A 57,671-nucleotide genomic window follows, 5' to 3' on the forward strand; every position below is an offset into this window, starting at 1 on the left:
GAAAAGCCATATGATACGGGAACCGCACCAGTATGGCTTTTCTTCATTTCAGTCTTTATAGCATATCATATTGTCCAGCGTTGTGAATACTTATTCTTTTGTTTGTTTAGATACGCTGTTGCTCGAAGGATTGAGTTTGCTCTTGAGCGCATTCAGCTGCTCTTCAACCTTCAATTGCTTTTCAGCATCGACCGGGCTTGTAAGTGCGCTGGCCGAAGGACGATATGGGGCACGGAGTACATCAGCTTCCGCTTCCATTTGCATAATTTTTTCTTCCATGCGGTGGAAGCCAAGGGATGCGCTGCCGCTTTCAATCGTATGCAAGCTGTTGATTTGGGACATTTGCTTTTTGGCTTTGGCCATTTGAGCGCGAGTCACCAGTTCATTGCGTTTGTTGCGCATTTTGTAGAATTCGTCTTTCATGTCATGCAGCTGCTGCACCAGTTCCTTGGCTTGAGTTTCGGATTGCGCATGCAGATCGCGGTATTCGGTGATCTTTTGATCGAAGTAAATTTTCTCTTCCAAAAGCTTGCGGGCAACTTCCTCCTGACCGTTCTTGAGAGCCAGTTCGGCTTGAGCCTCGCGCTGTACGGACATTTTTTCAGCTTCATCGACACGCTGTTTCATGCGGCGTTCATTAGCCATTTGCTTCGCAACCGTAACCTCAGCTTCGTGAATTTCAGCCTCCATATCGCGGAGATACTGATTCAGCATGATGATTGGATCCTCTACTTTATCCAGCAATTCATTTACCGACGCCTTCGTCATATCTTTCAGTCTTTTAAATACTCCCATGTTTTACACTTCTCCCTTCTCGTAATTAGACAGTTTTTTCTTCAATTCATCGAGTTCTTTTTTCATGGCTTTCTTTTCGATATCTTCCATCATGGCATCCAGATTGGATGACTGGGAAGAGAATCCTCCGGATGGTCTGCTGCCAAAGGAAGGATCGTTATATGGACTTCTCGGATCATAGGACTGGCCGCTGTAGCCACCATTCCCACCGTTATAGCTGTTGTTATAGCCGTTGTTGCCTGGGCGTCCTCCATAATATCCGCCTGACCCGGGGCCATACGGATTATAAGGGGGCACCGGTTCTTTCGGGACCACTAGAGATGCGATGAAATAGATGAACAACGTCGTTCCGCCGGTGAAAAAGATCGAGATGATAAACAGTACCCGCAGCAGCGTTGAATCAATTCCGACCGCCTCTGACAGTCCGCCGCAAAGCCCTGTTGCTACCTTGTCTCGCGTCGAACGGTAGAGTTTGCTCATGGTGTTACTCCTTTCCGCTGTTGTTCAGCTTTTGCTTCAAACGGGCCATTTCCTTTTCTAGGACGCTAGAAACCGTTTCGCCGGCTTGTTCTAAGTATTGCTGACCCATGCGGCGCAGATCGCGCAAGCTTTGTGTTTCGAGCTCCCAATCGGATATCCGGTCTTCCAGGCGGTTAAACATCTTAGGTACATCCTGGACGCTTCCGTAATTCTCCATCCGTTGGTTCATGCGCTGCTGCAGCCGCAGTGTTTCCATACGTGCCACATAATATTGGCGCTTGTTGTAAACCGTTTGGTACTCCATTTTCAATTCATTCAGTTGACTTTCCAAATCAGCAAGCGAACCTTTGGTTGTATCCAGCAGTTCACTGTACTGCTGCAGCTTTTCCTCATAGATAATTTTCTCTTGCAGCGCCAGCTTGGCGAGATGATCCTCACCGGCTTTCAAAGCCAGCAGCGCCTGTTCTTCGCGCTTGTTTTTCATCATTTCCGCTTGATCGACTTGCTGCTTTAGCTGTCTCATATGAGCCGCAGACTGTTGTACAAGCTTCTCTGCTTCGACGATGTCATTCCGTGTGGTAGCCAGAAACTGATCGATCAGCCGTACCGGATCCTGACTTTGCTCCAAACGCTCATTCAAATTCGCTGCGGTGATATCCCGCACCCGACGAAAAACACTCATCTTGTGTAGTCCCTCCTTATTCGTTTTTTTCCTCATAGAAGTTATTTATGTTAGTAGGAATTGCGTTTTCCCTTCAGAAGGGAGATTCCGAAAATCACCAACGCTACGCCGAGCAGCGGTCCGATGAACCAGGACAATTTTGCCAGCAGGGACAATACGCCAAACGCGAGGATGATAGTCCCGATCAGTGTGCGGCCTCTGCGGATTCCGTAATAGCCAAGGACGATCATCAGAATCGGGAAGAGCAGGCCAATCACCTTGCCAAGCAGCGGGGCGAATAAACCAAAGAGCATCAGGCCTCCGACTACGATCAATACAATTGCTGTTCCGTTGTTGCGGTTATTCATGCATTTCTCACTTCCTTTCAGTGCATCAACCTTATGTCTTTATTTTAGGTGGTTCGGCCTTTTTCCAAAACAGACCGTGGACGGTTTTTCATCCTAGACCTTGGTCGGGGGACTTTTCAGACTTATGGTACCTGCTATCCTAGACCATGCAAGGCTAAGAACCAGAGGGCGCTTTGCATGCCATACCACAACTCCCTGGCGGGCCACGTTTGAATAAGGCGATAGATATGAACGCAATTCCTTGATGCTCCTATCCCTTTTAATGAAAAAAGCGCCGGAATCTCTTCCAACGCTTTGCTTGCAAGTACTCTGCACGGAGGCTGAATCTTTACATATTGGTTTGAGCTTGCTGCTCGGAAACAGTGGCGCTTTTCCCGTCATGCTTCACCAATAAGATCAATATTAATGCCAGGAGCATTCCTGCTGAAGCATAGATAAATAACGAACCGTATCCGAACTGATCGATGATAAGGCCAAGCAATGGCGGTGAGGCGACCGCAGCCAGCGATGACACCAAATAATACAAGCCGGTGCGCGTACCGATACTGGATTCACTGCCAATGGATACGACAAAGGGATAGGAGTTAATATTGATAAAAGCCCAGCACATTCCTCCCAGCGCAAGTAACATGCGAAGCAGCAGCAGACTTTCCGCCAGCGGAATGGCAGCAAAAATGAGGATCAATCCAATTACGCCGGTCATAATAATCCTTCTTTTGCCGTACCGATTGCCAAGCCAGCCGCTTGGGATAGCGAATATAACGAAAAACAGGGAGAAAAATGTGAGGGAGAAAGCCGAATCTTTTTCTGACAATCCCATATAGTGCTTGCCATATAAGGTGAACAGCGCCTCGACGCCTTGATACGATACAAACCAGAAAAAGATGGCTGCAAGCAGCAGCACCGTCGTACGATCCAATTCCCCTCTCAGCTTGATTCTTGGCTGCTTTTCTGCGGAAACCGGGATGATGACATCCCTTTTCTCTTTAATCGAGCGAACGACTATAAATAATGAAATCAGCGTGATGACAGCCGCCGCTAGAAAAGGAAACGACGGATTGGCATTATACAATATGGAGCCCAACCCGAAGGCTAAAATGCCGCCAATGCCGCCCATAAAGTTGATAATCCCGTTCGCTTTGGTACGTCTGCTATCCGGGGTAATATCAGGCATCAAGGCAATCGTAGGCGATCTGTAGACGCTCATGGCCAAGTTCATCAGCATCATAAAAAGAACAAGCGTAATAAAACTTGTGTGAAAAGGAATCAACATCACAAACAGTGCCGCGAGCGGCATTCCAAACATCAGATAAGGCATCCTGCGGCCAAAGCGGGTATTGGTTTTATCACTGAGGTTGCCGATCCACGGCTGTAGAAACAGGGCAAAATAATTATCAATTGTCATCATGAAACCTATCAATGAAGCACGCTGCAGATATGTATCCAGAAAAAAAGGAACAAAGGCATTATAAAGCGACCAGGTAATGCTGATGCTGAAAAATCCGAATCCGAGCAGCCAAGTTTTTTTCATAAAGAAAGGCCCCCCATTCTGTCTGATCGTACAGCCATTTTGCAAACAGTTGTTTCGGGGGGCATTTGAAGCATTTGAAGCGCTTTCGAATCTTTTTTGTCGATGAATTCAACCGCCGTTATCCTCCTTGCGGTTCCAAAATCATTCCACATCCGCAGACCTCCAATTCCGGTAGATGTTTGTAGTTAATATTATATAATAAGTCTTTTCACAATTCGTTCAATAATTTATTGACTTATATGAATTAAAAGTAAAATTTGTTTTGCCCGCTTTGTAAGTGAAATATAGAAAACAAAAAAACTCTTTATCTGAACTACAGATAAAGAGTTTTCGTTTGAAGTATGCTGGTGAAGGGACTTGAACCCCCACTCCGTCGCCGGAAGCGGATTTTGAGTCGCATATGCTATTCGGAAGATAGCAGAAGTTAAGTCAAAGAAGAGGAATATAAAACCCGCGAAAAGCCTTGTAAAATCAAGGTTTTTTGCGGGTTTTTGTGTTTTTTTCAGTACCCGTAAGGCTTCCCGGCGACAACCTGAAATGAAGCCATTTTTGGACGTTGGGAAGAACTCGGAAAGAACTACAGCAGAACCAGCCCGCTCCCTGCCATTGACAAATTAATGGAGCAAATGCTCCAGGGAGGGTTTTAATATGTCCAACACAACAGTAATCACCATTGCAAACCAAAAAGGCGGTACCGGGAAAACGACCACCGCCTACAATCTGGCCTACGCCTTATCTAATGAAGGAAAAAAAGTGCTGCTCGTCGATTTCGACCCGCAAGGCAATCTGTCCATGTGCTTTGGTATCGAGCAACCGGATCAACTCAAATACTCCATGTTCAATGTCATGAATGCTATTATGAGCGACGAACCTCTTCCACCTGCTGAGGAATACATCCATTCTCATGGCAACATCGACCTGATTCCGAGCAATATCGAATTGTCAGTTGCTGAAATCAATCTGCGGGATGAAATGGGCGGCGAAAAAACGCTGGCGTCTCTGTTGGAACCGATGAAGCCGAACTATGACTACATCATCATCGATACCAATCCCTCACTTGGTCTGCTAACGATCAATGCTCTTGCAGCCAGTGATAGCGTGCTGATTCCCGTCAATCCGCAACTATGGTCTGCAACAGGATTAACCCAATTGCTCAGAATCATTGTAAAGGTCAAAAAACGCATCAATCCGCGCATCAGCATTGAAGGAATCCTGATGACCATGTGCAACACCCGCACCAATTTATATAAGGAAGCTTTTCGTCTGGTCAAAGTTTATTACCGAGAAACCTTCCGTATCTTCGATGTACAAATTCCATTGTCCGTCAAAGTGGGCGAAGCGAATTTTTACAGCCAAAGCATTATGGAGTTTGAACCCAAATCAAAGGTAGCAACAGCTTATCAAGAATTGGCTAAGGAGCTGACGCTTCATGGCAACTAAACGCCCTGTTCCCAAACTGTCCAGCATCGACGAGTTGTTATTGCTATCGGAGCAGACTCAAACTCCCCTTGAGCAAACTGGCGGAATCCAAACTATACCCATCAGCAAAATCAGAATGTATAAAAACCATCCGTTCCGCTTGTATGACGGTGAGCGATTGGCGGATATGGTGAGCAGCATTGAAAGCAACGGTATTCTTGTCCCGGTCATTCTGCGGAAAATCGAAGCCGATGAGAATGGCTGTGACCACGAAATGCTGGCCGGACATAACCGGATGAACGCGGCGCAATTGCTGGGGCTTGAACAACTGCCCGCTATTGTGAAGGAAGGCCTAACCGATGTAGAAGCGCTCATGTATGTGGTTGAAACCAATGTTTTGCAGCGTTCCTTTTCGGATATGTTGCCATCCGAAAAAGCCAAGGTTCTTGCACTGCGCTATTCGGAAATGTTCTCCCAAGGCAAACGAAACGATATTATTCATGAACTTAAAATGCTTGAAAACCCGCAGTATGACAAGGAAAACGAAACTTCGGCCCTATTAGGGCACAAGTTGAAAAGTCGAGATATTGTCGCTCAAGAATACGGCCTATCCAAAAATACAGTCGCCCGCCTGCTTCGCATCGACAAACTATCCCCTTCACTCAAGAAGCTGGTAGACGATGCGAGGATCGGACTATATCCTGCGGTCAGTCTTTCCTATCTAAATGAAACAGAACAGCAGGCTGTCCATGAGGTGCTGTCACAGAACGAATACAAGGTAGATATGAAAAAGGCAGAACTCCTGCGGGAATACTCCGGCCAATTAACAAACGAGCAAGCAGCCAGAATCTTGTCCGGCGAAGCCACACGCAAGCCGCGCAACAAAACGCCAGCACCCTTCAAGCTCAAACATAAGTTATATGCGAAATATTTTACCTCAACCCATAAAGCAGCCGAAGTCGAGGAGATCATCGACAAGGCATTGGAAATGTATTTTTACCAACAACACCAACAAAATCCTGAATCCAATGAAAAAAAGGAGGACAACACCCATGAATCCGGTCTTTAAAGACATTGAGCATGAGCAATTCTATGAGGGCAATCTTCGAATGACTCACAGCCAACATGATCCGTATCGTCAGGCTTTCTTCTATGTCCTTGGCCTTACGCCGCAAACCCGCCAGCATATCCGCGACCTCTACGATTACGAAGAACAGGCAATTCGCTTGGAGGGTTTAGAACAAGGCTGGCAGACCAGCACTTCTGTAAAAATGACCCGCCTCGCCTTTAATCTGTACAACGGCTATACCGGGGATGCTGAAATAGGCCGGGATCATCCCCGCCATTACAGTCCGTATCATCTATTCGACACCGGGCTGATGCCGTACTTCTTTGAAGCGATCAAGCTTCGTTATGCGGAATATACCCGTTCTCTGGAGCTGCCACACTTTGCATTTCCAACAACAGAGACAGAACCCTATGCTTCATATGAACACGAAGCCTGAGACATATAACGCCAGCCTGATTATTCTATTTGGAAAGGAGAGCCTGACATGAGCCGCATTTTGCCTTTGCGCCACCTGTACGCATCTGCTATTAGGGAGATCACATCCAGCGGGGACGACTGGCAACACTATCTGCACTTTGCTGCATCCATCTACAAATACTCATTTGACAACAGCCTGCTCATTTACGCCCAACACCCGGACGCGACCATGCTGGCTCCCCTCCCACTATGGAATGAGTTAGGCCGTTATGTGAAAAGGGGCGAAAAGAGCATTGCCGTCTGTGATTTCCAGCAAGGCACTCCGATACTAAGTCGTTTGTTCGATGTCAACCAAACGACAGGCAGACAAGTCCCTGTCCTCTGGAGCCTGGAACAGCTTGATACCGATGAACTGGCTGGGCGGCTGACTTCCTACGATACGCTAAACCTCGCTAAAGCCATTTCGCAGCTTGTGCATGAAACTGTCCTTTCATCCTGGGAAGAGTGGCTGCAAGATATTGAGCATGACATTCACGATCATTTCCTAAGTAACATCCCCTTGCTTGGACTAGAGCAACATATGGGCGACTTAATTGAAGACAGCGTTCGCTATCTCATCCATCGCCGCTGTCAGTTGCCTGAACCGAATCACACCGACTTTTCAACGATCACCCATTTTGATACTTTACCGCTTGCCGCACGTTTGGGCTATCAGGTGAACACTCACGCCCGCAGCTTGCTTACCGACATTGCTCGTTATGTAAAAATTATGGAACAGGAAAGGAGCCTGGCTCATGAATCATCCCGACAAACCGAAGTTGACGTACCACGAAATCGACGGACTGCTGTATCCGAACCTGCACATCTCGAACGAAGCGACAACCGAACAGCAGCCCCTAGGAAAATTCGGTCGACTGGCGCTGAATCATCTACGGAATCATCACCCGCAACGCTTTCAGATTCTTCAAATGGAAGGCAACTTGATGAAGAAAATGCAGCAGGTCGAACAAGAGGCGCTGGAACGGATGGAGCAATTGACCGATCAACTGCTTCGCCTTCATCCCATGCCACAGACGGACGACACATTGAAAAGAGCACAGCATCTGAATCAGATCAAATCGACAGCCGAGGAACTGGTCATGAACGACATCATCCTGAAACCACGGTAACCGAAGCAAATCTCCCTTCTTCCCCATCATCCGAGCCGCCGATAAGCGGTTCTTTTTTTATGCCCAATGAAGGCTCAGTTCTTTCAGGAACACGAACAGGAGAAGATATGCTGGCCTATCTGCTAATCAGCGGCAGAGGCGCTATGTCCGGTAAACAGCGTATTTATCAGTTTGTATTGGATCATCATCCCGTGAAAGCGCCTGATCTGATCGCTTTTCTAAAGCCGCTATATGGCATCGGCGGTGCCAGAAGAGATTTAGGTAGTGGATTGGTCGGCTACATGACAGATAGTAAAGGCGTTCAGCTTTCCTGGCAGGATGTTTCCGGGTCACATGAAGAGCAATTTAAATGGAAAAAAGTCAGCGATACATTACTGCAACTGATCTCCCAGGGGCATTACGATGAACAATTTGCTCCTTTTCCGCCTGTAGAACCGGAATGGACGTTATTTGATTACGCCAACGAACAAGCAGACGTTGAAGAGGACTCTGGAGAACTCGAAGGTCAGAACAATTTGCCCGAACTTACCGATAACCAGCTTCAAGACACTCGTTCCCTACTGGATACCAAAAACATTAGTGAAAACTCTACTCTTTCTCCAGATTCTCAACGCAATCTCCCTACTGCGGTAAACTATCGTTTTCAAGCCGAGCAATCGCCTTATGTATCCGGTGCAAAGAGCAAATATAAACGGAACGTGGAGGCTATTCGTCTACTCAAGCAATTGGAATCAGAGCAGCGGCAAGCGACTACAGAGGAACAACATATTTTAGCCGGTTATGTGGGCTGGGGCGGATTAGCGAATGCGTTCCACCCTAACGCGAATGGCTGGGAAACCGAATATACCGAATTAAAGCAGCTCCTGGGTGAAGACGAATATGCAGCAGCCCGTAACTCCACCATTACCGCCTTCTACACAGAGCAGTCCTTAATTCAGACCATCCATGCAACATTACAGCGTTTTGGCTTAACCTCCGGTGCTGGACGCCGCTTGTTAGAGCCTTCTATGGGCAGCGGAAACTTCTTTTCTGTTATCCCACCGGAATGGGAAAATGCTGAACTTCACGGCGTGGAACTGGATTCGTTGACGGGACGCATTTCACGACAACTCTATCCCAAGGCAAACATCCACATCCAAGGATTTGAAACCATTGATTGGCGCGAACAGCGTTTTGATGCCATGTTCTCCAACATTCCCTTTCATAACATTCGCATCCATGATCGCCGCTACAGCAGCAGCCACTACATTCACGATTACTTTTTTATCCGTTCGCTGGACTTGCTCAAGCCTGGAGGCATCTTGGCTTTTATCGTCAGCAAAGGTACTATGGACAAACAAGACTCCAGTGTACGGCAGATCCTGGCACAGAAAGCGGAATTAATCGGGATGGTTCGCTTGCCGAATACTACCTTTCAATCGCTGGCCGGAGCTACAGTCACAACAGATATTGTATTTCTACAAAAACGGGAGTCCTCGCTCCCCCTCACTCAAGAAGACATGCCGGAATGGATTGAAATTGGTGAAACGGCTGACGGCGTGCCTGTCAATCGCTATTACCTGTCTCATCCTGAAATGCTGCTCGGACAAATGAAATGGGATCGTGGCATGTACGGTGCAGAGAAAACCAGCGCATGTATTCCACATGAGGAACAGCCTCTGCTTCACTCCTTGGAGAAAGCACTTGGTACATTGCAAGCTCGCTTTCCTGACTTGCCAGAGCAAGTTACTCAAGAAAGCAACACCCGCTCCCCCCTCCTGCTGGATGAGGAAGAGGAGCCAATTCGAAAAGCGCCGCCTGGCACAAAAAACTTTACGTTTATTGTCGAACAGGAACGCATCTATTACTGTGAAAATGGTATTCTTCTCCCCCAAGACATCAAAGGCAGGAAGGCAGAGCGTATCAAAGGCTTATGCGCCATACGCGCGGCGCTTTTGGATGTAATTGAAATCCAATCCCGTGAATACGGTTATGAAGCAGAGGAACTGAAGCAAGCCCAGTCCAGGCTGAATCACATCTATGACCGCTTTGCTCATCAATATGGAGCTATTAACGAACGGGCCAATACTTCTGCTTTTACCGACGATGACCAACTGCCGCTGTTGCGCTCCATTGAAGATTTCACAGAAGATAAAACCTGGACAAAAGCCGCTATTTTCAGTCGTCCGACTATTCGAGTCAACGCCTTGCCGGAGCATACGGATGATCCGCTGGAAGCATTGCAAATTTGTCTGAACCACCGGCTGCGCATCGAACTGCCGTATATCGCCCATCTCTGCGGTAAAACAACGGATGAAGTGCGGGAGGCGCTTGGTGAACGCATTTTCCAAAACCCGCAAGCCTATACAGGAGATGTAGATGAAGGCTGGGAGCTGGACGAAGAATACTTGTCCGGCAACGTCAAAGACAAGCTCGCCTATGCTACGCTCAAAGCACAGGAGTACCCGGATGTATTTCAGCGCAATGTCGCTGCACTTACTCGTGTCCAACCTGCTCCACTGCTGCCGGGAGACATCGACTTCCGTATCGGCAGTCCCTGGATTCCAGTTAAAGTATATCGGGCATTTATGTATGAAACGTTTGGCACGGCTCAAATCATGCAGGATTCGCAGACCATTGATGTAGACTATCTCGAATACACCAATACGTGGCGCGTATCCGGCAAACCCCTGGAAAGAGGCTCGATTAAAGTTAACCAAACCTTCGGCACAGGGCGAGCCAACGCTTATGAGATTTTTGAAAGCAGCCTGAATCTGCAAAGCATTACCGTGCGTGATCCGTTCACTTATCTGGATGCGAACGGCAATGAGCAGATCAAGTATGTGGTCAATGCCAAAGAAACGATGATTGCCCGTGCCAAGCAGCAGCAGATGAAAGAAGCATTTGCCTCCTGGCTCTTTCAGGACAAGGAACGAGCCGATGCACTGCTCTCCATTTACAACGACAGATTCAATACGATTCGTCCCCGCACGTATGACGGCGATCATCTGGTGTTTCAGGGAATGAATCAGGAAATGAGCCTGCGCAAGCATCAACGGGATGTGACAGCCCGTATTATTTATTCCGGTACAGCGCTTATGGCTCATGAAGTCGGAGCCGGCAAAACGGCGGCGATGATCGCTGCAGGCATGTATTTAAGGCGTATTGGTGCGGTTCACAAGCCACTATACTGCGTACCCAATCACTTGACCGAGCAGTGGGCCAACGAATTTTTGCGCTTCTTCCCCTCTGCCAATGTGTTAGTGACCACGAAAAAGGATTTTAGCTTGGCTAACCGTCAGCGCTTCGTTTCCAAAATTGCCATGGGCAATTACGATGCCGTTATTATTGGTCATTCGCAATTCGAGAAAATCCCCATCTCCCGTGAGCGGCAGGAACAGCTCCTGCAAGATGAAATCCGCAACGTCTCCCGCATGATTAACCAGATGAAAAAAGAAAAAGGCGACAACTGGAGCATCAAGCAAATGGTTGTGTTTGAAAACAACCTGAAATCCCGCTTGGAACACCTGATGAATGAAAGTAAAAAAGACGACCTGCTCACCTTTGAACAACTTGGCGTGGATATGTTATTTGTCGATGAAGCCCATGCCTACAAAAACTGCTTCACCTTTACCAAAATGCGCAATGTTGCTGGGATCGGCAAATCAAGCAGCCAACGGGCTATCGATATGCTGCTCAAATGCCAATACTTGCAGGAGATGAACCAAGGACGTGGGGTCGTTTTTGCTACCGGCACACCCATTAGTAACAGCATGTCCGAGATGTACGTCATGCAGCGTTTTCTCCAACCTCACTTGCTGCAAAAGCTGGGACTAAACTTTTTCGATAATTGGGCTGCAACGTTTGGCGAGGTTGTTTCTTCCCTGGAGATTACACCCGAAGGCAGCGGCTATCGCATGAAATCCCGTTTTGCCAAGTTTCACAATTTGCCGGAGCTGATGAGCATGTTCCGTCTCGTTGCCGATATTCAAACCGCCGATATGCTCAAGCTCCCGGTTCCACTGCTGGAGGGAGATAAAGCCAGCGTCATCGTCAGTGACCGCTCCCCCTATCAAGAGCAGATGATGGATGAGTTCGTTGAACGAGCCGAAAAAATTCGGAACAATGAAGTCGATGCCAAAGAAGACAACATGCTCAAGCTGACTCATGAAGCCAAGCTCATGTCGATTGACCCGCGCCTGGTACATGAAGATGCTCCCGTTGATCCAATGTCCAAGCTGAATCTTTGCATTAATAACGTATTTGATATTTGGCAGGAAACACAGGCGAATCGACTTACTCAGGTTATATTCAGCGACAGCGGCACTCCAAAGTCAGGGCAGTTTAATGTGTATGATGAAATGAAATCCCAATTAGTTCTTCGCGGTATCCCGGAGCAGGAAATCGCCTTTATTCATGATGTAAATACGGACGCTGCACGGGAGGCTTTGTTCGAACAGGTGCGCCGCGGCGAAATCCGAATCCTGCTAGGCTCCACGCAAAAAATGGGAACCGGGACGAATATACAGACGAAGCTCATCGCTGCCCATCATATCGACTGTCCGTGGCGTCCTTCCGACATCATTCAACGGGATGGCCGCATTCTGCGGCAAGGCAACCAAAATGAAACGGTGCGGATTTTCCGCTACGTGACCAAAGGAACCTTCGACTCTTATTTGTGGCAAATCCAGGAGCAAAAGCTGCGCTACATCTCGCAAGTCATGACTGGCAGAAGCATTTCCCGCTCCTGTCAGGATGCCGATGAAACGGTACTGTCTGCGGCTGAAGTGAAGGCTGTTGCTGTGGGCAACCCGATGCTGGCGGAGAAGATGGAAGTGGACAATGAAGTCATCCGCCTCAAGCTGCTCAAAACAAACTGGCATAACGAGCAAGTCATGCTGGAACGGCAGCTCAGTCAGCATTATCCGCGAGTGCTGGCTTCCTGTGCGGAAAAGCTAGAGCAATATCAAGCAGATTGGAAGCTCGCTGAACAGCACCGACTCCAGGACTTTTCAATCACCTTGGATGGCACAGTTTATGATGAGCGTCCTCAAGCAGGAGAAGTTCTGCTTCTCTTATCCAAAGTCACTCAACTGGAGCATCAGGCTGTAAAGGTAGGACAATTCAAAGGATTCGACATTCTGCTGTCCCGCTCCGGTTTTGAGCATGTACAACTTCGAGGAACGGCGACCTACACGGTTGAGCTTGGAGATTCAGCTCTAGGCAATATCAGCAGGCTGGAAAATTTACTGGAGAAAATTCCTGCCAAGATTGAGGCAACCAAACAGCAGCAACAAGATACCCTCCACCAGATCGAGACCGCGAAGAAAGAAATCGGGAAGCCCTTTGAATTTGAAGATCGGCTAAGTCAATTTGTAGTGCGGCAGTCTGAGATTAACTCGGCGCTGGAGTTTAAGGAGTTACAGGGGCAAGAAATACTGAACGAGGAATCCGATGAAGAATTATTAACGGAATCAAGTCTAAACTGGAATGAGGATCATGAAAAAGAATAGAGGTTGTGGTTTAAGCTTAGAACCAAACTTGCCTGTTCCACTTTATCTTCAATTTATTAGTTCAACCCGATATAATAAAAAGTACAAACCGCACGTTACGCGGCAAAAGGAGCAATGGAATCATGAAGGCAAAGTACCATATGACGGCAGAACAAAACATTTTTGTAGCCAAGCGAAACATCATTGATTATATCTGGAAGAGTGCCAAACTGGAGGGCTTCGCCGTTACCTATCCTGATACAGAAGCCATCTTTAATGGATTAAGCGTTCCTGGCATCAAGGTAAATGAAATTGTTGGCGTAAACAACTTGAAACATGCTTGGCAATTCATCTTGGGGAATCTCGATTATCCAATTGACTTGACCTATATCTGCAAAATCAACCAGTTGGTTGGAGGAGATAACCTGATTGTTCAAGCGGGTTATTTACGAAAAGTTCCCGTTTCTATTGGCGGTACAACATGGCGTCCCGACATGCCTGATGAAGACCAAATCAAAGATGAACTTGCCAAGATACTGGATATCGAAAGTCCTACAGACCGAGCCATTACCTTAATGCTGTATCTGATGAGAAAACAAATGTTCTTGGACGGAAACAAACGGACTGCGATGCTCTCCGGCAATCAGGTAATGATTGCATCAGGTAGCGGGATTATTTCGATTCCTATTGAACATCAACGTACCTTTACTGGCTTATTGGTACATTATTATGAAACAAATGATATGGAAGAAATAAAACAATTTGTATATGATTTTTGTATTGACGGCATTCAGTTTGACCCGATTCAAGAGCAAGATGAGCCTGATCTCGAACGTTAACAGCCCAAAGAGCCGCATTCACACCATTGATGCAGCTCTTTTTCGTTTCCTCCCATCACTATAGGGCAATGCAGGAGCAAGCAGTAATGGATGAATCGGAAGATGAGCAACAACCGGAAGACTTGGGAGATAGAAAGTAATGGAACACTAACCCATGATAAAAAAGAAAAACCGCTCCAAAGGAACGGATTTAGTAGGCTTGCTTGCGCCAATCTTCAATTATAAATGTGTCAAAATTTATTTTTTCTTACTATATACCGCCTTTTGAAGTTTCACTAAGGCTCGTTTTTCCGTCTGTGACACATCTGTCAAGCTAATTTTAAGTTCCGTAGCAATATCTTGGTATGTCCGCTTTATTCCTGATGGTTCAAGTCCAAATCTTTTTATTATGATTTCCTTCTCATGAGTATCCAAGATATCAATATATTTATAAAGTTCTTTTTTATAAAATATATCAACCGTATCCTCTGAGCTATGCCCTGACTCATCAATATAAGTATTTGGGCTTCTTTCTTCTATCAAATCTAAGTCATAGCTAGGTTGGGTACTTTGCTTCTTTCTTGAACGTAGGTACATTAATATTTCATTTTCAATGCATCGCGAAGCAAAAGTGGAAAACTTCACCCCTTTTATAGGATTAAAATTTTCAAGAGCTTTAATAAGACCAACCGTTCCTATAGAAACTAAATCGTCAAAATCCTCATCCGTATGTTCAAATTTTTTTGCTATATATCCTACTAACCTCAAATTGTTTTCTAGCAGTACATTTCGTGCTAAATTACTTCCTTCAGCTACCCTCTCCAAAGATTCTTGAATCTCAGAAGGCTGAGAGTATGGAAAATTATTATAGTTAAATTCTTTAATTGATTCTTCTTCCTCTTCTTTGTTTCCATGGTTTGGTACATCTTCTGAGATATTATTTGGCTTCTTATGATTAGAAACTAATTCAAAATTATATTCACTCAAAATTTTCTCTAAAAAAATTTCGAGATTCGTCATATTCACGCCTACGTATTCTATTCCCGGGGAAAGCAGTTTAAACATAGCGGAATCATTAAAAAAAATAGTAAATACGTTATATTCCTGAATATATGGCAGAATAACCACAATATCAATCTGAATTGATTTAAGAAGAAATGGGTTATCGACATTACCAAATAGCCTTATTTGCTTATTCATTGATCTGTAAAAATTTTTCATAGAAGATTGAATAATAGTAAGAATCGATTTAATTGGTTCTTCTGAAATGATTTTTTCATTTAAATTGTATATTTCTAAAGGGATTGAATCGGGCAACTCACTTCACCACACATTCCTATAATTTTACAGTATACTATAATTTCAAAGAATATTTGATTGGTAAGTGATCTGAATACCTCTCTTTATCAGGGATCATTTCTTCATTTAACAGACTTTCATGTAAGGTACCAGTAAGTACATCAAAGGAATTGGTGTAATTTGAGATTAAATCGGGACGTATAAGAACCTGATCAAAAACAGCCCAGTAATTAACATACGTTTCCTTATTAACTGGAACATAATGAATAGTTCCAGGTGGGTTTCCCTTCCTGTGCGGTCAAATCATTTGAATATATGCTCCATGAAGGATTAAAGAAATACCGCTTATTGGACTTTGTCCTTAAAGCTGTTCTTTTACAATGAGTAGCCTTTAATGACAATTCACTAACCATTCCTTTGTCAAAAGGATTCATATTAAAATCACCAATGATAATTGTCTTCTCGACCTTGTAGATGCGTTCTATAGCCTCAATCAATCCAAATTGTTCAGTCGCACAAACATATCTGTCATTCACATCGGGATACGATGCTGGAGAGTCTAAATGAACGCCCACAATCATAATATGCTGCCCATCCATTTTATAAATCAATATTGTAAACCGCTGATCTTCCCTTAGATAAACTACATTTGAAGTAATTATTTTATCGTAGACTGCGACCCGGACATTCCCCTTCAGTTGAGTCCGAGAGGTATATCCATGTTGGAAAAGAAGTCGCTCTACCGACCTTCTACTTTGTTGAGTGGTTTCGCTAAGTATTAACACCTCAGGAACGTTATGCTCCATTATTAAATCGCAAACTGTTTGACTCAGTTCCTTTTTTTGTAGATTCCAAAACAGAAGTGTAAGAAAAGCTTGAGCTCTTCGCTTCATTATCTCTGTTCTTTTCTGGCAATAATTCAGGCCAGTTCATAACATCACCTTCAATTGTTTAATTAATTATCTGATATGTGAAACAGGAGTTACAGAAGTAAAAATTAGGAAATCGTTATATTCAAGATTATCACAATACTATACTTATTTGCTAATCTCTACGTTCTCTAGCATATAACCTGGTGAAGAGATACTCAGAGATATTCCGTTCTATAAACTTTCTTTCTAATATAGATTCTACTTACTTTATTCCTCAGTTCAACATAAATAATTTTCTTATTGAAAGGAAGTATTTCATGAGAAACAACTTACGTTTTTCTCATTCACAAATTAACCAAGCCAACAACATCAACCTTGTCGAATTCGTTAAGTCTCACGGCTACATTCTCATAAATGGGGGCCGTCGCGCGCTTCATGCGAAGCAAAGTGGTGGCCTTTACTTTTTCAAGGACAGTAATAAGTACTATCATTTTTCCACCGACACCCACGGCGGTCCCATCGATTTTGTCATGCAATTTTGGAATCTTAATTTCAAAGAGGCCGTTGCCCTACTCCTAGACAGTAAGACGCCCCACTACACCCTTCCTCACTCTCCTGATCATAAATTTACCGGTCAACTCATTCTTCCTAAGAAAGCACAAAATTACAGACGAGTAGTCTGGTATCTTGTCCATGTTCGAGGCATCGAACATGAAATCATCTCCTGCCTCATGCACGAAAAAAAGCTTTACCAACAAGACAAAACAGGAAACTGTATCTTTGTCGCCTACGATCAAGATGGCATTGCTAAGTATTGTTCTATGCGTGGAAGTACACCAGAGCGCCCCTTCAAGCAAGACAGGGAACACTCGGATAAAAGCTATCCCTTCCACATCCCAGGCAACGGCAACGGTCAGCGAGTCTATGTATGTGAAAGCCCTATTGACGCTATGAGCCACGCCACCCTCTCAAAACTGAGCGGCCTCGACTGGCAAACTGATCACCGTATTTCTCTAGGCTGCTTATCCGATAACGCACTTGAACGCTTTCTCTCCCAGCATAGCATCCAAGAAATTATCTTCTGTTTAGACAACGACCATAACGCCACCTTTCGAAACGGCAGCCCGGCTCCTAACTGGGGACAAGAGGCTGCCATTAAATTTGCCCAAAAGTATGCAGAGCTGGGCTATCAGATCTCAGTTCAAACACCAAAACGAAAAGACTTCAACGAAGACCTCATAGCTTTCCGAGAGGCTGAACGTGAAGCGAAACTCCCCCCAATTAAGGAGGAATGTGAGCATGAGCTTTAAACTTTTTTCTCATTGGATAGTAACTTTGCTTTTCCACTCTCCAAGAGGCCCGCCTCTTGGGAGTGGTGTAAAGGCAGGAATAGCAAAATGTCATTTTGCGACAATACAGCGTGAAAGCAGAGCTTTCACCGACATTTTGAGAGGATTAGCCCCGACAATCGAATGTCACGTTCAAATCCTCCTAAGGAAGGAGATGCCATTGGCCAGAAAAGAAAAAACAGAACAGATTACCGTCAAGTTGCCCAAATCTCAGTATGACTCACTTAAGAAATACGCGGCTTCCAAACATCTCAGCATGGCGGATGTAGTACGCGCCTTCATCCAAAAAGGGATGTCCATCGAAACCTACTCCCAAGAGATCGACTTCATTACTTCTATCATCCGCCAAGAGATTGGAATTGCGATTAACGGCCTCAGCAATCGTCTGGCCGGACTTGCCAGCAAAGACCTGATCATGTCCGCCGCGGCGTACTATTCCACGATTGCCATCATTGCCGACCTCATTGATCCCCACCGTTACACGACCTTTCGGGAAATCGAACGGAAAGCACGACAACTGGCGGTCGAGTATACCAAAATGAAGCTGACCGATGCGGAAAAGCTGTTCCTCTCTGGCGATGCTTTTGAGCAAAACCTGGAGCGCTTGCGTGGAGGACAATCCGATGTCGGCACTGATTTATAAGCAGCGCTTCTTTCATCCCAATCATCCTAAAACGGCCGTTAGCAACTATGTGCATATCGGGTATATCGCCACCCGTCCTGGTGCAGTCAAGCATCCAAACAAAAGACACGGGTTATTTGGTAAACTGAAGCCCGGTCCATTGCAAGCCTTTGATTCCTGGCAAGAAGTCGCTCGGATTGCCCGACAAATCTCCCGGGAAGGCAAAAATATGTACCGCAGTGTTATTTCGTTTCAAACCTCGACCGCGCTTGAACTTGGCTTAATGGACTTCTCAGATTGGCAGCAGTATATCGAACAACATATCGCCACCGTGGCTGCCCAAAACCAGATCAAGATTGAAAACCTATGCTGGGCCGCCGCCTTCCATAATGAGCGCGATCATCCACATCTCCACATTGTATTTTGGGACAAATCGCAAACGATCACCAAAAACTTCACCCATCCTGAAATCCCTAATCGCATTCGCAAGCAGCTCATCAAAGACACTTTTGCATATAAAATCAAGCAATTTTGTGCGCTACGCGACGAGGCGAAATCCGGTTTCACGGAACTAACGGACCGCCTTGTTGATGAATTTGAGGATTACCTGAAACGATTGAATCCAAAAGCATTCCGCACTTTCCAGCATCGCTTCGAACATGAAGACGAAGACTTCTTGATTCGATTCCCCAAACATCATCTCATCGAAACGTCTTCCGCCAAGCACTTGGCAAATCGATTGTTTGAACTCCGTCACTTTCTCCCTCCCACCGGCAGGCTCGCCTATCAACTGCTGCCACAGGAAACCAAAATACATCTCGACGAGCTGGTGCAAGAACTACTCAATGACAATCGCTATCTGGCGCAATTGGTCGAGGATTATGTACAGGCCAAGCTGGAGCTTGCCCGTCTCTATACGTCCGATCCGGATCGTATGGAGAAACAGCGCGGCAACTATCAAGCGGAGGCAGAAAAGCGGATTGCAAACCGCATCCTTTCCACACTACGCACCATGATCAAAATGGAGATGGAGTCGGCATCTGCCATACGGCAAGCAGATCGGCAACATGCACTCGCTGAGCAGCTACTGTTGGAACTGCTGAACATGATGGAGAATCTTGCGATGCGTATCCGATTGGATGTCGATGACAAACTTAACGTAATGGGTGGTGAACTGTCCAAGCAAGCCAAAAAAGAATGGTTGCTACGGCACAAAGACCGCGGCATGGAAAGATAATTCTGCCACTCTTTTTTGTGGACAACCCGTGTACAACATGTGTATAAACTGTGGATGATTCAAATCGAAAGGAGCTATTCGATGTTCTTTACAGATGGAAAACTTCGCCCCTATGAACAACTAATGCGCCAGTCCCCACGCCGGCCGCCCTCAAACAAAAAGCAAAAAGAACACTCTCAACCTCTCTCGAAATCACGTCCAAAGATGCCCAGCAAGGAGCAAACAGATAGAATCACTGATCGGCTGTTGGAACCTGATGCGGAAGCAGATCAAGAAAGCTAATGATTACTTTACCGACCATCTGAAAGGTGGGGAATCCCTTGAAAAGCAAAAGCGAATTTTACAAAGCCTTTTTTGCTGCGCTTGTCGAGCAGGGAATCGAAGTTCACCGCTCTACCTCCGCCGACTATTTGGCTGATTTTTATTGGAAAGACCAGCTCATTGCCTTTTTCACTCGTATGGACAGCCTCGAAAAAAATCCCTTTGTCACGGTTCCTGACCGACTAATGAGCGGGATTCAAGACTTGGCCCGCAAAACGGCGTTGCAGCTTGGCATCTGCACCGAAAAACCGTACACAGACAAAGATGCCAAAATTGCCAACGGTGTCTATAAGTTGTGCGAGTACGGCGATGTCGTGCTGGCGTGTAAGCATCATCCGCTGTTCGAATACGTCTTTTCCACTTATCGCATGTCCCCGGACAACGGGACCCCTGTACAGCGCCAATACTTCTACAACAAAGAAGAAGCGTTGGAGAACTTTGCGTGCCGCAGCGGGTTAGTCGATGAACGAAAATTGTTCAATGAAGCTGAATTACTGCTTATTCACGATGAAATGGTCAAATTCCTCATCACGCCGAATGACAAAACAGTCGTGCAGTTTGAGCAGGTACAGATCCTGATTGATAAGCTGGAAGACCTGTTGCCCGCGCTAAAAGATCGGGAAATCCACCTCGATTACGAGCAAGAATTTGCCCATGATTACGACGGCAATCCGGAAGCACTGGAGGTCGCCGACGAACGATAAAGGAGGTCGCTCACATGTCCAAGCCGGAAAGCTCCATATGGGGCAACATTTTAACCTGCATCGAAATCGGCTTGCACATCTACGGCATTATCGCTGAGAAAAACAGCGGTGTGGTACTAGATGCCGATTACGCCAAAGAGGCGCTTAGTGAACAAGCGTTGCAAGCCGGAGAAGTTCATGGCGATCACATCTATTTTGACGATGTGAAGAGCGTCATTCCCGCTTACGAATTGCTGCAACAGGATGCCATAACCGACCCTGAATTTAAGGAACACTGCGGCAGCCCCGAGCAACTTGCCGAAGAAGGTAAGTTTTTCGCACCAGAATACTTTGGAGAGTTTTCTGCACCGAGTGCAACGCCTTGGGGCGAGATCACTGGTAATCGCTTCCTTCATAACGGGCTATATATGCTGGAAAGTCGCGGGGAATGGCAATTAGCTGTGCATCAAACGATTGCCGAACATTGTTTGTCTGAGTCCGCTCAACAGTTAGCCCCTGGATATGGCGATTACCTCTACTACCCGCTGGATGCCTGCGCGATCCCGATCTACGAATTATCCGCATCACACCCCGCTATTGCCGAACAAATTATCAGTGACGACAGTTTGTCGCATACGTTATGTGAAGACTATCCGGCTTACGTGGCGATGCACAACCTGCATACGGATGAATGGAGCCACATCCATGATTGCGCTGCACCCAAATCACTCTTTCTGCAAATCCAACTGGATCAGGCCGCTGCCGCCGAAGAAGAACCGAGCCATCGGCATATACAGGTTCCCTACGAGACGGACAAAATAGCCGCGCCGCTTCAGGCCAGGGAGCCGGACGATTTTTTTGAACCTACAGGAGAACTTGAACTTTGAAGACGAAACAAAAAGCCTGGATTTCTGGCCTCATCGCCGTGCTGGGAGGCGTATGCAATCTCTTTATCAGCAACGCCCTTCATTCCCTGTTGTCTGGGGAAACTTCCCGGCTCGCCCTTTCTTCCCTTGCCTCTTGTCTCGGCAGTCTGCTTATCCATCGCGGGCATCTTCTCCTATTCGTATGCCTGCAAAGCATTGTCCTGGTGCTTGCCGTTCTGTTCTTTCTCACGAACAGTCAGCCTTATCAAAGCAAATTACGGCAAGTCGCTCCCGGTATTGAAACACCGGTTCCTACTGGACAGCATCAGCACGGATCGGCCCGCTGGTTGGGAGAAGAAGAATGGTCCCACGCTTTTGATCATTACACACTTGAGCTTCGCCATCCGCTTATCCGGCATCTGATTCATTCGGGCTACGATGATCTGCAATTTTTGCACTCATCTAAACAGGAGGTCACGGAAGATGAAGCTGTTTCATCCGAAAACTATTCCGAAACTTGATTCATCGTTACCTCTAAAAACTGGCGGCATTGTGCTGGGGCTGAATCAGCAACGTGGAAAGGAACGACTCTATTATGTAGGTGATGATGTCCATACGCTTTGTATCGGCGCTACACGCAGCGGTAAATCCCGCTCGGTCGTCCTGCAATCCATTGGCCTATTGGCGCTTGCCGGTGAATCGCTTGTCATCTCCGATCCGAAAGCAGAGTTATTCCACTACAGCGCTCCCCTTCTGGAAAAGCTCGGTTATGAGGTACTCACGCTGGATTTTCGTCACCCGGAAAAGAGCCACCATTATAATTTGCTTCAACCGGTTATTGATGCCACCCTGAGAGGAGATCAGGAGCAAGCCGAAATGTTAGCCTGGGACATGACGAATGTGCTGGTCGGCAAAGCGCAGGGCGAAAAAATTTGGACGAATGGCGAAATGTCCGTTATCGCTGCCTCCATCCTGAGCGTCATTTGGGACAATATCAAGCGGCCGGAATATCAGAATATGACGAACGTATATTGGTTCCTCGCCGAAATGAACAGGCCAACGGGCAACAAAACACCGATGCAGGAGTACATCAAGCGTCTGCCGCAGCAACATCCGGCGCGAGCGCTGCTCAGTATCTCCGACATTGCCCCATCGCGTACTAAAGGCAGCTTCTTTACCTCGGCGCTCACGACACTGCGATTGTTTACGTCCAAGTCTATCTATGCGATTACCCATAAAAGCGACTTTTCTTTAGCCGACCTTGGCGAGAAGAAACAGGCGCTTTTTATTATTTTGCCGGATGAAAAGACGACCTTCTATCCGGTGGCCTCGCTGATGATTTCTCAGCTATACGAGCTATTGACAGCTGAGGCCGACAAACGCGGCGGACGGCTCAAGCGGCGTGTCAACTTTCTGCTCGACGAGTTTGGAAACTTTACGCCGATTGCCGATTTTACGAACAAATTGACGGTCGGCGGCGGACGCGGGATGCGCTTCAATCTGTTTGTGCAGAGTTTCGAACAGCTAAAGGAAAAATACGACGATCATGTGGCGAGTACGATCAAATCGAACTGCCAAACGTGGATTTATTTGCAGGCAGACGACTTGGAAACGCTACGTGAAGTCAGCGAGAAACTCGGAACCTACACCACCTCCAGCTATCAGTTGTCCGCCTCCCACGGAAAGTATACGACGCCAAGCACATCCCATAGTCTCAATCTGTTGGAGCGCAAGTTGCTAACCATAGATGAAGTGCGCCGCATCTCCCGTCCTTATCAACTCGTCCTCTCCCGCAGTCATCCTGCGATGATGTTCGCTCCCGATTTAAGTGCTTGGGCTTTCAATCGCATGATGGGACTTGGCGACAAGGAGCATAATCGCCGAGTACGAGAAGAACGGGAAAAGCGAAGGCCCATCCGAACCGACACCCGAGAGGAGGTGAAACTGTGGAACATATGGGTGTATTACCAGAAGGACATCGCAAGGCAATTAGCCGAACAGCAACGCGCGGCAGCCGCGCAAAACGGATTTCCGCCTTTTTCTTCCGAAGAGTAGAAGCTTTGATCCGCTTTTCTTCAGTGGCAGCGGGCGCCCTCTTTGGTTTCCTTTGCTTAACGTCTTCCGTTTCTGCAAACAGCATTCAGGATAGTAAATTAGCCAAAGGGACGGAGAAACTGATCGGAGACGCCACCACATGGCTGATGATACTGGCTCCCGTTGTAACCGGACTGCTCATTATTTATTTCTTTATTCGCCGATCGGCTGCTGACGAAATGGACACCAAAAAGTGGAACAACCGTATTATCGTCGCGGTTGTGTCTTGTATCGGTGCAGTGCTTGGTTCAGCCTTGCTCAACGTCATTATCGGTTATTACAAGTAAGACCAGCCTGCTGATATCGGCAGGCTATTTCATTTCCAATATCCATTTAGGAGGCTACTTTTTATGAAACAATGGCTGCAAAAGAAATTCATTCGTCCGGTAATCAAAGCAAAGAAAGCGGTAAGTAACCGCCGCGGAGAAGGTTTCGTGGATACGGCGGGTGCGTCCGTAAGAGCATAGTGACTGCACAAAGTCACTGTGTTCGCGGACGATGAGAAAATCTGCTTTGGCAAGCAGCAATGAAACATATCCAAATCATTGTCATCATCCCATTTATCCAAAAGGGAAACCTGGCGGGGAGTGTAGCATATGGGAAAATCCCTAAGTCAGCCTAACGATCAAGGCTGCGACTGCAAGGGTGAGATGAAACGTCAAAGACGAGGATCAAGGCTGAATTGCTTGAAGGATAGTCCGAGGGGTCATAGTCGAGACCTTAACGCAGGATCGTTGCAGCGTTAAGCGGTGCAGGAGCTGCATAGACTGCGGGTGCAGCCGTCCGGGATATGTGTACCGACCAACTGGAGTAACCAGTAAAGGACGAACGTCCGATCCGACACTTTGACATGCCTGTTTCTCATCGTCTAAACGGAGATTGCCTAAACCGGAACGCCGGAAAATCGGCTATGCGTAATGCCGCGAGGGGATAAATTTCAAGGGCTGACCCCCAAGAAAGATGACGCTGAATATCTGGCAAGGCAACGGAGCTTCCATAGTAGTCCGAGAACCCTGAATGGACAGGGAAAGCCGTAAAATCGGATGCGGATAATGCCGCTCACATGGCGAAGGGAAGCAGTCTGTCTCTTAATACAAAGAATGGAAGGATGCGAGAGGCATTGCGAAATCCAGTTGAAGTATTAAACAGTCTATCTAACCAAGCATGCAAGGAAGGCTATCGCTACGAACGTCTGTACCGCAACCTGTACAACGTAGAGTTCTTTCTGCTGGCTTATCAAAATATCTACGCCAGCGAAGGCAATATGACGGCAGGAACCGATGGTCAAACCATCGACGGTATGGGCGTAGCGAGAATCGAAACACTGATTGCCCGTTTGAAAGACCACAGCTATCAGCCTCATCCGGCGCGGCGTACTTACATCAACAAAAAGAACGGCAAGAAACGCCCGCTGGGTATCCCCTCCTTCGAGGACAAGCTGGTGCAGGAAGTGGTCCGCCTGATACTGGAGAGTATTTATGAGCCGACCTTTTCAAATCTATCTCACGGATTCCGTCCAAAGCGAAGCTGCCATACTGCTCTGCTGCAACTGCAAGCCCATTTTACCGGAACCAAGTGGTTTATTGAGGGAGACATTAAAGGATTCTTCGACAATATTGACCATACTGTATTGATCCAACTTCTGCGCAAACGAATTCGGGATGAATACTTTATCGCACTCATCTGGAAATTCCTTAAAGCGGGTTATGTCGAGGATTGGACCCTTCATGCCACATATTCCGGGACGCCGCAAGGCTCTATTGTCAGTCCGATTCTATCGAACATCTATTTGAACGAACTGGATGGCTACATGGAGCGGTTGATGAGGCAGTTCAACAGCGGCCAAAAGCGAACCAAAAGTGAGGCTTATGCCCATCTGGAACAAAAGCTGAAATACATGCGCTATAATAAGTGTTCCTCTTCCAACTGGGAAAAGCTTGATGCAGCAGAAAAGCAGCAAGCGGTGAAAACAATCAAAGGGATTCGCAGCGCCATGCACCAAACCGCCTACTCTGACCCGCAAGACAGTAGCTACAGGCGTCTTTTCTACATCCGGTATGCAGATGATTGGCTGTGCGGTGTCATCGGCAGCAAGGCGGATGCGGAGGAAATCAAGACGAACATCAAGGCATTTCTGGCCGACACGCTCAAACTGGAGCTATCGGAGGAGAAGACCCTGATTACCCATGCCCATGACAAAGCGCGTTTTCTCGGGTACGACATTTTTGTTGCGGACAATGAAAGCCTGCGAAAAGACAAAAATGGGTATACCCGGCGCACCCGTAATGGCAAGGTTAAATTGTTCGTCCCCCGTGAAAAGTGGCAGAACAAGCTCATCGAATACAAAGCTCTGGAAATCAGCGTTCACAGCGGTCAAGAAGTATTCCGCCCGACTCATCGCACGTACCTCATCAGCAATGACGACCTGGAGATCCTGAACCAATACAATGCTGAAATCCGGGGCATGTACAATTATTACCGCATCGCGGATAACGTAAGTGTCCTCGGTCACTTCAATTATGTGATGAAGTTCAGCATGTTCAAAACCTTTGGGGCCAAATACAAGCTTCGTATCAGCCAAGTGCGGAAGAAGTACGGATATAAACGCTTTGGCGTAAAATACCGCACGAAAGCAGGCAAAAAGACCTTGTATTTTTACGATGGTGGCTTCAAGAAGGATCAAACAGGAACAGCCAACGCCGATGTGGACATGGTTCCCAAAGTGTTTCGCAACAGTAATCCGACAAGTCTGATTACGCGGCTAAAAGCCAGCCGCTGCGAATGGTGTGAGACGGAAAATGTCTGTCTGGAAATTCACCATGTCCGCAAGTTAAAAGACTTGAAGGGCAAAAAACGTTGGGAGCGGCTGATGATCTCCCGAAGACGCAAGACATTGGCCTTGTGCGGTCCATGTCATGATCGTCTGCATGCTGGAAAGCTAGACTGATAGACAGATGGAGAGCCGGATACGCTGAGAGGTGTACGTCCGGTTCGGAGGGGAGTGTTTGAAGACCTGCCGCTCGTAAAACGGCAAGGCGTTGGGCGCTTACCCTACTCAAGATTCTTATGGCTGTTGTCATTGGGGCGCTCGTCTTGGCCGGTCTGTATATGCTCTTTGGTGATACCATTTTACCGACGCTGAAACAACGAATTCAGGAAATGTTCAATTACAGGGGATAAGTCCTGCCTGGAGCGGAAGCGGCGTTACCGCCGCTTTCCCGGAAAGGAGGAATCGGTGGATAAAATTCTATTGTTACTCATTATCGCCATTCTAAATGGCACGCTCATCTACATGGATACGTTGTTGAAAGACATCATCCCCATCTCTCTTTATGCAGAGCGTTACATGACGCTTTCCACCGGTGTGGATCTTGCTGAGAGTTTGTATGATATCCTATTCAGCTTTGGCGTCGCGCTTATGATCTTGAAGTTTTTGAAAAAAGGATTTGAAATTTATGTCCTTTGGACGGACGGCGATCCGGATGAGGAACCGCTGTTTTTGCTCACCAACTTTTTCCGGGCCATGGCCGTCGCCATCTGCTTTCCCACCATCTACACGTGGCTCGGTCAGATCGTAGAGGAATTAACCGACCGGCTGCTGGTCGTCATTGGCCAATCCACCGATTATAACTGGCAGTATTGGGTGGACAGCATCAGTTCATTGGGACTCGTGACGGCCATTTTCGGTCTAATCTTTGTTGTCTGCTTCTTCATTCTTTATTTCCAATTTCTGATGCGCGGGCTGGAGATGTTTATTTTGCGGGTCGGTATTCCACTTGCTTGCGCAGGGCTGCTGGATAATGATCGAGGCATCTTTCGCGCCTATGCGCAGAAATTCATGCAATCGATGCTGGCCGTCGTCATTCAAATCGCACTAGCCAAATTGGGCGTTGGCCTGATGTTGCAAGACCATATTTTTTGGGGTATGGCTTGCATGGTGGTAGCGATTCGGACGCCTCGATTCCTGTCTGACTTCCTGATTACAACCGGTGGGGGCGGCGGTGTCGTGAACAACGTCTACCAGAGCGTAAGGCTAGTCGGCATGGCCCGAAAGCTCATAAAGGCCGGGTGAAGAAATGATTACGCTAGAGGAACTGGCCCAGGCGATTATCGTACTCATTCGCCTGGGCTGCGTTTTCCGTTTCATCTATTGCATGGTGCGCCTTTCAGGAGCCGACGATGAAGCAACCAAATACAAAAAGCGCACGCGCAATGTCGTATTGTTTTATCTGCTCGCAGAAAGCATCTGGCAAGTGAAGGACATTATTCAGTATTACTACCAGTAACAGAGGTTTCCCTCCCTATCACAGGGGAAAGCGGAACCTGCATCTATGAGCCCCTGCAAATCTTAATCGTTTCACTTAACCGCATTCGCTCTCTCCATAATTTCCTTTACAATTGAATCTTTTGCATCTGCATAATCTTGCACGTGACGCCATTGATGTCGTGCCAAGCTACGCTTCACTTGTGCATACACGTCCCGGTCGGAGTCGTTCGCTTTGAGCCAATTGCGGAAAAGCAACATTCGCTCGATTTCGGACGCCCCCTGGCTAAATACGTGAAGATTAATTGCTGTATCGGGACCTTGGAATAGACGGTGTTCAAACCAATCGGGTTCCCGTATGTGTAGCGTGTACCCCTCTTCCTCCAAGTCAGGAACGTAGGCCGTTTCGTCCGCAGAATTCTCTACTACCAGCAGCATATCGATGATTGGCTTGGCACATAATCCTGGCACCGAAGTAGATCCAACATGCTCCAATTGCAGAACCTTGTTTCCAAGTATTGAACGAATTCGTTCGGCCTCTTGCTCGAAAATTTTAGGCCAGTGCGGATCATAATCCTGGAGAATTATGGATGTGTTGTGAGGCTTCAGTTCACCAATCGTTGCTTTCTGAAGCCTTTCCTCACTGGTAGATGCCATATTTGAATGATTATGATTCGATGTCAAATACTCCACCCGCTTTCTTTCATATTTGATATGAAAACGCTAAGCTCTTCAATATACCACAAATGTATATCGAAGCAAAGGCCTGTACCTTCCCCTTTCCTTACCCTCTATCCCTTGTTCTTAATTCTTTTCAATCGGAAAAAGGAGGTTCCTACTTTACCATGGATCAAAATCAATCTCTATACATTCCCTTAGGCGTCAAGCCGGAAGCCGAGTGGTTTCCCGGCTTCGGTAAACATCAGCTTGGTCAATCATCTATTGGCTCACTTGCTGCTGTTGTAGTCGCCCTATGTCTTTGGCTGATGGGCAGAAGTGTTCCGCTCGCAGTGGTTACTTTCCTGATCGGCGTGTCCGCCTCTGTGATGATGACAACCAAGGACCGTCATAATTTGTCTGTACTGGATCAGATCATGTTTATGATTCGTTATGCCAAGTCTCAGAAGTTCTACCCTTATCGCAGTTTAAACACTTGGACTACGACGGAATACAAGCTATGATGCACACAGAAACCGCCACCGCCTTACTGATACAGGGGATGTTATTTTCTACGCTTCTTCTTATTGCTAGTTTTCACGACATTCGCACACGCGAGGTCCCCAATTGGGTGCCGATCGCCTTAATCGGCTCAGGCTTGCTCCAGTTCCAGCTTGTTCCGGCTCTTATCGGCCTCGTATCTACCAGCTTGCCTTATCTGCTTGCCGCTGTTACCACAAACGGAAAAATCGGCGGCGGCGATATTACGCTGATGGCAGCCTGTGGTTTTGTTTTGGGCCCAGTCGGCGGCCTTCTGCAAAGCATTATCGGGTTAACATTCGTTTTGCTCTTCGCGATAGGAATCGTTTATCGTCATGGGCTTAAAAAAACCAAGCAAACCGCCTTCCCGCTCGTTCCTTTTCTTACGGCAGGCGGTTTGCTCACGTTTACATTACTTTATTTGTGATTGACGAAGGAGGATATTCCAATTCATGAATTGGCTAAAAAACCGTACCGTTCTGGGGATAAGTTGCATAATCTTATCCCTTATCCTTTGTCTCGGCATTGCGCCGCTGTTGAATCGAAGCGCCAGTGAAAAAGTCGCGATTGCCCGCATCGTTCAAGAGGTAGCCGAGGGCGAGGCCATCACTGCCGCTCATGTAGAGACCGTGTATGTAGGAGCCTACAATCTGCCCACTGACGTGCTAAAATCCGAAGACCAAGTTGTCGGACAGTATGCCGCGGCGGATCTGAAAGTTGGAGATTATTTGCTCCCTTCCAAATTGTCAGCCTCTCCCCTCGATGCTTATTTAACCCGTCTGGACGGACAGAGACAAGCCTTGTCGGTTACAATCAAAAGCCTCGCAGCGGGCCTTTCCGGCAAGCTTCAACCTGGTGATATTGTTAGCTTATTCGCCACCGACTACGGCGACTTTCGCACAACCACGTTGCCCCCGGAACTGCAATACGTAGAAGTGCTGTCGGTTACGACCAGCAGTGGTCTGGATGCCCAAACCACAGCAAACGATCAAAACGAAAGAGAACTGCCTTCCACACTTACCTTGCTCGTCCGGCCTGAGCAAGCCGTATTGCTGACCGACATTGAAAGCAAAGGAAAACTACATGCGGCATTGGTTTATCGGGGAGATGCGGCAACAACACAGTTATTCCTCGATAAACAAGAAGCGTATTTCTCGTCCAAATCACAACCGGAGGATGTTGCTCATGAGTAATAAACCGCTTATCGTCCTATGGGGCAGTCCGAATAGCGGTAAAACCATCGCTACCGTCAAATTAGCGCAAGCTCTGGCCGCTCACCGTAAAAATGTACTCGTCATATTCAGTGACGCCCTCTGCCCTTCCGTTGCCGCTATCGTACCTGGGCAAGCTAATGAGCAGAAATCGCTTGGTGAGCTGCTCAGTCTGCCTTCGCTTGCCCAGGAAGATCTGCTCCACTATTCGCTTGCGTTAAAAGGCTCGCCCCATCTCGCCTTTCTCGGTTATAAAAAAGGCGATCATGTCTTTTCTTATGCTGACTATAGCCGCGAGCGAGCCGTCGACTTGCTGACTCTGGCCAGACATACTGCCGATGTTGTGCTGGTAGACTGCGCCAGTTATGTGTCTTCTTATTTGCTTTCGACCGTGGCGCTGGAGTTAGCCGACGTAATATTCCGATTTCACAACTGCGATCTCAAAAGCCTGATGTTTTACGCCTCCTATTTGCCGTTATTGTCCGATGCCCGATTTCAGCATGCGGAGACGATTCCGATTTTGTCCAATGTCAAGCCGGGACAAGATAACCGGGCATATAGCCAAGTTGTCGGGGGAATCCAATTCCTTCTGCCGCACGTCGCAGCGCTGGAACAACAATCCCTCGAAGCACGACTCATGGACCCGCTTCCGCCCGGCAAGGACGCGACTCTTTATCAGGAAGGCATCTCCCACATGATGAGGTTGATCATCCCCGAGGACGTACAGAAGTCACATAAGAGTACCGCGGCAGCTACGAGCAAAGCGTCTGTCGCTCCATGGTTCAGAAAGCAGCTTGAACTTTGGCGAGGTGATCGAAAATGAATCAATCCGCACTCTATTTCTCTAGCCAGTCCAAGCCTTTTAGTGAAGTGTTGATAGAGGTGCAAGCTTACCTCTCCAGCAAATACGCGACTTTGCTCAGTAGTCATCAGGTAGAACAGAAGCAGCAGATTATCGCCTATATCAGTCAATACTTGACCGATCACCGGCTGCACGTGCCTGGCCTAGCTTTTGATGAGCTAATCGACCGTTTGTATGCGGAAATGGTCGAGTATTCGTTTTTGACACGCTATTTATTCGCGAGTGATGTGGAAGAGATCAACATTAACGGCTATAACGACGTGAAAATCAGTTACACGAATGGCGCTATCCTGCCTGCTGATGAACAATTTGCTTCCCCTGAACACGCGATCAATGTCATTAGGCGTTTGCTGCACCAATCCGGTATGATTCTCGACTACTCGCAGCCCATCGTTCGCGGACACTTGGCCAACAATATTCGCATTACCGTTTTCGGCATGCCGATCACGGATAAGGACAAGGGCATCGCCGCTTCCATTCGAATCGTCAACCCACAAAAACTGGCGCGGGAAGATTTTATCCACAGCGGTACAGCCACCGGTGAAATGCTGGACTTTCTCAGCCTATGCCTGCGATACGGTCTTTCGATCTGCGTAACCGGAGCAACCGGCAGCGGCAAGACGACCCTTATGAGCTGGCTATTGTCAACGATTCCTTATGACAAGCGAATCTTTACGATTGAAAACGGCACTCGCGAGTTTGACCTGGTGATGACGGACGGGGAAGGGCACGTCCTGAACAACGTGGTGCATACAGTGACACGATCCAGTGAAGACCCTCGTCAAAACATCGACCAAGAAAAATTGTTAGAGTATGCCTTGACTGCCAACCCCGATGTAATTTGTGTAGGTGAGATGAAATCTGCCGAAGCATTTGCTGCACAGGAAGCAGCCCGTACCGGACATACGGTCATTACGACAACCCACGCCAATTCCTGTCTCGCCACCTATTACCGAATGGTGACACTTTGCACACAAAAATACGAAATGAACGATACAACACTGTACAATCTGGTTACTGAAGCATTTCCGATTGTTCTGTTTGTCAAAAAACTGGAGGATAATGTCCGTCGCATCATGGAAATCACCGAATGCCGCATTCATTCTGACGGTACGCGTGAGGTGGTTCCTTTATACCGATTCGCCGTCCACTCTACACGGGAAGTCTGCGGGCAAATTCGTATCGAAGGTGACTTCGAAAAAGTAAATGACATCTCACCCGGTTTGCAGAAACGTCTATTGGAAAATGGCTTGCCGCTATCCATGTTGCAACAATTAAGAGGGGGCGATAGCACATGATGGTGTTGCTCCTGCTTTCCTTTGTTGGCTTATCCGCTGGAAGCCTGATATTACTGAGCCTGACTCCCCGTTCGTTAATGGAAGCTTTATCGGAGTTCTTGCAACGGAGGCAGATGCGCAGGCAGCCGATCGCCGAGCAAATTCGGCGTGTTCAGCGACCGAAGAAATTGAAGGGCTGGCGCGCCACCATTGTCGAGGCGACCACGATCTTACATCAAATCGGACACGAACAGCGTACAGGTTTCCTTTTCGCCCTTTCCTTGATGCTGGCGATAGGCGGCGCTCTACTCGCCCTGATACTGAACAACATTTGGCTTTTGCCCGTCCTTGCAGGCGGGTTTGCCATGTCGCCTTTTTGGATCGTGCTATTTCGTGCAACGTTCTACAAAAAGCGGCTGCATGACGAATTGGAAACCGCATTATCCGTTATTACAACATCTTATCTGCGCAGCGAGAATATTCTAGCGGCGGTCGAGGAGAATTTGCCGTATCTGAATCCGCCCGTATCCGATGTGTTTCAAGCATTTTTAGCGGAGTCCAAACTGATTCATACGAATCTTCATCTGGCGCTCACAAGACTGCGTGGTCGCATTCATAATAGTGTCTTTCAGGAATGGTGCGACGCATTGATGGCCTGTCAGGAGGATCGCGCGCTGAAAACGACACTCATGCCCATTGTCGCCAAGCTATCCGACATGCGCGTCGTTTCGGCTGAACTGGACGCAGCCCTCTATGAACCACTCAAAGAGTTTATTACGATGGCTCTGCTGCTGATCGGCAACATTCCACTGCTCTATTTCTTAAATCGGGATTGGTATCGCGCTCTGACGCAAACGACGCCAGGGCATGCTGTGTTGGCATTGTGCGCGCTAGCAATCTTGGTATCTTTGGCTGCCGTCATTCGGCTGACGCGGCCACTCGATTATCGAAGATAGGAGGCCCCTATATGAACAACAAAGACGTCGCTTCCTTGCTGGGAGAGTTGATAGAGGCGGATAAGGATGAGTGGGTCAGTTTGGAAAGGCTGCTTAATCGGTACGGCGTGGTCGGCTTTTTCCAAAAGTTAGATGAGAGAATGCCCTTGTCAACGGAAAGCTTGGAAAAACTTCAAGCGCTTCAATCATTGATAGACATCCTGTCAAAAAGGTATGTGGAACTTGGGGAGGGAAACGGATGTGAGCCAGCTCCACACCAATGAGAAGTATGTGGCTGACTTTGTCCATTCCATTCACAAATTAACCCGCATCCCATTGCACAAGCTGGAGGAATACGGCAAGGTAAACAACCTCATCAACGTACTGGAACATCCTCGCGTATTGGAGCCGACCACTGCACAATTTCAAAAAATTGAGCAACTCAATGCGTTCCTTCGGGCCTACCGCGTGGTCAAGTGGGAGGAGGAAAACGCCAGACAGTGTATTCGCTCACCACAACATGCTGGCGACTATTTTTCCACGCTTCTCGATGGCGTTCGGGACCGGGAACGGTTTATGGTTGCCTTCTTGAACAACAGCAATCGCATCATCGAGACCCGCACGATTTCGGAAGGCGGCATCGACCAAGCGCCTGTCTACCCCCGTGATGTCCTAAAAGCCGCCTTGAATTGCGACTGCTCTGCTGTGATTTTTGCGCATAATCATCCGGGCGGCACCCTCTCCCCTTCTCCCGAAGACATACAGTTAACGCGACGGATGGTCGATATTTTCGAGCCCTTAAACATCCAAGTACTCGATCATATCATCATCGCGGGCAATGGCTACCTGTCCATGGCTTAAATGGGCAAACTGCCGAGCGTTGCAGAAAGGGCCGCCAACTACGATTCCATCTCCCTTCCGGTGATGGAACAAATCGGCTTTCTATACGAAACATTGCATTCGCCAGATGAAGTTGAAGATGAATGGGAACGGTAAAGGAGGTGTCATCTGATTCATGACTGAACTTCTTGTGGGCTTCAGTCTATTTTTTGCAGCCGGAGCCTATTTTTTATTAGCCGATCTATTGCAAGTCTCCACCCGTGCCAACACAAAAGCGATTCTGCAGGTCGCCAAAATTGGAAAAGGGAAATCATCCTCCCTGCATGTCCTGCTCTTTCGCCTCTCCGCTTGGCTAGCCGAACACTTGAAGCTCAGTGACTACTACAAACGAAAAACAGCGGCTACGCTTCGTTCAGCCGGCATCACCCTCACGCCCGAAGTGTTTCTGTCGCAAGCGATTGTGAAAGCAAGTCTAATCTTTGGTGCCGGAATGGCCCTTCTTCCCTTTCTACCGCTGCTATCCCCGCTCTTGATCTTTCTGGCTATCGCCTTCTTTTTTAAAGACTACCGCTCCGCCGATGAAGCGGTACGAAAAAAGCGTGAGCAAATCGAATCCGAACTTCCCCGATTCGTCGCAACCGTATCGCAAGAATTGAAGGCCTCACGCGATGTCCTGCGGATACTCGAGACGTATGCGAACCATGCTGGAGAGAGTTTACAGCATGAACTACAAATGACGATCGCTGATATGAAAAGCGGTAGTCTGGAAACCGCGCTACTCCGACTGGAGACCCGGATCGGCAGCACGATGCTGTCTGATATGGTACGTGGCTTGTTGGCCGTGTTGCGCGGTGATCAGGGTGTGGTCTATTTTGAAATGCTAGCGCATGATTTCAAGCTGGCCGAGATCCAACGACTCAAACGGATCGCGATGAAGCGCCCCGGCAAAATCCGCAAATATTCCTTCCTAATGTTAGCCTGCTTCATGCTTACCTACATGGTCATTATCGGCATGGAGATTATGAAGGCTGTTGGTGAGTTGTTTTAATCTGCTTATGAAAGGAGGCTTTCTATGCTGTATCGAGCTCTCCGCTCCCGCCGCGGCGAAGGGTATATCGATGTTACCGTCATTGTGCTCGCAGCCATGCTTTGCATCGGACTTGCCGTTCAAGTTTTTCCGGTATTTATGGCCCAGCAAAAGCTGGATACGTTCGCGAGTGAATTGGCCCGGGAAGCAGAGATTTCTGGCAGAGTCGGCCCTGAAACCACACAGCGAGCCAATGAGTTGCAACTGCAAACCGGGCTGTCTCCCAACATCGCATGGAGCAAAACCGGCCCAATTCAAATCAACCAAGAGGTAACAGTCACACTGCGCACGACAGCAGATATCGGTTTTGGAAGCTTTGGATCATTTCCCATCGAGCTTTCAGCTACTGCGAAAGGAAAGTCCGAGGTGTACTGGAAATGATGCGATTCTGGAAAAATTGTTCCGGCAGCGGGTATCCGCTTGCGATTACAATTGTGCTGGCAATTCTGCTGCTATCTTGCTGCATATTTGAATATTTCCGGCTATCCATCATCGCAGCAGAGGTAAGGATCGCCACACAAAGTGCCATTATATCCGTAGCAACAGAAAATTACAACCTGGTCTACAACGGCTTGCGGCAAAGCTATTCAGGCGGGTATACTCGAGCCGACAATCAATGGCAAGAATCTTGGACAACAGGTGACATTTACAACCGCATTAGCCGGGATTTAGGACTGGTTCAAGAAGGGAGCAGATATATGCGGAAATCCGCTGACTACACCGAGTACAGCATCTCTGAACTTGAAGTCGATATCATGAATACGCCGTTCGCTCCTGCGTCACCCGATTCCATTCAACAATTTACCGCCGAGGCACAGCTACAGCTTTCCGTGCCGCTATCTTTCGGCTGGGGCCATCTGCCTCCCATGAAAGCGAGTTTGAAGGTTCAGGCTGTGTATCGACCACGATTTTGAAAGTGCAAGCAAGATTCTACTGTAATCAACAAGATCGCTGTTCAAGTTGGAATTTACAGATTTATACATTATAATGAGGATAACCTTTCCTTTTTCGATTCGTTCACTGAAAAGGAGTTGATTCGTCGTGAAACGTAAAATATGGGTATGGACGAGTTGCATTATTCTTTTAGGTGCCATTGGTTTGTGGGCGTTCAGCAACGATGGAGGCCAATCTTCCGAGGTTGAAACGATCGTGCCTCCCTCTCCCGATTCTGCTCTTGTGACGATACCCGATATTGATCCCGAACCATCTTCTAAGACCGACACAAATTCGGAATCACCTGGGCAGAACCCCGAAAAAGACGGTTCTGCTTCAAGTCATATTCCCGAAGCTTCGCAAAATACAGAACTAAGTATTTCAGAACCACCTGGCCTGCAACCGGAGAAAGAAGTTACAGAAGTCGAAGTCCCCCTTACCGATCCGACACCAACGCCAAAGCCGACAGAGCCGCCAAAGCCTAAGCCCAAAGAAACAGATAAACCACAGTCTCCTGACACTCCGCCTACTTATGAGGAGAAGGAAACTCAGCCCAACAAGCCGCAGGATGAGCCGAAAGCTGGTAACAAAAACGAAAATGGAAAAGTCCTCGTGCCAGGGTTCGGTTGGGTTGAGCAAGGAGGCCCTAGTCAAGGTAGCAAAAGTGAATCAGATGGTGATTGGAATAAACAAATAGGTACAATGGATTAATCTATTAATGAAGCAGAGGTACAGGTAATCACCTGTACCTCTTTGCTTTGGGAGGAGATTCGATTGAAACGTATCCTCATATCGGTTCTAACTTTATTGGTCATGGTTTCTTCCCTCTGTTCCCCTATTTATGCAAACGGCGACGGGAATATTGACAATGGCGGAGGGGACATGGGATCAGGAACATCTCAAAATAAATGGTCACCCGGTTATGACGGAGTACGGATTACCATAATTCGCTCTAGTGACAAAGCAGTGGTTTCCACCCCTATTGACTATACCAACAAGACATTGCCTAGAGACATCATACACTTTGGGAAGACTAGCAAGATTCAATATCTAAATCACAGCCCATTGAAGCCCTCTACCGATATCTACCGATATAAAATCCCTGCATCGCCAATGCCACGTATAATCAGCTCTGGCGAAACCGTTACCGACATCGAGGTCATCAAAAAATATTTCACTTCTGAAGGCGCAGTAAAAATGGTAGCCAACGATACTGGCATCGACTTCGATTCGTTAACTAACGGAAACTATAAGCTGTTGCTGGAGCCCATTGCGTATCTAACCTTTCAAGGCGTATTCATGTCGATGACTGCTCATGAAGCGGCTTTGTACGATCAAATCCTTAGTGGCGGTCTACGTTCCAAGATGGTGAGCCTCACCCATCAAAATCTGCCTTTGTCCATGTTTCTTGAAACGCCTGACCTCGATTTTCCCGCATGGAGCGGCTCACGCAGAGGCAGAGTGAGCAACGACCAGATTATCTCATCCTTAGGACTTGGTATTGTCCGTTTTAACGGTGCGCCAACTACACCTCCACCACCGGTCCAGACAAGCGTGCAGTACCGTACCAATACCGATGTCATCACCTCCGTAAGGCTCTCCACTTCCGCCGCGATTACTCCCGAATCCCCAGCCAGCGTATCGTTTCATATTTTGGGTAGCCGTTATACGGTTAGCAATATTGTCATTCCAGAGGGGGACAGTCAACTGGTTTGGGTGAAATGGCGCACGCCAAGCCAGCCACAAACACTCTCCATTCAGGTAAGTTCCTCCAAGGGTTCATTAAGTGCATCTTCTATCACCGCCTCCATTGTTGATTTAAATCAGAATACTCCCCCTGATCCGAAGGCCACAGATCGAAATGACAGTTTTCGGCAACCGTCCATCCCTAGCTATGCAGATAAAACGTCCGCTTCATGGGGCATATGGTCTGCACACTGGCATGAATATTGGGTTTGGATTCCCAAGTGGCGTTGGATCAGCACGGGACCCGATTCCGGTTATTGGGTAGACAACGGACATTGGGAGGATCAGGGCTGGTGGGAATATACTTGGACAGGTTATCGTGCCTCGCTTTCTGCCACACAATCTATTTCCCCTGATGCCAAGTCTCCCAGTACAGTTTCCGACCGTATCAAATCCGGATACGGAATTGAAATGGACGTATCGGCTGACGTGCCTTCAAATGCGCCCAGCAGCCACTTAACCGGCGCGCAAAATGCCGTTTCCTATTTTCCTGAGTTTAACTATCGAACATATTGGCGATTGCATGATTCGAAAACGAGTGGATTAAAGGCCGACTTTGGGCTAAAACCGAATGACTTCTCCACTTATCAAAGTCGGGTACACTTTACGCCTATTTGGTATCCCGACGGTTTCTATACTCCAATTACTCGTGTGTTGGACGCCTGGACACCGGACGGGATGCTTACCTTGCAGCTTCAAAGTGCGATCACGATTTCCGGCAACTTGTTTTCCGATTGGCATATTTCACCACTAAAATAACGAAAGGATGGTGCTGCTTTTATGCTGATACCGATCCTCATCCTGCTCTTCTGCGTCATAGGCGGAGGAGCTGTTCTATTTTTTCTCCGAACCGGCAAACGACGGTCGCAATTGACCATCGACGCGGCCGCGCAAACAGCGCAACAATTCGTCAACGTTCAAGATATTCAAGGCCATTTCTTGTATACGTTGGACGGCTGGGTACTATCTTATCTTCGCATCTTTCCGATCAGCCTTGACCTGTTAAGCCTATCAGAGAAACGAATGCTCATCCGCAAGCTAACCGCTGAGCTTTCTTCCATTCGATTCCCCTTTAAATTTCTGGCTGTAAGCCGCCCCGTCGATATTTCTCCCCTAATCACAGATCTTTCCTCCCTGCTCCCCTCTGCCGATTCAGCACAAAAAGAATTGCTGCGTCAAGAATTGATGGAGATGAACTCATTAGCGCTATCCGGTGAAGTGGTAGAGCGACAATTTTATTTGTCACTCTGGCAACGGCAAGAGCAAGGCGGTGAACGCGAACTACTAGACAAGGCAAAGCGACTTGTCCAGCACTTTGAGGATGCTGGGGTTCAGGCTCAACTCCTCAAGCAACAGGAGATTGTTCGGCTATGCAATCTGGTAAACAACCCAGCATACAGTCATCTGGACCAAGCTGACCCAGAGGAAGCAATACCATTTTTATTTTACAGGGAGGGATAACACATGGACCCAACTACTGCCAAGCTGTTAGCACAACTTGCCGTGAAAGTGGCAGCCGATGAAGAAGCACGTAAACGACTCCTCCTTCTCATCGCAATTCCTGCCGCCACGCTATTACTTTTGATTGCTATGATTTTGCAACTGTTAACTTCACCAATCGAATCCCTCAAGATATTCCTCACTCCCAATGAAACGCCGATTGTAAAGGGATTGCGTTCTGATTACGGATACACACAGTTGTTACAGAAAGAAGATGACGGTTACTTGGAAAGTAACGGGCAGCAATATGAGGGTGTCGTATTTCAAGACGGTAGCCGTGAGGTCGTGTACTTCAATCAAATGGATGCTCGATGGGCAGACAAGCCTTATGGCCCTATCGATACGATCGGTATTGCCGGTTGCGGCCCGACTTCTCTTTCCATCGTTGTCTCCACGCTTCTCACTGATCAAACCGTTGATCCGGTCACCATGTCGAAGTGGGCCTACGACAATGGATATTTAGCGGAAGGCACCGGCAGCTACCATAGCCTGATTCCAGACGGGGCCAAACATTTTGGCTTACAGGTAACAGGCGCAACCGCTAAGGAAAAGCAGACCATCATCGATGCTTTAGCTGCCGGTAAGCTCGTTGTCGCCATTATGGGCAAAGGCCATTTCACTTCAACCGGCCATTTTATTGTTCTGCGCGGCGTCACAGAAGATGGACACATTTTAGTCGCTGATCCTGCAAGTAAAAAAAGGAGCGAGCAAACTTGGGACTTCAATATCATCTTGGCTGAAGCCAGAAAAAATGCCGGTGCAGGCGGACCATTTTGGATTATTCATTCATGAAAGGAGTGGCAATTCATATGTCACGAGATACTTCCGTGTCCTCTAATCCCTCTTTGTTGAATGCGATCACACCAATGGGCCTTGAATTCTTACGCACAGGCCTCTCCGTCGGTGAAGAATCTGCAAAAATGTATGGCGTAATCCAATACCCTCAAAAAGTGGACATTGGTTGGCTCTCCCCTCTTACCAATCTGCCTGCTACTATGGCTGCCATCGGTTTTCAGCCGATTGACAACAGCGCGTTGATCAACGCCATCTCCAAGTCCATCACCCAAAACCGCAGTCTGGCCGACAGCGCAAAAGACCCGCTCACCCGACAGCGGGCAGAAAAGGCAGCGGCAGACGGCGAACAAATTATGTTGCAAATCGACCAGAACGGCGAGACAGTTGGTTTGATGAATATGGTTGTCATGCCGTTTGCCCAGGAAGAAAAACATTTTACTCGTGCTTGCCGCCGCGTTGAAAATACATTCAGCATGATGCGCTGTAAAATTCGTACGCTCGCTCACCTACAAAAAGAAAGCTACACTCATTTATCTCCCTTATATCCAGCGCATGAGCAAATTGAACAGGTGCTGAACAAAATTATGCCGATGAGCACCTTCGTCGGCGGGTTTCCCTTTGCCAGTAGTGGTTTTAATGACGGGACTGGTTATTACTTAGCTAAAGACGCCAGCGGCGGGCTGATTATTGTTGATCTATGGCGGCGCGGCGGCGATCGAACGAATTCCAACATCGTTGTGATGGGTGTAGCCGGTGTGGGTAAATCGACGGCGGTCAAACATATCGCGCTTAGCGAATATATGAAAGGAACCAAAATCATTTTTGTGGACCCGGAATCTGAATATAAGGAACTGACTCAGAAGTTAAACGGCGATTGGATTAATGCCGGTGGCGGCATGGGCGGGAAAATCAATCCGCTGCAAATTCGCCCAGCTCCTCGTGACGAAGAAGACGAGGAGCATCCCCTATATAAGGATGAAGGAAACGGCATGTCGGATATGGCCTTGCATCTCAAAAATTTGGAGATATTTTTTAATCTTTACATCCCTGATCTTACAATGATGCAAAAAGCCGTTCTCAAGCAATGTTTAATCGAGCTATATCACCAGTTTCAAATCTCTTGGACAACGGACATCTCTAAACTGACGAGTACGGACTTCCCTACCTTTTCCAATCTCCATGACCTTCTTCAAGCTAAAGAACAGAATACAAACGATGAAGTCTATAAAGAATTATCCCTGCTGTTGCACGACATTGCACACGGCGGGGATTCTTTTTTATGGAACGGTCACAGCACCATTCAAACCCGCAGCCGCTGCATTTGCCTGGACACGCATTCACTGCAAAATACGTCCGACAATATTAAGCGAACGCAATACTTTAATCTGCTGTCCTGGTGCTGGGAACAAATGTCGCAAGATCGGAATGAACGGGTACTACTGATCTGTGATGAATCTTACCTTATGATTGACCCGAACGTCCCACAAAGCCTTGTCTTTTTGCGGAACGTTGAGAAGAGAGCGCGGAAGTATGAGGCGAGTCTGGCGATCGTCTCTCATAGCGTGGTTGACTTTCTTGCCCCCGAGGTAAAAATGTACGGTCAAGCTCTGCTCGATATTCCAAGCATCAAAATCCTAATGGGAACCGATGGACAAAATCTCCAAGAAACACGAGAACTATACAATTTAACCGAAGCGGAAGAGGAATTGCTTGCCAGTAAAAAACGCGAACACGCCTTACTTATGATCGGCTCCAAACGCATGCACGTCCACTTCGAGATTCCCGAATACAAGTTTGCTTATATGGGATCTGCAGGAGGACGATGAAGGATGGATAAAAAGAAGCAACTCATCGAGCTCTTCATTTATATCATCATCGTGATTGTAGGAGCAATCCTATTGATTATGAAAGAAGGATGACCATGATTCTATATTTGACCAGCCATGCAAACGTGAATTTACTGGATCAATTCGAGATGGAGCAGGAAATGCCGGTAAAGAAACTGATCGGACAATTTTCGCTCCTCTCCTTTGTGGTCAAGGACATGCGGCACTTTAACCATGTTCGATACATCGCGATTGATCGAAAGGCCATATTGGAATCCGATGAAGAAATGATACAGGCCCTTTTATCGTTTCAAACGATGTACGAGATTCGTATCATTGTCATTGCCGAAGGACTGCCGGACAGCAGTCCCTTTCTACAGCAACTAATTCAAATTAGAATCACGAATGTGGTGACTTCAGAACATATCAAGACAATGCTGGAAGAAATACAGGATTGCTTTTCAGAGCAAGGGATGCAGCGATATATTCCTGCTTTTCCCCCTGAACCGGTTAACGAAACAGTGGGTACTTTTCATCCTCATGAAGAAAAATATAGATTTGATTGTAAAAACATACAGATTGCCGTAGCTGGTAGCGATCGACGGGTAGGCGTTACGACAACAGCAATGAATTTGGTTTTTTGGATTCAAGCACATGGAGGGAATGCCTGTTATTTAGAAGCCAACACGAGCAAGCATTTGGCTCACATTATCCATCTGTTCGATCCGGAAAAAGTGGGTAACGCTTATGTAATGGAGGGGGCTGATTTTTACTTAACCCCAGAGTTTGATCGCGATTATAACTTTATTGTGACGGATTGTGGAGTTTTAGGTGAGCCCAGACTACAGGACTCCTTCACAAAAGCAGATGTTCGAGTACTCTGCGGCTCGGCTATGCCTTATGAACTGCCAGTGTTTTATCGGGCCTTGGAACGCTGTAAAGGCCTTTCTGTATGTGCAGTGGGATTATCCGTAACTGAAAATTTAAAGCCTGTTTTGCTTCAAATGCTGAGTCATAACATCCTATTCGGCGATAGCTCCCATGACCTTTTTGATTCAAAGGCTAATCATCAACTCTATTATCAGCTTCTTAAATGCTATGTATATTAAAATAGAATTACATGGTATAACAACCAGAGGTAGCGTCAAGAAGTTGGTGTATATTGTGCCTTTTGTGTATACCATGGTAATTTACGGTAGGGGTATCCATCAGCACGATGAATACCAAAATCACATTGTTTTGAATTTTTAGAAAAGGATCATCGAATAGCGTTTTTATCGCGTGATGCTGGAGGGAATTTTCTTCAAAGGCTTTGCATGGGAAAGGCGGGCATAATAGGTTATTGCCTTGGCGATACGAGTTTACGAGGTATCGCCGCTCCATGTCAAGCCGGCAGCAAAAGGACCTTTATGCAATCTGCTTTGAACGTTTCCACTCGGGTAGCAACCGTTATTCAAACATCTCTTTGAGCTTTTGTTTGATCCCCTCATCGTCAAATCCGCGGATCACTCAGTCTCATTGTAATCCATAATTCCCACGTAGACGAGGGCGAGTCCCGCGCATTTTTGTGGGTGATGCAATGTTGGACATCCGCCTTCGGCTAAGTCTCTTTAAAGGTCTCCTCAAGTCATGGATGGCCATCGAACACACCAAGCAGTACTTCTTTGGCACCACGGCGATGCTGGTCTCTTAGTACATCTCTCCATTCATTTGTGCTTTCATGGCCGCCGATATAGAAACCTAAGATTTGTCGGCAACTTTGTTCATTGATACCCATGCCCAGGTTCACTTCACTGTCGACCGTTTGGCGTTTTAATTTGATATAGCGACCATCTAAGTAAATCACATAATAGCGAGTTTCGAGCGGTCTGTTTTGCCAATTCTCAATGTCCTCCAGTACGGTAAGGGTAATTGTTAATGATCGTAGTCGGAGGCTATAGGAAGCCAAACATGCTCTCGATGAATTTTGTCACATCTCGGGTCTCCATGCCGGCCTTGTATATATAGATAACACCTCTTCAAGCCAACCGTCACGTCGTTGATACGGCTCAAACACCTGCGTTTGATATTGACCATTGTGATCTCTAAAAACTTGCAGGTCGTCAACTTTACCATAACGGGTATACAGAGTTCATTCATAGTGCCATCGCGGCTGTTCCAGTGATTAGGTTGCTCAACGTGAAGGTAGTTGCTGAGTTCTTCTTTCATGAGGAGTTCAATCTTCACTTGAACAAAGTTCTTCACAAGATTATCAAGTAGATCTGGGAGGACTAATTCGTATACAGTAGTCATGAGTAAGGTTCCATCCTTTCAGGTCACTTGGCATCTCTGAGGATGCCCTACTTTTTGTCCCCAGTGAAGGATCCATATCATAGTACACAAACAATTGTACGTCATCTGAATACAACATTGATGCTTGATTAAGATTTAGCAATAAGTGAGATAGCGACTTAATATCTTTATTGGGATCGATTTCTCCCGTCTGCTGTCCTTCCCGGAGAAGCTCATAAAATGCCTGTTACAATTCCTCGAAAAAGTCTTGTATCATTGTACGAAGTTGTTCATCAGCGTATCCAAGCCAATGGTTGCTTTCGTAATCAAGTAACTTCCGGACAAATTCTCATCAAATGCAGAAGCGATATGATAGTCAAAATAGTACCGTATGCCAGCTTTTGCGGAAGAAGAATTGACCAAGAGATTTATTCTATAATCGCGTGTTTTTTTGTAATGACACAGTGCCTCAGAATAAAGCGTCTCTTTGTCCTCAAACGTATTGTACAAACTTGATCGTGTATAATGGTCCCAAAGCATCCTTATGGTACGGTTCATGAAACGAAAGCAATTGCCAAGTCTGTTGAAGAAGACTGAATGAAACTAAAAAGTAATAATGGAGACAAAATTATTCCCAGAAATATTGAACAAACGGAGAACGAGGGTTCAAGTAACACTACAGCCGTCTAAGGCACAATCAAATAAATAACTGATCAATTTAAGATAGTGGAGAGTTGGGAAGAAATGCGTGTCCGTTTTAGTCCATACTGTCTGGAAATGAACTCCTTTTCTGGTTAAAAAAAGCCACTCTTCGACTTTTGGATACACTTCCCCCTACCCCAATGGCTATTTCTTAGGTTGAAAAATCCAATTCCAATGCTTTTTTACATCGTTGAGGATGAAGTGTAATAAACCATTTTCCAAGGGTGGAATCGCGATCCATCAGCTCTTCATAGGCGTCCATCGCTTTCTTGCTCAGTTTCTTGCCCGTTTCATACGCCTGTTCCACTATCGATACACCCGGATGCTTTACCTTTCACGACATCGTTTGCGCGAACTCGTAGACCGTTTCTTCGTCCCGGAGCAAATTGCCATTCCAACGCTGCTCCAGCCGTCCCCACACCCGTTCAATCGGGTTATATTTGCTGTGATACGGCGGTTAGTAGGCCAGAATAACCTTCACCTCGTAACGCGCACAAAATTCCACGATTCGCTTGATGAACTGCGTTCTGCGACTGCTGTTTTCTGGGCCATTATCGGCGTTCAGAATCAGCGTGTCTTTCTCTTTGCTCGCAGCATACCCGCTACTGATCCAATACCGTTCCATCGCGTCTACCATAAAATCGGCCGTCACCTTCGTTTGGGTAAACGACAACGCGTTCTCGTCCGCCTTCACATCCAGGATGCCGAACGGCGTTACGAACTTCTTGGAAAAATCGTGGTCCGCTGCCTTGACCACCACGCGGCTTGCGCCGCCTCTGGAAAATTCTCCGATCTTCACACGGTCCTTCGTATCAAACGAGAGTCGAACCACGTTGTCTTGATCCTTGGCCTTATCATGGATTTCCTTCAGTTTGCTGAAGATTCCGTCCGTTTCCTTGATCTTTTTTAACGGCTTGGTTTTTCTTACCTTTTTCAGGATGTAGCCCAACCCATTAACTTTCGTATGGAGCGTTTGAAGGGTGGGCAACTCCTCCTCCCTATAGCCTTTTTCCTGAATCAACTGCTTTCGGATCTCCCTTACCGTCAGCCGTGTGTACAGTTTTTCGGTCTGGCTCTGGCTATCTACCACGGCTTGGATGTCCTTCAGCAAATTCGGCAACTTCTCTTCAGCCCGGAGCCGTCCCCGCTTATGAAATTGGTCTGCCACCGCAACTCCGGATTCTACTTCCCGCATCCCCTTGGCAATCGTATTGCGACTGACTCGGAAGGTTCGTGCAACGCGGGTTACTTCGCCTCGGCCGACTTCCTTCGCCAGCTTGGCCAAGACGACCCGTTTCTGTCCTCCGTTCAGCAAATCCACCGTTTCTTTCAGAATTTCTTTGCATCTATTCAACCCTTGCGTTATATCCTTCGTTCATGTTTTGGTTTGTTCGGAAAACCAATCAAAACATATTTCGAAGGATTTTTCAATTCCGCTTGTTACCACCATTTTGCTCAGTTATTTTATTGAACATGCCTAAGACTTTAATTCAATACTTAGTCCGCCGCTGATTCAATCAATCTAATATTCTTGCATGTTCAAAAAAAAAATTAAGAACCGTCCATTGTTAACGGTCCGTCAGATGAAATCAATGAGAATTTCCGTGTAACTGGTCTACCTTATCGGGAGAGAAACCCGTAGCAGCAATGACCGAGACTTTCATTCCCAGGTCAATCATACGTTTAGAAACATCTGCTTTAGCTTTTTGTCCTCCTCTTCGATATATACTCCACAACCTTTTCCAACCCCATAACTTCAGATAATCCGTCTGTGATCTGTCAATTACAATGTCCATTTCTGGTCTTGATGCGGCTCATTTCATTAATAACTCCATAATTTGTCGGGACCCGCGCTCTGCGAGTCACTTTTTGATGACCGGAAAAATTCATTTGCGAACTAGTAGCAAAAAAAACGGTTATTCTGTTGAGCTCGCCATTCGCGGCCCTAACGCAATTGAATCACGAAATACGATCGATCCGGACATATAAAGCGTTTCTCTCGGGAAATTAGCATGAGTCATATGATTAAATAAAACCTGTACAGCCCTTCTGCCCATCAGTTCTTTTTCCACGTTGACCGTCGTCAGCGGAGGTTCGGTAAAAAATGCGTCCTCAATATTATCAAACCCCGTAATTGACACTTCTTGGGGAATTCTAACATTCAACGACTTTAACGCATTAATCGCGCAAATCGCAATCGCATCATTAGCGCAAACAAGCGCAGTCGGAAAATCATTCCGGCCTTTCCAAGATTCAAGAATGGCCCGGATCTGTTCCGTATGCTCCACGCGGTTTTCTCCTGCAAGACAACTCAGAGGATGCTGCTTGGATACCGAAAACTCCATCTCTTCCATCGCATCTTTGTAGCCGTTCCAACGACTAAGAAAGCTGAGAGAATAATCCGTATCCCCGACAAAATAAATATATCTATGTCCCAAGGACAGCAAGTGATTTGTCAAGTGATACACGCATTCCCGGTTATTCGCAAACAGTTCGCTGGATTTAACTAGAGGCTCCCGGTGATCGATCAATACGATAGGAACTTCAAGCTTCCCTGCCTCCTGAAGAACTTGGGTACTAACTTGTCCGACGCCGATAAATCCTTGAATATTATCCTGATCAACAAGCGATAAAAAGCTATCCGCCGTCTGATCGGTAATCACAACTGCTCTAGCTCCGTTCATTTGAAGCTCTTGCGTTATTCCATCGACGATCCGGCCCCAATAAACAGAATCACGAAGCTGATAACGAATATTCGGTAACAGTACTACGACTGTCGACTTTCTTGTCTTTCCGATTGCCTCCACAGTACCCTGACTCACGTTCGTGGGACGCGCGTGAAAGCGGTAACCCAGCTTGGCGGCTACTTGAAGAACCCTTTCTCGTGTTGCTGGATTTACGCCTCCCTTACCCGAGAGCGATTTTGAAACGACATATTTCGATACCCCCGCCGCATCCGCCACATGCTGCATGGTGATTTTTTTGCCCATGAAAATTCCTCTCCAAACCTTCCGATTGGTTCGAAATGAACCAAGATGCTTAATTCCTCACATTATAACATTGTTACTGCAAAAAAAAACAGGAGTAATCCTTCAACATGAACAATGAAGGAAATACCCCTGTTTTCTTCAAGAATTATTCAGTTTTTATAGGCCTTAACTTCATCAATATAAACGGTTGCGTTTCCCACCGTGCCGGATGGAGTTACGACTTGAATGCCCACCTCGTTCCCTTTCTTCAGATCATCCGGCGTGAATGGAGGTTCATTGGGATCGCCGATATAAGGATACATGTTGGAAAAGTCAATCCTCAAGGTCGCGAAACCCGCACCGTCCGCATTCAACGCGCCTGAATCAACCCAGATGGCGTAGTTACGCAGTTTGATAAATAGCTTTGCCTGAACGTTCGGAATGTCGGAAACGATCTTTACTTTTGCCTCGATGCCGTCAAACGCACTAAGATCCATGTCCCCCACTTTGCTAACAGCAATATATTCGCCATCGGTTTGCCAAGACAGGTCGTTCTTCAAAACAGTCCAGCTCTGCCCGTTTTCCGAATACACCCCTTGGGTAACGGTCACATTTCCGGCTTCCGTTCCCCAGCCTTCCACATCCTGATCAAACGCGAAACGTAATTCGGATTCAGTGCCGTTCAAGATCACGTCCTTCAAAAGCAGCTTCGCGGATCCGCCGTCATTCCCGATTTCTTCGATTTTAACGCCGATCGCCTTGATATCCTTTAGATCGACGCCTGCCGATTTAGCCGCCTCCGTCAAGGAAATAGCCAGCGTCGTAAATCCGTTGGCGTCTACGGGAAGAGGCGATCCGCTGTCCGACCAAGCCCAGCCCGAACCGCTCTTCATGAATAGCCGGGCTTTCGCCGTACCGTTGCTCAATTTGATCCGTGCCGCGATGCTGTCCAAGCTTTTCAAATCCAGATTGGATGGGGAAGCTACGAGTTCAAAAGCTTCTTTTCCCGTATTCGTCAAAGGAAACTCGACGCTGAGCGCCCCTTCGCTCGAATCAAATTCCGGATTCATCGCTTGGGTCGTACTGTTTTCTAATCGCCATCCGGCAATATCCGCCGCGGATTCGAATTTGTACAATACACCGGGAGGCGTTCCAGGCTGCTCCCCACCGTTATCCGGAACTTCCGGAATGCCGGCATCCTTCACCGCCCGGATGTCGTCAAGGTATAAGACGCCACTATGTTGTCCTTGATCCATAACATTCACGTAAAGATTAAAGCCGGTCACTTTTTTCAGGCTTTCCTTGGACACGGGTCCGCCTGAGCTCCAAGGCGCGACGACGAATTCGCTGAACGGAATTGTCAAATCATAGGTTCGGGAAGCCTCCAACTGCGGATAAGCCTCATAGGCGGTCCCGTTCATGTTGATTTGGATCACCAGCTTAAGCGGCCGGCCATCCTTCGCATAAGCGCCGGTGTCGCCGGTTCCGATCCATACATGAAGCGCGTTCGTATCCGACCAGTCCACGGTGCCGAGACTTTTGCCTACTCCCGTGTATCCCGCCGTATCGATGGCGTATTGGAGCTTCATACCGTAATCGCCGGAGAATTTATGATCCTTGCTCAAACCAACGCTCACATCGTCTCCTCCCGCCTTCGGATACTTAGCGGTTACCGCATCGTCCGAACCCCCGTAGGATTCGAAATCATCCACAAGGGAGGTATCTAGAACCGGCGCCGTATAGGCACTGAACAATCCGAGATCGTCCACATAGATCGATTCGCTGCCGCCCTGCGAAAGATAGCTTCCCACCAGGGAAACCGCCAGACCCGTTGCGTCTGCAGCCGCCTGGACATCGTCCAGTTCAATAACGGCATCATATTTATAGTAGGTTTTGCCGTCCACGGTCACCTGTTCCAAATCGGTTAGCGTTTTTTTGGTGGCATCCATCCCGTATTTACGGTCCCAATCCTCTGGATACATGGCGATAGCTTGAATCGCCGCTCCTTGACCGGCGAGCGACGCCGGAATGAGCGCCGACAGTTTCAAACGCCCGATCCGGGAAAGGTCGACGTCCGATAAAGCTTTGTCCGTCAATTGAAGCTTCAGCTCCTGCCAGGAATCCCCGGCGGAAAGGCCTTCGGAAACTTGAAGCTCAAGCTTCCCGTCTCCGTCCAGCACACCGTGCGTCAAATTCATTTTGATCGTATCGGGCCATGCTCCGTTATTTTGGACCAGCCCGAGGCTGTCCGCCGTGTCAAAAGTAATCTGCTTGACCGGCAGCTCCCTTACCTTAACAAACACGGAGATCGTTTGAACGAGCGCGGCTTTGCCCGTTTGATGCGCACGGACCGTAATCTCCGCCGATTTCCCGTTCAGCGCCGCTTCGGGAAGCCAAGCCGCCGAATAATAACCGTCCGCATCCAGCTTCATTTCGATTTCTTCCCCTGTTTGACCGATGCTGTAGGTCACCTTGGAAGGCATCGTATTCAGCACTTTCGCCCGGATGATGAACGGTGCTTCGCTAACCGTGCCGATGTTCGTCGGCGTGACGATGTGCATGAACGGTTTGCCCGATGCCGTTGCGACAGTGCGGTTATACACGTTTTTCCCTTTGAGTTCGCCGGCAAATGAGGTATAGGGATCATTGTAATAATCAATAAAGTCCTCCAGAAGCTCATGGCTTCCCTTGCCCGGAACATCCTTGTAAGGAACGAATAAATTATTGCCTTCTCCGAAATTGGCCCAGGTCAGCATGTACGCAATCCTGCGCGCGTCTGGATCGCTTTTGATCGCATTCAACACGTTGGTAAACCAGTTCAGGTCATTATTTCCGGTTGTTTTCATCCCTTGGGCGCTGTAACCGTATTCAGAGAAGGTCGCGACTTTGCCTTTGGCGTCAGCCAGCTTGGAGATCATCTTCAAATCTTTCACCAGCCCGCTCAGGAAAGAGGCGCTTCCCGCATTGTCCTTGTTGTCGTACTGGTCCATCCCGAGAATGTCCACAAATTCGTCGCCCGGGTAAGTCGCCAGGTACTCATTTTCGTTTCCGTTAAACGGTCCGTTCGGCGAAAATACATACAAGAAGTTGCGAACCTGCTTCACGTCACGTAAGTATTCCACGGTGTAACGGTACAGTTCCACATATTCGCTCTTCGTCGTCGTGGCCGCACCCCACCAGAACCAGCTGCCGTTCTGCTCATGGAACGGACGGAACAAAACGGGGATCGGTTTGCCTTCGTCATCCTTCAATTGCGTGGCGAAAGCCGCGATGCGGTCCAGGTACTCCCGGAAATCGGCATTTTTGTCGCCGCCGGGCAAGATGCGGGTGACGACGGATTGCGTCGCTCCCGGCGTGTTTCCGGTGTCGTTGAAGCTGCCGCCTGTGGCGAAATTGTAAGGATGCGTGCTCAGCGTCACGATACCGCCAAGCTCGTACGCCTCCTTCATGGCCGCCGACAATGCGATACGGCTGGCTTCATAATCCCCCGCTACTCCCGGCGGATTCTCCAGGCCGTCCAGACTGAGCGTGTCCCAACCGAACACGGCCGGGTAATCGCCGACCGAATTTTTCACATCGGAAACGACTTTGCCTTGATCGTCCTTGCCGGCAAAGGAAACCGTCGTGTCGTGTTGGTGCCCGAACAAAACTTCCTTGCCCCGCGTTTCGTTCAGGAACGCAAACAGCGATTTGGTTTCGGCGGTTGCCCGGGAATCCACCAGATAAGGAGCACGGGTTCCCGGAGTTTCCGGATTGGTGACTACGCCTCCGGAACCGCCCGAACCCGATCCGCCCGGTTCCCGTACCATAGCCGGAGGTGTAGTGTCCAATTGAGCTTCATCCTGTAACTTGCCGTTTTTCAAGGTGAATTTTTTGTTCTTTTCTACAGCCATACCGTTAATAATGACGTTATCGGCCAAAACGTTGATCACGTCCACGCTGCCCTGGCCTTCCAGTGTCGTACCTTCCGCGCCGCTGCCAATCACCATGCCGGTAATGACGGACTCGTTCCCCAATTCCATGACGGCCGTCGTGCCTACGGAAGCTTGAACTATTTTCGTTTTCCCCGAGAACACGATCCGAACCTTGCCGCCGGTTCGATTGACGATCAGTTTCGATAAGGTAGAATCGCCGATTTGTATCGAATGCTCCCCGCCTCCCGATACAAATGCGGTTCCTTTTACCGTGAGTCCTTGAAGCTCCGCGTTCCCGTCCCCGATGCCCGGAGCAAGATACAGATTTCCGGCAATCGTACCGTTCTTCAGGGTGACGCCGCTTTGCTTAACGATCGCATTCCCCGAAATCTCCCCGTCCGAGAACGCTCCCGGATTCCGGTAAAACTTGGCGACCAGATGATCGATAACCGTGATGAGCTCGGCTCGCGTCATGGTCCGTTCCGGACCAAAGCTCCCGTCCGGATAACCGGAAACCGCTCCGGCCAACGCCGCTACCGCTTCTCTCGCGTAACCGCTGATCTCGGCCGCATCCGTAAACGAAACAGGATTTGCAGCGCTTTCATTTTTTAATGAGAACGCTTTCGAAATCAGGGTGACAGCATCCTGCCGCGATATATAAGCGGTCGCTTTGGACAGATTCCCCGGAAACCCTTCATAATAGCCCGCCGCTTTGGCAAGCGACAAAGTCTCGCCGTACCAGGCTCCTTGGGGGATATCGGCAAAAGGAACCTCCGCTTTGTCGGTGTAACCGAACAAACGATTGATGATGGCCGCAAGCTCTGCCCGGGTCACTTTCTCGTTCGGATGAAAGGATCCGTCCGGATACCCTTGAACCACCCCCAAGCCCAGCCATCTGTCAATGCTCGCCTGCGCCCAATGCGCACCGGTTTGAACCTGGGAGATATACCCTTTCCGCTCGGTATTGTCCACGGCATGGACATTGCCTGCCGGCATGGCGAGCTGCACGGACAAGAGCGCCGCCAGGGCGGTGATGCATCCTCTTTTAACTCTGCTCAAAAGTCTCACTCCTTGATTCGTATTCATAAAAGAATCTAAAAAAGAAAAGTAGCACTAACCTCCCTTCATCAACTAACTTTTGCTTTCGCATAAAATATTAGCATCATGAAGCAGAATAAACAATAATTTTAGTGCTAATTTAATGAATAAAATAAATTATACAATAACTTTATGATAATTAAGAGAACTATATCTTAAATAGCGCCAATTTCTGTTCCAATTTTGTAGAAGCCTGCTCCAAGTTATTGGATAGCTGAACAAGCATTTCACTGACATTCTGTTGCTCTCCGCTCAGTGAGGCCACTTCATCGGAAGTCGCGGAAGATTGCTGGGCCACGGCGCTGACGTTGCCCATCGATTCGGACAACACGCCTTGCGAGACAACAAGCTGTTCGATTGAAGCCGTTACCGAGTCCAGCCGATCGATAAACGCCTGCATTTGCTCCTGAACGTCATAGAAAATAGCATTCGTTTCTTTGACGGCCTCCCGTTGTTTGCCGAATAACGGCGTAACCTCGGACAAGGCAATGACCGTTTCGTTCATTTCGTTCATGATGCCGTCCGCAATGCCCGCAACCATTTCGATCGATTGCCTGGATTGCTCGGCAAGTCCACGAATTTCGTCCGCCACGACCATAAAGCCCCTTCCTGCCGCTCCCGCTCTCGCTGCTTCAATGGTGGCGTTTAAAGACAGAATATTCGTTTGCTTCGTAATATTTTGTATGACGTCAAGGACATCAAGCACCGATGAGGCGGTTTCTTTCAAACCGTTGACCCGCTCCGTGAGCGCCGCGGTTTTTTGCCCGGTCAAATCGGTCTGCACCTCCAGCTCTGCCAGCTGATCGATCCCCCGCTTGCTCGATTCCCCGACATTCAAAGCGGAATCTCCCATTTCCCGATTCACTGAAGCAAAATATTTCATTTGCCCTGTGATTTGCTCGGTCAACTCATTGCCTCGCTCCGCTTCCCGGGCAAGATTCGCAGCTCCCGTAGCGAACTGTTCGGTGGATGCCGCTATCTCTCTGGCGGAAATGGCCGTTTTGCGTGAGGCTTCTCCTAGTTCTTTTGCCGTTTCCAACACTTCCAACGCGGTCTTGCTAGTCTGGTCTACGAGCTCTGTGATCTGTTCCATCATTTCATTAAAAGATACGGTCAATTCGCCGATCTCATCCCGGCTTCGATTCTCCATACGCACCTTGAGATTGCCTTTCGCTGCTTCTTGCATCAATTTCTTCATTTTATTGAGTGGTCCCGCGATCGTTCTTGCCATCAAAAAACCGATGGCGATCGCGAGGATAGCTACGATGAATGCTGACAAATAAGTTGTCAACATGATTTTGTTAGCATCTAGGGTTAATTCACCAACAGGAATGACACTTAGCAGTTTCCATCCGGAGGTGCCAAGGGTGCTGTACACCGTCAAGCTCTCCTTCCCCTCCGCATCTTTGCCCTGCAGGCTGTCCTGCTCCTGATCAGTTTTCGCCACGCTCCAGATCTGGTTGTATCCCCGGTCTCCTTGGGGAGCGGACGTGGCGATCAATCGTTGATCGGCCGTGACAAGCTGTACGACGGATTTTTTTCCGAGGCTGATTTTTCCCAGCTCTTCCCCAAGGATCGAGCTTTTGATGTCGGCAACGACCACATATCCCGTTCCCAGCGAACCGGTTAGCGATTTTACCATGCGGAACAGGGAGGTCGGCCCGCCCGCTTCGGGAGCAACTTGGTCCGGCATCCACAGGGTTCGGCCGGAATCCAGCGATTCGCTAAACCATTCCGACTGCTTTGCCCCCTCCAGGAAATCATCATCCTTCATCCCTGTAGTCACGCTTTGCATCGAATCATTTTCGGGGATTAGGTACACCCCCAGTACCCCGGGGTTTGAAAAAGCCCAATTCCCCAAAGCAGAGACCAGCTTCTGCTTGATGATAATTTGCTGTCTGGCATCCGTTCCTGCAAGTGAGCCTTGACGGACAAGCTCCTGAATTTCTTTGCCGAACAAGGATTGCTGCAGCGAATTTTCATAACGTTCCAGGACCAAATCCAACTTCTCGGCTGTCTGGTTGACGGTTTGTTGGTTCGACGACTTGGCGATAGTTTTGATGGTACTTTTCGACATCTGATAAGATACGCTTCCAAGACACAATACAAAAGCAAGGGTCGCAAAAAAGAAGATCATAAACAGCCGTGCCCCCACCGATTTGGAGGGGTGAACCTTGAGTTCGCGAAAGCCAGAAATGAGACGTCTCTTAACTATAAGTATTTTTTTTATCACGCTGATTCCCCTCTTGTGACCGTCTCCAATACGCTTCAAAATCCTGGGGTTTCGGGCTACACCCCTGATATTTCAGCAATTCTTCAATTGGATCGTTCACCAATTTTATTTTCCCCCAGAAACTCAAAAACGGATAATTCTTCGTAGAGTTATCCGTTTTTCGAAATGTATGGTTAGCTAGATTTCAGAATATTAGTTAGTAGTCAAAAATTACATGATGCCGATTTCGGCATCATCACCGACTTCTTCATGCGTTGCTTTCACGTAATCGACGATTTCTTGGACTGTCGTGTACGCCACACCTACATACGTATCAGCTGCACCATAATAAATCGCAATTTTGCCGGAACCTGCATCCGTCAACGTTGCGCAAGGGAACACAACATTGGGCACGAAACCGCGTTCCTCGTACCACTCTTCCGGTGTTAGCACGTATGTGCTAGAGCGATATTTGACTTTGGACGGCTCGTCTTTATCGAGGATAACCGCACCCATGCTGTACACAAGCCCGTTGCAAGTGCCCGTTACGCCATGGTAGAACATCAGCCAACCTTCCGTCGTTTCGATTGGAGCAGGGCCGCCGCCGATTTTGACGGATTGCCACCAGCCTTGACCGCCCTTAGTCATGACATGGCGGTGTTTGCCCCAATAGACGAAATCCGGGCTTTCACTCAGGAACACGTCACCAAACGGCGTATGTCCGCTATCGCTTGGACGGGATAACATCACGAAATTACCGTTAATTCTTTTAGGAAACAGAACGCCGTTCCGGTTAAACGGCAGGAACGGATTTCCCAAACGCACGAACGTTTTGAAATCAGTCGTTTTCGCCACCCCGATGGACGCTCCATAAAAATCAGTGCACCAGATGATATAATAAGTATCTTCTACCTTCACCAAGCGCGGATCGTAAGCATAATTTGGCTGGAACGGCTTGCCTTGCTCGTCTACAAACGAAATGCGCTCTTCTTCAATATTCCAATTCAGTGCGTCATCACTCCACCCCAAGTGCAAATGAGGGCGGCCATTGATCGTTTCGGCTCGAAATACGCCCACAAATTTGCCTTCATAAGGAACAACCGCACTGTTGAAAATACGCGCGATGCCTTTGGCCGGATTTCTTTTGACGACCGGGTTGTCGCTATGTCTCCAAACGGGACCAACAGCTCCCTCAGGTTTGTTTTGCCACGGAATATTCGGTAGATTCTCTCCAATAATTTTGACAGTAGTCATGTAGTATTCCCCTTCCAAATCATATAATAAATTTTATTTCACTGAGCCTTGCGAAAAACCGTTGTATATATATTTTTGCAACGACAAGAACACGACTAGAATCGGAATAATCGTAATCATAATGCCCGCGCAAATCACTTCCCACTGTGAACCGTAAGGACCTTTGAATTTGAAAAGAGCGGTGGATAATACTTGAAGGTCTTCGCTCGGCATGTATAAAAAGGGAGTATAAAAGTCGTTATAAATGTTTACACCTTTCACAATGATGACCGTCACAATAGCCGGGGCGAGTAAAGGCAAAATGATTCGCCAATAAATCGTGAAGTAAGACGCTCCGTCCAACATCGCAGATTCGTCCAGCGATTCTGATATCGAATCCAGGAACTGCATGAAAATATATACTGCAATAATGTCCGTCCCTAGATAAAGAAGGATTGGTGCAAACCGTGTATCCACCAAGTGGAAGAAGTTGATGATCCTATATGTCGCAACTTGAGTCGTTACGCTGGGAATCAACGTGGCTAGAAGGAACGCACCCATCAACAGTTTATTTCCGCGGAATTTAAAACGGTTTAATACGTAAGCGATCATAGAACCAATCAAAGTCGCCCCAATAATGGAGACAACTAGGATGATGATCGTGTTTCCAAAACCAAGCAGCATTTTCCCGTTGACAAAGGCTTTCGTATAGTTGGAAAAATTAAGCCAGTTGTCTGGAGGAGTAAGCGGACTTGTTGCCCCGTATTCCTGATTCGTTTTGAAGGAGGCAAACAACACGACGATAATAGGAATCAGAGCAACAAACGCGCCAAATAGCAAGCTTGCGTATTTGACTACATTGGCTACACTGTATCTCAGTCTGTACATTCTATTTGTCCTCCTTGATCAGCAGCTTTTGAAGCAAGGTTACAATAATCACGATGAACAAGAGTACGACCGCCATCGCAGAAGCCAGGCCCAGCTTATTGAATTTAAACGCGGTGTTCACCGTCTGGATGACAAACGTGTTACTACCGTTGGAACCACCGGTCATAATATATGGAATGTCGAAGGCGCTGATAGCGCCACTGATTGCCAAGATCAGATTCAACTGAACAATACTTTTAATGCTTGGGAGAATAATGTGGCGGAACTGATGCCAGCGGTTGGCACCGTCAATATCCGCAGCTTCATATACATCCTTGCCGATAGAGGAGATTGCGCCCAGAAAAATAATAAAGTTAAAACCCATATATCT

At 47.6% G+C, this 57,671-nt stretch carries 49 protein-coding genes and 2 pseudogenes (1 of these 51 cut by a window edge); 34 read left to right on the plus strand and 17 right to left on the minus strand.

Annotation, left to right across the window (positions count from 1 at the left end):
• Nucleotides 1–90: 90 nt before the first annotated feature.
• The 5 genes from L6442_RS28370 to L6442_RS28390 form a co-directional block, all read right to left on the minus strand.
• Nucleotides 91–795 (minus strand): PspA/IM30 family protein, encoded by a 705-nt coding sequence (locus L6442_RS28370; RefSeq protein ID WP_194230715.1) that lies wholly within the window; start codon nt 793–795, stop codon nt 91–93.
• A 3-nt stretch (nt 796–798) separates the two neighbouring features.
• Complete coding sequence (locus L6442_RS28375) at nt 799–1,275, minus strand: PspC domain-containing protein (RefSeq protein WP_212978215.1); 477 nt, start codon at nt 1,273–1,275, stop codon at nt 799–801.
• 4 nt (nt 1,276–1,279) lie between these two features.
• Nucleotides 1,280–1,957 carry a PspA/IM30 family protein gene (locus L6442_RS28380; RefSeq protein WP_194230717.1) on the minus strand — a complete coding sequence of 226 codons (678 nt, stop codon included), beginning with the start codon at nt 1,955–1,957 and terminating at the stop codon, nt 1,280–1,282.
• 50 nt (nt 1,958–2,007) lie between these two features.
• A complete protein-coding gene (locus L6442_RS28385; protein WP_194230718.1) occupies nt 2,008–2,304 on the minus strand; it encodes a LiaF transmembrane domain-containing protein in 297 nt (98 codons plus the stop codon).
• Between the two features lie 328 nt (nt 2,305–2,632).
• On the minus strand, nt 2,633–3,835 hold the full coding sequence (locus tag L6442_RS28390) for an SLC45 family MFS transporter (protein WP_212978216.1): 1,203 nt from the start codon (nt 3,833–3,835) through the stop codon (nt 2,633–2,635).
• A gap of 648 nt (nt 3,836–4,483) precedes the next feature.
• On the opposite strand from L6442_RS28390, the gene L6442_RS28395 reads away from it, so the two are divergent.
• From L6442_RS28395 to L6442_RS28420, 5 genes are all read left to right on the plus strand, one after another.
• A complete protein-coding gene (locus tag L6442_RS28395; RefSeq protein ID WP_212978217.1) occupies nt 4,484–5,275 on the plus strand; it encodes a ParA family protein in 792 nt (263 codons plus the stop codon).
• A complete protein-coding gene (locus L6442_RS28400) occupies nt 5,265–6,323 on the plus strand; it encodes a ParB N-terminal domain-containing protein (protein WP_212978218.1) in 1,059 nt (352 codons plus the stop codon). The genes L6442_RS28395 and L6442_RS28400 overlap by 11 nt, the downstream gene beginning before the upstream one ends.
• Nucleotides 6,307–6,759, plus strand: a complete 453-nt coding sequence (locus L6442_RS28405; RefSeq protein WP_212978219.1) for a DUF6075 family protein — start codon at nt 6,307–6,309, stop codon at nt 6,757–6,759. The genes L6442_RS28400 and L6442_RS28405 overlap by 17 nt, the downstream gene beginning before the upstream one ends.
• A 48-nt stretch (nt 6,760–6,807) precedes the next feature.
• The gene (locus tag L6442_RS33245) at nt 6,808–13,401 is read left to right on the plus strand and encodes an SNF2-related protein (RefSeq protein ID WP_443689910.1); all 6,594 of its coding nucleotides are present in this window, start codon (nt 6,808–6,810) and stop codon (nt 13,399–13,401) included.
• 122 nt (nt 13,402–13,523) lie between these two features.
• Nucleotides 13,524–14,219 carry a Fic family protein gene (locus L6442_RS28420; RefSeq protein WP_212978222.1) on the plus strand — a complete coding sequence of 232 codons (696 nt, stop codon included), beginning with the start codon at nt 13,524–13,526 and terminating at the stop codon, nt 14,217–14,219.
• Between the two features lie 237 nt (nt 14,220–14,456).
• On the opposite strand, the gene L6442_RS28425 is transcribed toward L6442_RS28420, so the two are convergent.
• Together L6442_RS28425 and L6442_RS28430 are read right to left on the minus strand one after the other, a co-directional pair.
• Nucleotides 14,457–15,515, minus strand: a complete 1,059-nt coding sequence (locus tag L6442_RS28425; RefSeq protein ID WP_212978223.1) for a sigma-70 family RNA polymerase sigma factor — start codon at nt 15,513–15,515, stop codon at nt 14,457–14,459.
• 230 nt (nt 15,516–15,745) lie between these two features.
• A complete protein-coding gene (locus L6442_RS28430; protein WP_212978224.1) occupies nt 15,746–16,390 on the minus strand; it encodes an exonuclease/endonuclease/phosphatase family protein in 645 nt (214 codons plus the stop codon).
• Nucleotides 16,391–16,686: 296 nt separating this feature from the next.
• On the opposite strand from L6442_RS28430, the gene L6442_RS28435 reads away from it, so the two are divergent.
• From L6442_RS28435 to L6442_RS28470, 8 genes are all read left to right on the plus strand, one after another.
• The gene (locus tag L6442_RS28435) at nt 16,687–17,679 is read left to right on the plus strand and encodes a DUF3991 domain-containing protein (protein ID WP_212978225.1); all 993 of its coding nucleotides are present in this window, start codon (nt 16,687–16,689) and stop codon (nt 17,677–17,679) included.
• A 199-nt stretch (nt 17,680–17,878) separates the two neighbouring features.
• Nucleotides 17,879–18,361, plus strand: a complete 483-nt coding sequence (locus L6442_RS28440; RefSeq protein WP_212978226.1) for a hypothetical protein — start codon at nt 17,879–17,881, stop codon at nt 18,359–18,361.
• Nucleotides 18,342–19,577, plus strand: a complete 1,236-nt coding sequence (gene mobP3, locus L6442_RS28445) for a MobP3 family relaxase (RefSeq protein WP_212978227.1) — start codon at nt 18,342–18,344, stop codon at nt 19,575–19,577. The genes L6442_RS28440 and mobP3 overlap by 20 nt, the downstream gene beginning before the upstream one ends.
• A 320-nt stretch (nt 19,578–19,897) precedes the next feature.
• Nucleotides 19,898–20,602 (plus strand): hypothetical protein, encoded by a 705-nt coding sequence (locus tag L6442_RS28450; protein ID WP_212978228.1) that lies wholly within the window; start codon nt 19,898–19,900, stop codon nt 20,600–20,602.
• Nucleotides 20,603–20,616: 14 nt separating this feature from the next.
• Nucleotides 20,617–21,468, plus strand: coding sequence for a hypothetical protein (locus tag L6442_RS28455; RefSeq protein WP_212978229.1), 852 nt, complete (start codon nt 20,617–20,619; stop codon nt 21,466–21,468).
• A complete protein-coding gene (locus L6442_RS28460; RefSeq protein WP_212978230.1) occupies nt 21,465–21,968 on the plus strand; it encodes a hypothetical protein in 504 nt (167 codons plus the stop codon). The genes L6442_RS28455 and L6442_RS28460 overlap by 4 nt, the downstream gene beginning before the upstream one ends.
• The gene (locus L6442_RS28465; RefSeq protein ID WP_212978231.1) at nt 21,931–23,502 is read left to right on the plus strand and encodes a VirD4-like conjugal transfer protein, CD1115 family; all 1,572 of its coding nucleotides are present in this window, start codon (nt 21,931–21,933) and stop codon (nt 23,500–23,502) included. Before L6442_RS28460 ends, L6442_RS28465 begins: the two co-directional genes overlap by 38 nt.
• 5 nt (nt 23,503–23,507) lie before the next feature.
• Nucleotides 23,508–23,828, plus strand: a complete 321-nt coding sequence (locus L6442_RS28470; protein WP_212978232.1) for an Mbov_0395 family pilin-like conjugal transfer protein — start codon at nt 23,508–23,510, stop codon at nt 23,826–23,828.
• A gap of 455 nt (nt 23,829–24,283) precedes the next feature.
• On the opposite strand, the gene L6442_RS33210 is transcribed toward L6442_RS28470, so the two are convergent.
• Complete coding sequence (locus L6442_RS33210; protein WP_373871801.1) at nt 24,284–24,406, minus strand: 2Fe-2S iron-sulfur cluster-binding protein; 123 nt, start codon at nt 24,404–24,406, stop codon at nt 24,284–24,286.
• 255 nt (nt 24,407–24,661) lie between these two features.
• Here L6442_RS33210 and L6442_RS28475 point away from each other — a divergent pair, with 255 nt between their 5' ends.
• The 4 genes from L6442_RS28475 to L6442_RS28490 all read left to right on the plus strand — a co-directional run bounded on the left by L6442_RS28475 (nt 24,662) and on the right by L6442_RS28490 (nt 27,827).
• The gene (locus L6442_RS28475; protein ID WP_212978233.1) at nt 24,662–26,488 is read left to right on the plus strand and encodes a reverse transcriptase/maturase family protein; all 1,827 of its coding nucleotides are present in this window, start codon (nt 24,662–24,664) and stop codon (nt 26,486–26,488) included.
• A gap of 113 nt (nt 26,489–26,601) precedes the next feature.
• Nucleotides 26,602–26,721 carry a DUF6133 family protein gene (locus tag L6442_RS32910; protein ID WP_272880362.1) on the plus strand — a complete coding sequence of 40 codons (120 nt, stop codon included), beginning with the start codon at nt 26,602–26,604 and terminating at the stop codon, nt 26,719–26,721.
• Between the two features lie 55 nt (nt 26,722–26,776).
• On the plus strand, nt 26,777–27,613 hold the full coding sequence (locus L6442_RS28485) for a conjugal transfer protein TrbL family protein (RefSeq protein WP_212978234.1): 837 nt from the start codon (nt 26,777–26,779) through the stop codon (nt 27,611–27,613).
• Nucleotides 27,614–27,617: 4 nt separating this feature from the next.
• Nucleotides 27,618–27,827 carry a mercury transporter gene (locus L6442_RS28490; protein WP_212978235.1) on the plus strand — a complete coding sequence of 70 codons (210 nt, stop codon included), beginning with the start codon at nt 27,618–27,620 and terminating at the stop codon, nt 27,825–27,827.
• A gap of 71 nt (nt 27,828–27,898) precedes the next feature.
• On the opposite strand, the gene L6442_RS28495 is transcribed toward L6442_RS28490, so the two are convergent.
• Entirely contained in the window at nt 27,899–28,462 is a 564-nt protein-coding gene (locus L6442_RS28495) for a GrpB family protein (protein WP_212978270.1), read from the minus strand.
• A 188-nt stretch (nt 28,463–28,650) separates the two neighbouring features.
• Here L6442_RS28495 and L6442_RS28500 point away from each other — a divergent pair, with 188 nt between their 5' ends.
• The 17 genes from L6442_RS28500 (at nt 28,651) to L6442_RS28580 (ending at nt 43,123) form a co-directional block, all read left to right on the plus strand.
• Nucleotides 28,651–28,986: a hypothetical protein gene (locus tag L6442_RS28500; protein ID WP_212978236.1), complete on the plus strand. Its 336-nt coding sequence runs from the start codon at nt 28,651–28,653 to the stop codon at nt 28,984–28,986.
• A gap of 38 nt (nt 28,987–29,024) precedes the next feature.
• A complete protein-coding gene (locus L6442_RS28505) occupies nt 29,025–29,429 on the plus strand; it encodes a prepilin peptidase (RefSeq protein WP_237100427.1) in 405 nt (134 codons plus the stop codon).
• A 25-nt stretch (nt 29,430–29,454) separates the two neighbouring features.
• Entirely contained in the window at nt 29,455–30,195 is a 741-nt protein-coding gene (gene cpaB / locus L6442_RS28510) for a Flp pilus assembly protein CpaB (RefSeq protein ID WP_212978238.1), read from the plus strand.
• Nucleotides 30,188–31,036, plus strand: a complete 849-nt coding sequence (locus L6442_RS28515) for a hypothetical protein (protein ID WP_212978239.1) — start codon at nt 30,188–30,190, stop codon at nt 31,034–31,036. The genes cpaB and L6442_RS28515 overlap by 8 nt, the downstream gene beginning before the upstream one ends.
• On the plus strand, nt 31,033–32,373 hold the full coding sequence (locus L6442_RS28520) for a CpaF/VirB11 family protein (protein ID WP_212978240.1): 1,341 nt from the start codon (nt 31,033–31,035) through the stop codon (nt 32,371–32,373). The genes L6442_RS28515 and L6442_RS28520 overlap by 4 nt, the downstream gene beginning before the upstream one ends.
• Nucleotides 32,370–33,308: a hypothetical protein gene (locus tag L6442_RS28525; protein ID WP_212978241.1), complete on the plus strand. Its 939-nt coding sequence runs from the start codon at nt 32,370–32,372 to the stop codon at nt 33,306–33,308. Before L6442_RS28520 ends, L6442_RS28525 begins: the two co-directional genes overlap by 4 nt.
• A gap of 11 nt (nt 33,309–33,319) precedes the next feature.
• Nucleotides 33,320–33,571, plus strand: coding sequence for a hypothetical protein (locus L6442_RS28530; protein WP_212978242.1), 252 nt, complete (start codon nt 33,320–33,322; stop codon nt 33,569–33,571).
• On the plus strand, nt 33,549–34,148 hold the full coding sequence (locus L6442_RS28535; RefSeq protein ID WP_212978243.1) for a JAB domain-containing protein: 600 nt from the start codon (nt 33,549–33,551) through the stop codon (nt 34,146–34,148). The genes L6442_RS28530 and L6442_RS28535 overlap by 23 nt, the downstream gene beginning before the upstream one ends.
• Before the next feature lie 154 nt (nt 34,149–34,302).
• Complete coding sequence (locus tag L6442_RS28540) at nt 34,303–35,175, plus strand: secretion protein F (RefSeq protein ID WP_212978244.1); 873 nt, start codon at nt 34,303–34,305, stop codon at nt 35,173–35,175.
• Between the two features lie 24 nt (nt 35,176–35,199).
• Complete coding sequence (locus L6442_RS28545) at nt 35,200–35,595, plus strand: DUF4320 family protein (RefSeq protein WP_237100112.1); 396 nt, start codon at nt 35,200–35,202, stop codon at nt 35,593–35,595.
• The gene (locus L6442_RS28550) at nt 35,592–36,128 is read left to right on the plus strand and encodes a hypothetical protein (protein WP_212978245.1); all 537 of its coding nucleotides are present in this window, start codon (nt 35,592–35,594) and stop codon (nt 36,126–36,128) included. The genes L6442_RS28545 and L6442_RS28550 overlap by 4 nt, the downstream gene beginning before the upstream one ends.
• A 127-nt stretch (nt 36,129–36,255) precedes the next feature.
• A complete protein-coding gene (locus L6442_RS28555; protein ID WP_212978246.1) occupies nt 36,256–36,858 on the plus strand; it encodes a DUF6550 family protein in 603 nt (200 codons plus the stop codon).
• A 63-nt stretch (nt 36,859–36,921) separates the two neighbouring features.
• Entirely contained in the window at nt 36,922–38,652 is a 1,731-nt protein-coding gene (locus L6442_RS28560) for a DUF8193 domain-containing protein (RefSeq protein WP_212978247.1), read from the plus strand.
• 21 nt (nt 38,653–38,673) lie between these two features.
• Complete coding sequence (locus tag L6442_RS28565; RefSeq protein WP_212978248.1) at nt 38,674–39,354, plus strand: hypothetical protein; 681 nt, start codon at nt 38,674–38,676, stop codon at nt 39,352–39,354.
• Between the two features lie 3 nt (nt 39,355–39,357).
• Nucleotides 39,358–40,185 (plus strand): C39 family peptidase, encoded by an 828-nt coding sequence (locus tag L6442_RS28570; RefSeq protein WP_237100113.1) that lies wholly within the window; start codon nt 39,358–39,360, stop codon nt 40,183–40,185.
• A gap of 17 nt (nt 40,186–40,202) precedes the next feature.
• Nucleotides 40,203–42,014, plus strand: a complete 1,812-nt coding sequence (locus tag L6442_RS28575; RefSeq protein ID WP_212978249.1) for a VirB4 family type IV secretion system protein — start codon at nt 40,203–40,205, stop codon at nt 42,012–42,014.
• 95 nt (nt 42,015–42,109) lie between these two features.
• Complete coding sequence (locus L6442_RS28580) at nt 42,110–43,123, plus strand: hypothetical protein (protein WP_237100114.1); 1,014 nt, start codon at nt 42,110–42,112, stop codon at nt 43,121–43,123.
• A gap of 518 nt (nt 43,124–43,641) precedes the next feature.
• Here the strand turns inward: L6442_RS28580 and L6442_RS33215 are convergent.
• From L6442_RS33215 to L6442_RS28620, 8 genes and pseudogenes are all read right to left on the minus strand, one after another.
• Nucleotides 43,642–44,142 (minus strand): annotated as a pseudogene (locus L6442_RS33215) (transposase).
• A 996-nt stretch (nt 44,143–45,138) separates the two neighbouring features.
• A pseudogene (locus L6442_RS28590) lies at nt 45,139–46,353 on the minus strand (ISAzo13 family transposase).
• A gap of 550 nt (nt 46,354–46,903) precedes the next feature.
• Entirely contained in the window at nt 46,904–47,977 is a 1,074-nt protein-coding gene (locus L6442_RS28595; protein WP_212978253.1) for a LacI family DNA-binding transcriptional regulator, read from the minus strand.
• Nucleotides 47,978–48,126: 149 nt separating this feature from the next.
• Nucleotides 48,127–52,929, minus strand: coding sequence for a glycosyl hydrolase (locus tag L6442_RS28600; RefSeq protein WP_212978254.1), 4,803 nt, complete (start codon nt 52,927–52,929; stop codon nt 48,127–48,129).
• Nucleotides 52,930–53,116: 187 nt separating this feature from the next.
• The gene (locus tag L6442_RS28605; protein WP_212978255.1) at nt 53,117–55,045 is read right to left on the minus strand and encodes a methyl-accepting chemotaxis protein; all 1,929 of its coding nucleotides are present in this window, start codon (nt 55,043–55,045) and stop codon (nt 53,117–53,119) included.
• A 366-nt stretch (nt 55,046–55,411) separates the two neighbouring features.
• Nucleotides 55,412–56,434, minus strand: a complete 1,023-nt coding sequence (locus L6442_RS28610) for a glycoside hydrolase family 130 protein (RefSeq protein ID WP_212978256.1) — start codon at nt 56,432–56,434, stop codon at nt 55,412–55,414.
• A 33-nt stretch (nt 56,435–56,467) separates the two neighbouring features.
• Nucleotides 56,468–57,301, minus strand: a complete 834-nt coding sequence (locus tag L6442_RS28615; RefSeq protein WP_212978257.1) for a carbohydrate ABC transporter permease — start codon at nt 57,299–57,301, stop codon at nt 56,468–56,470.
• 1 nt (nt 57,302) lies between these two features.
• Nucleotides 57,303–57,671: the 3' portion of a carbohydrate ABC transporter permease gene (locus tag L6442_RS28620; RefSeq protein WP_212978258.1), read on the minus strand. The gene runs 507 nt beyond the window's last position; the window shows 369 of its 876 coding nt (coding positions 508–876); the start codon falls outside the window, past its right edge; it ends in the stop codon at nt 57,303–57,305.

Source organism: Paenibacillus azoreducens (assembly GCF_021654775.1).
GTDB classification, from domain to species: Bacteria; Bacillota; Bacilli; order Paenibacillales; family Paenibacillaceae; genus Paenibacillus_AQ; species Paenibacillus_AQ azoreducens.

Excerpts from the sequence above, each read along its gene's own strand:
- L6442_RS28390 (WP_212978216.1), bottom strand. The coding sequence starts at position 3,835 with ATGAAAAAAACTTGGCTGCTCGGATTCGGATTTTTCAGCATCAGCATT.
- L6442_RS28395 (WP_212978217.1), top strand. The coding sequence starts at position 4,484 with ATGTCCAACACAACAGTAATCACCATTGCAAACCAAAAAGGCGGTACC.
- L6442_RS28455 (WP_212978229.1), top strand. The coding sequence starts at position 20,617 with ATGTCCAAGCCGGAAAGCTCCATATGGGGCAACATTTTAACCTGCATC.
- L6442_RS33245 (WP_443689910.1), top strand. The coding sequence starts at position 6,808 with ATGAGCCGCATTTTGCCTTTGCGCCACCTGTACGCATCTGCTATTAGG.
- L6442_RS28520 (WP_212978240.1), top strand. The coding sequence starts at position 31,033 with ATGAATCAATCCGCACTCTATTTCTCTAGCCAGTCCAAGCCTTTTAGT.
- L6442_RS28530 (WP_212978242.1), top strand. The coding sequence starts at position 33,320 with ATGAACAACAAAGACGTCGCTTCCTTGCTGGGAGAGTTGATAGAGGCG.
- L6442_RS28580 (WP_237100114.1), top strand. The coding sequence starts at position 42,110 with ATGATTCTATATTTGACCAGCCATGCAAACGTGAATTTACTGGATCAA.
- L6442_RS28370 (WP_194230715.1), bottom strand. The coding sequence starts at position 795 with ATGGGAGTATTTAAAAGACTGAAAGATATGACGAAGGCGTCGGTAAAT.
- L6442_RS33210 (WP_373871801.1), bottom strand. The coding sequence starts at position 24,406 with ATGAGAAACAGGCATGTCAAAGTGTCGGATCGGACGTTCGTCCTTTAC.
- L6442_RS28465 (WP_212978231.1), top strand. The coding sequence starts at position 21,931 with ATGAAGCTGTTTCATCCGAAAACTATTCCGAAACTTGATTCATCGTTA.
- L6442_RS28430 (WP_212978224.1), bottom strand. The coding sequence starts at position 16,390 with ATGAAGCGAAGAGCTCAAGCTTTTCTTACACTTCTGTTTTGGAATCTA.
- L6442_RS28400 (WP_212978218.1), top strand. The coding sequence starts at position 5,265 with ATGGCAACTAAACGCCCTGTTCCCAAACTGTCCAGCATCGACGAGTTG.
- cpaB (WP_212978238.1), top strand. The coding sequence starts at position 29,455 with ATGAATTGGCTAAAAAACCGTACCGTTCTGGGGATAAGTTGCATAATC.
- L6442_RS28435 (WP_212978225.1), top strand. The coding sequence starts at position 16,687 with ATGAGAAACAACTTACGTTTTTCTCATTCACAAATTAACCAAGCCAAC.
- L6442_RS28495 (WP_212978270.1), bottom strand. The coding sequence starts at position 28,462 with ATGGCATCTACCAGTGAGGAAAGGCTTCAGAAAGCAACGATTGGTGAA.
- L6442_RS28380 (WP_194230717.1), bottom strand. The coding sequence starts at position 1,957 with ATGAGTGTTTTTCGTCGGGTGCGGGATATCACCGCAGCGAATTTGAAT.
- L6442_RS28595 (WP_212978253.1), bottom strand. The coding sequence starts at position 47,977 with ATGGGCAAAAAAATCACCATGCAGCATGTGGCGGATGCGGCGGGGGTA.
- L6442_RS28550 (WP_212978245.1), top strand. The coding sequence starts at position 35,592 with ATGATGCGATTCTGGAAAAATTGTTCCGGCAGCGGGTATCCGCTTGCG.
- L6442_RS28420 (WP_212978222.1), top strand. The coding sequence starts at position 13,524 with ATGAAGGCAAAGTACCATATGACGGCAGAACAAAACATTTTTGTAGCC.
- L6442_RS28575 (WP_212978249.1), top strand. The coding sequence starts at position 40,203 with ATGTCACGAGATACTTCCGTGTCCTCTAATCCCTCTTTGTTGAATGCG.
- L6442_RS28375 (WP_212978215.1), bottom strand. The coding sequence starts at position 1,275 with ATGAGCAAACTCTACCGTTCGACGCGAGACAAGGTAGCAACAGGGCTT.
- L6442_RS28615 (WP_212978257.1), bottom strand. The coding sequence starts at position 57,301 with ATGTACAGACTGAGATACAGTGTAGCCAATGTAGTCAAATACGCAAGC.
- L6442_RS28605 (WP_212978255.1), bottom strand. The coding sequence starts at position 55,045 with ATGTCGAAAAGTACCATCAAAACTATCGCCAAGTCGTCGAACCAACAA.
- L6442_RS28525 (WP_212978241.1), top strand. The coding sequence starts at position 32,370 with ATGATGGTGTTGCTCCTGCTTTCCTTTGTTGGCTTATCCGCTGGAAGC.
- L6442_RS28565 (WP_212978248.1), top strand. The coding sequence starts at position 38,674 with ATGCTGATACCGATCCTCATCCTGCTCTTCTGCGTCATAGGCGGAGGA.
- L6442_RS28515 (WP_212978239.1), top strand. The coding sequence starts at position 30,188 with ATGAGTAATAAACCGCTTATCGTCCTATGGGGCAGTCCGAATAGCGGT.
- L6442_RS28500 (WP_212978236.1), top strand. The coding sequence starts at position 28,651 with ATGGATCAAAATCAATCTCTATACATTCCCTTAGGCGTCAAGCCGGAA.
- L6442_RS28385 (WP_194230718.1), bottom strand. The coding sequence starts at position 2,304 with ATGAATAACCGCAACAACGGAACAGCAATTGTATTGATCGTAGTCGGA.
- L6442_RS28490 (WP_212978235.1), top strand. The coding sequence starts at position 27,618 with ATGATTACGCTAGAGGAACTGGCCCAGGCGATTATCGTACTCATTCGC.
- L6442_RS28505 (WP_237100427.1), top strand. The coding sequence starts at position 29,025 with ATGTTATTTTCTACGCTTCTTCTTATTGCTAGTTTTCACGACATTCGC.
- L6442_RS28570 (WP_237100113.1), top strand. The coding sequence starts at position 39,358 with ATGGACCCAACTACTGCCAAGCTGTTAGCACAACTTGCCGTGAAAGTG.
- L6442_RS28610 (WP_212978256.1), bottom strand. The coding sequence starts at position 56,434 with ATGACTACTGTCAAAATTATTGGAGAGAATCTACCGAATATTCCGTGG.
- mobP3 (WP_212978227.1), top strand. The coding sequence starts at position 18,342 with ATGTCGGCACTGATTTATAAGCAGCGCTTCTTTCATCCCAATCATCCT.
- L6442_RS28405 (WP_212978219.1), top strand. The coding sequence starts at position 6,307 with ATGAATCCGGTCTTTAAAGACATTGAGCATGAGCAATTCTATGAGGGC.
- L6442_RS28540 (WP_212978244.1), top strand. The coding sequence starts at position 34,303 with ATGACTGAACTTCTTGTGGGCTTCAGTCTATTTTTTGCAGCCGGAGCC.
- L6442_RS28545 (WP_237100112.1), top strand. The coding sequence starts at position 35,200 with ATGCTGTATCGAGCTCTCCGCTCCCGCCGCGGCGAAGGGTATATCGAT.